The following is a 57,543-nucleotide window of genomic DNA, read 5'->3' on the forward strand; positions in this document are numbered from 1 at the left end:
GAGTCAACCAGAACTCGTCTCCGGGGAGATCACGGCATAAGCCGTAAAGCCATTGCGCAGGGAAGGCCGGGTGTTCACCGCTGCCCTGTATGCTCGTGTGCATTTTGTTTTGTGCAAACCGCACGCGAGACCGCGGGTGCAGCGCGCACCCGGTCTTCCCTGCGCCCTCTCATTGGAGGGTAAGGAAGTTTCTGGCAAAGCTCGGGCGCAACAAGCCGCGAGAATGCGAAGTCGTATCTGCTGTTTGAAAATTTTGAAACGGTATTGTCCGTATTCGACACTGTCATGCCCGGGCTTGACCCGGGCATCCATCAATCTTCAGAAGGGTCCTTCGAAGAGGATGGATTGCCGGGTCAAGCCCGGCAATGACGAGAGAGTGACACTACCCCTTCTTCCGCATCGCCTCCGGCGTATCGGGCTGCATCGATGGATGCGCGCTTGCAAATTCCGGCAGCGCCATCGCAGTCTCGAAGATGCGTTTCACGGCCGGATAGGGCGCAAGGTCGATCTGCTGATTGACCGCGGCGGTGACGTGGGTGACCAGGCAGATGTCGGCCATGCCAGGCGCATCGCCGTGGCAGAAGCCTCCCGTGTCCTTGTGGCCGGCGAGATGGCCTTCCAGCGCCGCCAGCGTCTCGACGGTCCAGTGCCGCCGCCATGCGGCCTGCTGGGTGTCGCGCAAATTCAGTTCGTGATCGAGATAGCGGCGTACCCGCGGCGTCAGCAGCGGATGGCCTTCGCAGGCGACCATTTGCGCCAGCCCGCGCACCCGGGCGCGGCCGCGCGGATCGGATGGCAGCAGCGGCGGGGCGGGGTGCGTCTCCTCGAGATATTCGAGGATCGCGAGCGACTGGAACAGCACGGTGCCGTCATCCAGCACCAGCGACGGCAGCGCCATCTGCGGATTGACGCGGCGATATTCTTCGCCGCGCTGCGCGTTGGCGTCGAGATCGATGAACACGACTTCCGCCGGCAGGTTCTTCAGATTGAGCGCGATGCGAACGCGAAAGCTCGCCAGCGATCGCCAGAAGGAAAAGAATTTCATGGGGGAGCCTCGGCACACTCTGTCATGCCCGGACTTGATCCGGGCATCCATCACCTTCGAAAGAGTCTCTTGAAGATGGATCACCGGGTCAAGCCCGGTGATGACAGCGGTATGTGCCTTACGCCCCGACCGCCTTCTTGCGATACGCCAGATGCACCGCGCAGGTGCAGCCGGGCGGATGCGAGGCGACGTCGTTGGCGGGGACCGCTGCGATCGGTGCGGGCGCCGGTGCCGCCGGCTGATCCTGCGACGGAATGTAATTCAACACCGGGGCCAGCCAGCGCTCGGTCTCGGCGACGCTCATGCCCTTGCGCGCGGCGTAGTCCTCGACCTGGTCGCGCTCGATCTTGCCGACGCCGAAGTAAAAACTCTCGGCGTGGCTGAAATAGAGCCCGGACACCGACGAGCCCGGCCACATCGCATAACTCTCGGTGAGCTTCACGCCCGCGGTGTTCTCAGCGTCCAGCAGCCGGAACAGCGTCGCCTTCTCGGTGTGATCGGGCTGCGCGGGATAGCCGGGCGCCGGGCGAATGCCGGCATATTGTTCAAGGATCAGCTGATCCGGCGCCAGCGTCTCGTCCGGCGCGTAGCCCCAGAATTCCCGGCGCACGCGCGCATGCATGCGTTCGGCAAAGGCTTCGGCGAGGCGATCGGCCAGCGCCTTGCACAGGATCGAGGAGTAATCGTCATTGGCGTTCTTGAAGCGGTCGGCAACCACGTCCTCGCCGATCCCGGCGGTGACCACGAAGGCGCCGATATAGTCGGGCACGCCGGAAGAGGCCGGCGCGATGAAATCCGACAGCGCCGAATTGAAGCGGCCTTCGCGCTTCTCCAGCTGCTGGCGCAGCGTGTGGAAGGTCGCGATCTCGGTCTTGCGGGCATCGTCGGCGTACACCTTGATGTCGTCGCCGACCGCGTTGGCCGGCCAGAAGCCGATGGTGGCGCGCGCCGTGAACCATTTCTCCTTGACGATGAGATCGAGCATCTTGCGCGCGTCGTCATAGAGCGAGCGGGCGACTTCGCCGATCTTGGGATCGTCGAGAATGGCCGGGAAGCGTCCGGTCAGTTCCCAGGTCTGGAAGAACGGCGTCCAGTCGATGTATTCGGCGAGCTCCGCAAGGTCGTAAGCGTCAAAGCTCCGGATGCCCAGGAACGCCGGCCTCGATGGCGGCGTCTTGACGAAGTCGATATTCACGGCGTTGGCGCGCGCATCCGCCAGCTTCAGCCGCTTCTTGTCGGCCTGGGCGCGGAAATGCGCCGCGGAAATCTTGGCGTATTCGGTCCTGATGTCGGCGGCATAGGCCTCGCGGCGGTCCGGCGACAGCAGCGAGGAGGCCACGCCGACAGCGCGGCTGGCGTCGTTGACATGCACCACCGGGCCGCCCTTGTAGTTCGGGTCGATCTTGACCGCGGTGTGGACGCGGCTGGTGGTGGCGCCGCCGATCAACAGCGGCATGTTCATGCCCTGCCGCTGCATCTCGCCGGCGAGGAAGCTCATCTCGTCCAGCGAGGGCGTGATCAGGCCGGAGAGCCCGATGATGTCGGCGCCCTCGGCCTTGGCGGTCTCGATGATCTTGGATGCGGGCACCATGACGCCGAGGTCGATCACCTCGAAATTGTTACATTGCAGCACGATGCCGACGATGTTCTTGCCGATGTCGTGGACGTCGCCCTTCACGGTTGCGAGCACGATCTTGCCCGCGGCGTTGCGGCCGCCGCTGCTGGTGACGCCATTGGCGAGGTTGCGCGCCTTCTCCTCTTCCATGAACGGCATCAGATAGGCCACCGCCTGCTTCATCACGCGGGCGGACTTCACCACCTGCGGCAGGAACATCTTGCCGTCGCCGAAGAGGTCGCCGACGATGTTCATGCCGTCCATCAGCGGGCCTTCGATCACGTTGAGCGGCCGCTCGACGGTCTGCCGCACCGCTTCGGTGTCGGCCTCGATATATTCGGTGATGCCGTGCACCAGCGCGTGCGAAAGGCGCTTCTCGACCGGCCATTCGCGCCAGGCCAGATCCTGCTCCTTGGTCTGCTTCTCCTTGCCGCGGAATTTCTCCGCCAGCGCCAGCAGCCGCTCGGACGAGCCGGGGTCGCGGTTGAGAATGACGTCTTCACACACCTGGCGCAGTTCGGGATCGATGTCGTCATAGACGATCATCTGCCCGGCATTGACGATGCCCATGTCCATGCCGGCCTTGATGGCGTGATACAGGAACACCGAATGCATCGCCTCGCGCACCGGCTCATTGCCGCGGAACGAGAACGACAGGTTGGAGACGCCGCCGGAAATATGCGCATGCGGCAGGTTCTGGCGGATCCAGCGCGTCGCCTCGATGAAGTCGACGCCGTAATTATTGTGTTCCTCGAGCCCGGTCGCGATCGCAAAGATGTTCGGGTCGAAGATGATGTCCTCGGGCGGGAAGCCGAGCTGGTCGACCAGGATGTCATAGGCGCGTTTGCAGATCTCGGTCTTGCGCGCGAACGTATCCGCCTGTCCCACCTCGTCGAACGCCATCACCACGACGGCGGCGCCATGGCGCTGCGCGATGCGGGCCTCGTGGATGAATTTCTCCACGCCCTCCTTCATCGAGATCGAATTCACCACCGGCTTGCCCTGAACGCATTTCAGGCCGGCTTCGATTACGCTGAATTTCGAGGAGTCCACCATCACAGGAACGCGGGCGATATCGGGCTCGGCGGCGACGAGGTTGAGGAACGTCACCATCGCGGCTTCGGAATCCAGCAAGCCTTCGTCCATGTTGACGTCGATGATCTGGGCGCCGTTCTCGACCTGGTCGCGCGCGACCTGAAGCGCGGCGGTGTAGTCACCGGCGGTGATCAGCTTGCGAAATTTCGCCGAACCCGTGACGTTGGTGCGCTCGCCGACGTTTACAAACGGGATCGCGGGCGTGAGCTCAAACGGCTCCAGGCCGGACAACCGCAGGCGCGGCTCGATCTCGGGAACAATTCGGGGCTTGTGCGGGGCGACGGCCGCCGCAATCGCCGCGATGTGGGCGGGCGTGGTGCCGCAGCAGCCGCCGACGATATTGACGAGGCCGGCTTCGGCGAACTCGCCGATCAGGCCCGCCATGAATTCCGGGCTCTCGTCATACTGGCCGAACTCGTTGGGCAGGCCGGCGTTGGGGTAGGCGCAAACAAGGGTATCCGCGACGCGGCCGATATCGGCGATATGGGCGCGCAGATCCTCGGCGCCGAGCGCGCAGTTGAAGCCGATCGTGATCGGCTTGGCGTGCCGCACCGAATTCCAGAATGCTTCCGGCAATTGCCCGGAGAGGAGACGGCCGGATTTGTCGGTGATGGTGCCCGAAATCATCACGAGCACGTCGATGCCGCGTTGCTCGCAGATTTCCGAGATCGCGTAGAGCGCCGCCTTGGCGTTCAGCGTGTCAAAAATGGTTTCGACCAGCAGCAGGTCGGCGCCGCCGTCCAGGAGACCGTTGATCTGTTCGCCATAGGACTTGCGCAGGTCGTCGAAGGTGACGGCGCGGTAGCCGGGGTTGGAAACGTCAGGCGAGATCGAGGCGGTGCGGTTGGTCGGGCCCAGCGCGCCGGCAACAAAGCGCGGCTTGCCGTCCTCGGCGGTGACGCGCTCGGCGGCATTGCGGCAGAGCCGCGCGCCGTCGCGGTTGAGTTCGTAGGCCAGATCCGACATGTCGTAATCGGCCTGCGCGATCGAGGTCGAGGAGAACGTGTTGGTCGCGACGATGTCGGCGCCGGCGCGCAAATAATCGGCGTGGATGTCCTCGATCGCCTGCGGCTGGGTCAGGATCAGCAGATCGTTGTTGCCGCGGACGTCGCGGTGGAAATCCTTGAAGCGTTCGCCGCGGAACGCCGCCTCGTCATATTGCAGGCCCTGGATCATGGTGCCCATGGCGCCGTCGAGCACCAGGATGCGTTCGCGGGCAGCCGCGAGCAGGGCGGTTCGCTTCGGGGACACAGGTACGGTCATCGGATCAGGCAGCTTTCTGTGCGCCATTGGGACGGATGCCCAGCAAATGGCTGATCGCGAACACGAGGTCCGCGCGGTTCATGGTGTAGAAGTGAAAGGTGTCGATGCCCTGTTTTGCCAGCTTCTGCACCTGCCCGGCGGCAACGGTGGCCGCCACGAGCTTGCGGGTCTCGGCGTCGTCGTCGAGCCCTTCGAATTTGTCCGCCAGCCAGGACGGCACCGTGGTGCCGGCGCGGGTCACGAAGTTACGGGCCTGCTTGAAATTGTGCATCGGCATGATGCCGGGCACTACGGGGATGTTGATGCCGCGGGCGCGGACCCGGTCGAGGTAACGCAGATAAAGGTCGTTATCGAAGAACACCTGGGTGATGGCGCGCGCCGCACCGGCATCGACCTTGGCCTGAAGCGTATCGATGTCGGCGTCGAGATCAGGGCTCTCCGGATGCTTCTCCGGATAGGCCGAGACCGAGATTTCAAAATCGGGGTAGCGCTTCTTGATGCCGGCGATCAGGTCGGGCGAGCTTTGATAGCCGTCGGGATGCGCGTTGTAGGCGGTGCCGATGCCGGTCGTGGGGTCGCCGCGCAGCGCCACGATGTGGCGAACGCCGATCTCGTGATAGCGCGCGACCACGTCGTCGATCTCGCCCTTCGGCGCGCCGACGCAGGTCAGATGCGCGGCCGGCGTCAAATTGGTCTCTTTCAGGATGCGGGCGATGGTCGAATGGGTGCGCTCGCGGGTCGATCCGCCGGCGCCATAGGTCACCGACACGAAATTGGGGGCAAGCGGCGCCAGCCGGTTGATGGTTTCCCAGAGCGAGCGCTCCATCTCCTCGGTTTTCGGCGGGAAGAACTCAAACGAGATTTTTGGCGATTGCAGCGCACGGTGGCCGTTGGACGCGGCGGACTTAACTTCGGTCATGGCACTCACAGGCTCCACAGGCGGACGGGCATCAGGCCTAGCGGCCATCAGCTAAAATAGGCCAAACGAGGCCGTCCCAATAGCCCATCAGAGATGGGAATTTGCCCAATTATTACATTAATATCGAAATTTCAGGCCGTTAAAACATACCGATGGGCAAAATGGTTATCAGAGATTGTTTTAAAAATAGTAGATAATACAATTTGATATGCCATGTGAAGTTCCGCCCGTCGCTGAACAAGTTGGTGGGCAGAATGGATAATGAGATGATGTATTGTATCTTGTCCCACCCAAAAGCCGTCGAGTCCTGATCTCCGTCCCCGGCAGCGCGGGCCTGATCTGCGCAGGCCGGGCCTTTGTCGCTTCCACCTGCCGCACTAGCTTAGCGCGATGATCCCGCTTTCAGTCCTCGACCTCTCCGTCGTCACCACAGGCACCAAACCCGCGGCGGCCTTGCGCAACAGCATCGATCTGGCGCGCCATGTCGATGGGCTGGGCTATGTCAGGTACTGGCTCGCCGAGCATCACAACCTCGCCTCGGTCGCGAGCCCCGCGCCCGACCTGATGATCGGACAGATCGCGGCGGTGACGAAAAACATCCGCGTCGGCTCCGGCGGCGTGATGCTGCCCAATCACGCCCCGCTGGTGGTCGCCGAACGCTTCAAGATGCTGGAGGCGCTGTTCCCCGGCCGCATCGATCTCGGCCTTGGCCGCGCGCCGGGCACCGACGGCGCGACGGCGTACGCGCTGCGCAGCCGGCTCGATAAACGCGAGGGCGACGATTTTCTCGAACGGCTGCAGGAGCTGATCCTGTGGGAGACCCGGGATTTCCCGGCCGGCCATCCCTACAACAACGTGGTGGCGATGCCGGACGATTCGCCGCTGCCGCCGATCTGGCTGCTTGGCTCCAGTGATTACAGTTCGGAACTCGCCGCCCAGGTCGGCATGGGCTTCGCGTTCGCACATCACTTCGCTTCCTATGACGCGATCGAGGCGATGACGCATTACCGCGCGCGCTTCACGCCGTCGGGCTGGCGCCCGGCGCCGCACGGCATTCTGGCGATCGCAGCCGTTGCCGCCGAAACCGACGCGGAGGCCGAAAAGCTGGCGTCCTCGATGGACCTCAATCGCCTGCGCCGCGACCGCGGCCAGTATCTGCCACTGCCTGATGTCGAGGAGGCGCTCGCCTATCCCTATTCGGACGCGGAGCGGGCCTCGATCACGCGCAACCGCTCGCGGCTGTTCGTCGGCAGCCCGGCGACGCTGATGGCCAAGCTGCAGCCGATGATCACGGCAAGCCAGCCGGACGAACTGATGATCATCACCGCGGTCTACGACCACGACGCGCGCAAGAAATCGTATAGCCTGCTCGCGGATGCGTTCGGGCTCAGCAGCAAAGCGGCGGCGTAAATTCTCGTCGTCCCGGCCTTGAGCCGGGACCCATAGCCACCGGCGCAGCTTTTGCGAAGGTATCAGCCGCCCTGCCTTATCGACAGATCACGCGGTATGGGTCCCGGCGTTCGCCGGGACGACAACTGAGATTAATCCACCATCTCGCTGAACGTCAGGCGGAACGGTTGCGCCGGGTAGACGCCGACGATGCGGAATTCGCGCGAGAAGAATTTCAGCTCCTCCAGCGCGAATGCGAGGCCCTTGTCCTCGGGATGGCCGTCGACATCAGCGTAGAATTGCGTGGCGGAGAATTCGCCGTCGACCATGTAGCTTTCCAGCTTGGTCATGTTGACGCCGTTGGTGGCAAAGCCGCCGAGCGCCTTGTAGAGCGCGGCGGGCAAATTGCGCACCCGGAAAACAAAAGTGGTGACCAGCGGCCCCGATCCCGCTTCAGCCCATTTGGCCTCGCGTGCCAGCACCACGAAGCGCGTGGTGTTATGGGTTTCGTCCTCGACGTCCTCGGCGAGGATATCGAGACCGTAGATCTCGGCGGCGAGCCGGGACGCGATCGACGCGCAGCTCTTGTCGCCGCGTTCGGCGACGATGCGGGCTGAGCCTGCGGTGTCGCCCGAGACGATCGGCTTGATGCCGAGCTTGCGGATGATGCGCCGGCACTGGCCGAGCGCATGGACGTGGCTCTCGACGGTCTTGATGTCGGCGAGCTTGGCGCCGCGCGGCGCCATCAGCTGGTGGTGGATCGGCAAGAACCATTCGCCGACGATGACCAGCCCGGACTGCGGCAAGAGATGATGGACGTCAGCGACGCGGCCGGCGACCGAATTCTCGATCGGGATCATCCCCAGATCCGCTTCCCCCGAGGCGATCGCGGCCAGCGCGTCCTCGAAGGTCGGGCACGGCAACGGCTCGGCATCCGGATAGGCCTCGACGATGGCGATATGGGAGTTGGCGCCCGGTTCGCCCTGGAACGCGATTTTCAGCTTGCTTGTCATGTCGTCTTTCTGGGGGCCTTGTATCAGCCGTTCAGGTTTTGGCCAGTATCTGGCGGGCGGTTTCGAGGTCGGCCGGGGTATCGACGCCCCGCGGGACCGTGTCCACGATCATGACGTCGATCCGCATGCCGGCTTCCAGCGCCCGGAGCTGCTCGAGTTTCTCCTGCTGTTCGAGCGGCGAGGGCGGCAGCGCCACAAAACGCTCCAGCGCGGCGCGGCGGTAGGCGTAGAGGCCGATATGATGGTAGCGCGGCCCGACGCCGGTGGGCGCCGTTGCCCGTGTAAAATAAAGCGCGCGCAACCTTCGCGGGGCGATCGGCGAGCCGACCGCCTTCACCACATTCGGATTGTTGGCTTCTTCCTCGGTGTGAATCTCGGCCGCCAGCGTTGCGATATCGACCGCGGGGTCGGAAAGCGGCGGCAGCACGTCGCGGATATTGTCGGTCGAAATGGTTGGAAAATCGCCCTGCAGGTTGACCACGATCTCGACCTTGCCCTCGGGATCGAGGGTTTTCAGCGCCTCGTAAATCCGGTCCGATCCCGAAGGGTGTTCGGGGCGGGTCATCACGGCCAGGCCGCCATGGGACGTCACGGCGGCGGCGATTTCCGGCGTGTCGGTGGCGACCGCGACCCGGCCGATGTTGGCGGCTTCCGCCCGCCGCAGCACATGGACGATCATCGGCACCCCGCCGATGTCCAGCAGCGGCTTGCCGGGCAGCCTTGTGGCGGCCATGCGGGCGGGAATCAGCACCAGGTTGCGGGTTTCGGTCATCGGGCGCGAGGTCACGGTCTAGCGAAAACAGGCCGGAAATAATGGGGATTGGCGGAAAGTCGGGGCGTTTATACGGGTTGCCAGAGCCCGGGCAAACCGATATCTCAACCCTGCTGAGGGTGCGGCGCGAAAGCCTGATTCCTGAGGCTAAACCGCGGCCGTTTGCCGGCCTTTAAGTCGATCCTTTAAGGCCTGGAGCCTGAGCCACTATGGACTCCTTCGAACTCAACAAGATCATCGGCGCCATTCTCGCCACCTGCATTCTCGTCCTGGTGACGAGCTTTGCCGCCAACGCGATTTTCGCGCCCCATCTGCCGGAAAAGCCGGGCTTCGAGATTGCCGTGAAGGAAGTGGCGCAGGGCGGGGCCAAGGAAGCCGCGGCGCCGTCCGAGCCGATCGAGAAATTGCTGCAGACTGCCTCGGTTGAAAAGGGCCTCGGCGCCGCCAAGAAGTGCGCGGCCTGCCACACCTTCGAAAAGGGTGGCCCCAACCGCGTCGGCCCGAACCTGTTCGGCGTCATCAATGAGAAGAAGGGCGAGGGGAAAGCCGGCTTCAACTTCTCGGCTGCGATGAAGGGCAAGGGCGGCACCTGGACCTTTGACGACCTCAATAAGTTCCTCGCCAATCCGAAGGGCTTTATTCCGGGCACCGCGATGGGCTTTGCCGGCATAAGCAAGGATAGCGAGCGCGCCGACGTGATTGCTTATCTGGCCACGCTGGCGGACAAGCCGGTGCCGCTGCCGACGGCGGCGAAATAACATTTCGACAGTCCTGCACGGACTTCGGCGACACGACGGCCAGGCATTGCCTGGCCGTTTGCGTATTCGGATACGCCGTTTGCGTATCCTAGATCGCGTTGTTGTTATCGGGACGTTTCGCCGCACCGGCGTTGTTCCACGGTTGATATCATGAGGAAAAAGCAACGTAATTTGCCGAACCCTTGCCTTATATTGGGTCCTCAGTAGCGCTTCTCAGCAACAGGAATTCTGCCTTTGGCGATCACCCGACGACATCTCCTGCAAGGCGGCGCGGTCGCCGCGATGGCTCCGGCGCTGGGGCTCAACAAAAATGTTTCCGCGATCGGAACGGCGCATGCGCAATCCGCGCCGGACGGACTGAAATGGCGCCACGGCGTTTCGACCTTTGGCGACATCAAATACCCCGCCGGCTTCAAGCGCTTCGACTACGTCAATCCCGATGCGCCGAAGGGTGGCGTCGCGCGCCTGTTCGAGCTCGGCACCTATGACAGCTTCAACATTGTGGTTGCCGGGGTGAAGGGGTCGTTCCCCGCCGGCGTCTCGCGCATCTATGAATCACTGATGGACTCGGCCTCGGACGAGCCGGACAGCTATTACGGTACGGTGGCGGAACTCGTCACTTATCCCGACGATTTTTCCTACGTGATCTATCGCCTGCGTCCGATCGCGCGGTGGCATGACGGCAAGCCGATAACCCCGGAAGACGTGATCTTTTCGTTCGATGTGTTCAAGAAGAACAGTCCGCGGGCGAGCTTCTACTACCAGCATATTGTCAAGGCCGAGAAGGTCGGCGACCACGACGTCAAGTTCACCTTCGACAGCCCTGGCAATCGCGAGCTTCCGCTCATCACCGGCCAGCTCAACGTGCTGCCGAAGCATTGGTGGGAAGGCACCGACGCGCAGGGCCGCAAGCGCGACGTGACGGCGACGACGCTGGAGCCGCCGCTCGGGTCGGGTCCATACCGCATCAAGGATTTCGTCGCCGGGCGGACGCTGGTGCTGGAGCGCGTCAAGGAGCACTGGGGCAAGGACCTGCCGTCGAGCATCGGCCAGCACAATTTCGATGAACTCCGCTACGAATTCTTCCGCGACGACGTCGTCGGCCGCCAGGCTTTTCGGGCCGACCAGTTCGACTGGTACGCCGAGCGCAGCGCTAAGGAATGGTCGGTGGCGTACGATTTCCCGGCGGTGCACGACAAGCGGGTGATCAAGGAGAAATTCCCGGTGCTGAGTTCGGGACGGATGCAGGGCTGGGCCTTCAACCTGCGCCGGCCGCTGTTCAAGGATGTCCGGTTGCGCCGCGCCTTCAACGCTGTGTTCGATTTCGAGGAGATGAACCGGGTGCTGTCGACCGGTGAATATCATCGCGACAGCAGCTATTTCGATGGCATCCCCGATTTCATGGCCACCGGACTTCCCGAGGGCCTCGAACTGCAAATGCTGGAGCCGCTGCGCGACAAGGTGCCTGCCGAGGTTTTCACGACGCCCTACAAGGATCCCGTCAACGGCAGCCCCGAAAATGTGCGCAACAATTTGCGCGAGGCGACGCGGTGGTTGAAGGAGGCCGGCTTCGAGGTCCGCGACCGCAAGCTGGTCGATCCTGCGGGACAGTCTGTCACCGTCGAGATTCTATCTCCCGACGAAGGCAATGAGCGAATAGCGCTGTTCTACAGGCCGTCGCTGGAGCGGCTTGGCGTCACCGTGAACATTCGCCGGGTCGACGATGTGCAGTTCCAGAACCGCACCCGGGATTTCGACTTCGACATGACGACCGTGGTCTGGCCGCAATCGCTGTCACCCGGCAACGAGCAGCGCGAATGGTTTGGCTCGCAAGCAGCCGACAAGCCCGGCTCGCGCAATATGGGCGGGATCAAGAACCCCGCGGTGGACGCGCTGATCGAGCGCATCATCTTTGCCAAGGACCGCAAGGAACAGATCGCGGCCTGCAAGGCGATGGACCGGGTGCTGCTCTGGAATTTCTATTGCGTGACGCAATTCAACTACGGCTTCCAGCGCTATGCGCGCTGGGATCGCTTCAGCCGTCCCGACCCGTTGCCCAAATACGGCATTTCCGCTTTCCCGGACGTGTGGTGGTATGACGCCGAAAAGGCCGCCAAGATCGGAAAGCGCAGTTGAAGGAAAAGTGCAAGGAACCTTGGATGGCGCACCTCAATCGCCGGCACGTGCTGGGGCTCGGCCTCGGCGCGGTGAGTGCCGGGATATTTCGTCCAGCGTCCGCCGACAATGGTGGCACCGAGATGCACGGCATGTCGGTCTTCGGCGACCTGAAATACCCGGCTGACTTCAAGCATTTCGATTACGTCAATCCGGATGCGCCGAAGGGTGGCTTGTTTTCCACGATCCCGTCCACCCGCGCCTACAATCAGTCCTTCCAGACGTTCAATTCGTTCAACGCCTTCGTCCTCAAGGGCGAAGGCGCCAAGGGCATGGAGCTGACCTTTGACGCGCTGATGGCGCGCGCCAATGATGAGCCCGACGCGATGTATGGCCTTGCGGCGAAGTCGGTGTGGATTTCATCCGACAAGCTCACCTACCGCTTCACTATGCGTCCCGAGGCTCGCTTTCGCGATGGCTCGAAGCTGACGGCGCATGACGTCGCCTTCTCGCTCAACACGCTGAAGGAAAAAGGCCATCCGCTGATTGTGGTCCAACTGCGCGACATGGTGAAGGCCGAGGCGCTCGACGATGCGACGGTAGCCGTGATGTTTGCGCCAAACCGCGCGCGCGACGTACCGCTCTATGTCGCGAGCCTGCCGATCTTCTCTAAGGCCTATTACGCGACGCGGTCATTCGAGGAATCGACCACCGATATCCCGCTCGGCTCGGGGCCGTACAAGGTCGGCAAATACGAGATCAACCGGTTCGTCGAGTACGAGCGCGTCAAGGATTGGTGGGCGGCCGATCTGCCCGTCAACCGCGGCAGCTACAATTTCGACACCGTGCGCTATGAATTCTATCGCGACCGCGATGTCGCGTTCGAAGGCTTTACCGGCAAGAATTATCTCTACCGCGAGGAATTCACGGCGCGCATCTGGGCCACCCGTTACGATTTTCCCGCGATCAAGGACGGTCGGGTCAAGCGCGAGACCCTGCCGGATGAACTGCCCTCGGGTGGACAGGGCTGGTTCTTCAACACCCGTCGCGACAAGCTCAGGGATCCCAGGGTACGCGAAGCGGTCATCAACGCATTCGATTTCGAATGGACCAACAAGACCGTGATGTACGGCGCCTATGCCCGCACGGTTTCGCCGTTCCAGAATTCGGACATGGTGGCGACCGGGCTGCCGTCGCCCGAAGAGCTGAAGCTGCTCGAGCCGTTCCGTGGGCAGGTGCCCGACGAGGTGTTCGGTGAGCCGTTCGTGCCGCCGGTGTCGGATGGCTCCGGCCAGGACCGCACCTTGCTGCGCAAGGCCGGGCAGTTGCTGCAGGACGCGGGACTTGTGGTGAAGGACCGCAAACGCCTGCTGCCGAACGGCGAGGTCTTGAAGATCGAGTTTCTGCTCGACGAGCCCTCGTTCAAGCCACATCACGCGACCTTCATCAAGAACCTGGAATTGCTCGGGATCGAGGCGGAAATCCGGCTGATCGATGCCGTGCAGTATCGCGCTCGCGTGGAGTCGTTCGACTTCGACATGACGACGATGCGCCTGAGCATGTCACCGACGCCGGGCGACAGCCTGCGGCCTTACTTCACATCGCATGCGGCGGCCACCAAGGGCTCGTACAATCTGGCGGGAGTAGCTAATCCTGCAATTGACGCGCTGGTCGACAAGGCCATCGGCGCCGAAACGCGTGCCGATCTGACGATCGCGTGCCGTGCGCTCGATCGGGTGTTTCGGGCCGGCCGTTATTGGGTGCCGCAGTGGTTTCGCACCAATCACCCGATCGCCTACTGGGATCAATTTGACCACCCGCTCAAGCCGGCACGCTACGCGCAGGGCACCGGAGCGCCGGAGAACTGGTGGTACGACGCCAACAAGGCTTTGAAACTCGAGCAGGCGAAATAATTCATGGCCGCCTATATCGCCCGCCGCATTTTCCTGATGCTTCCGACGCTGCTGGGCATCCTGTTCGTGTCGTTCGTGGTCGTGCAGTTCGCGCCCGGCGGTCCGGTCGAGCGCGTGCTCGCGCAGCTCTCCGGCGCCGACACCGGCGGTACCTCGAGAATATCGGGCGGCGGCGGCGATATGGGTCCGCGCGGCCAGGTCGGCGCGTCGGCGGACGCGGTCAGCTCGAAATACCGCGGCGCGCAGGGGCTCGATCCGGAATTCATCAAGAAGCTGGAAGTGCAGTTCGGATTCGACAAGCCGGCGCCGGAACGCTTCGCCCTGATGGTGTGGAATTTCGCGCGCTTCGATTTCGGCAAGAGCTATTTCCGCGACGTCAGCGTGCTCCAGCTGATCAAGGAGAAGCTGCCGGTCTCGATGTCGCTCGGGATCTGGATGACGCTGCTGACCTACCTGATCTCGATTCCGCTCGGCATCCGCAAGGCGGTGCAGGATGGATCGCGATTCGATACCTGGACCTCGGCCATCATCATCGTCGGATTTGCGATCCCAGGCTTCCTGTTTGCGATACTCCTGATCATTCTGTTCGCTGGCGGCTCGTTCTTCAACATCTTCCCGCTGCGCGGCCTGACCTCGGACGGCTGGGCGCAGTTCCCCTGGTACTGGAAGATCATCGATTATTTCTGGCACATCACGCTGCCGCTGATCGCGATGGCGCTCGGCGCCTTCGCCACCATGACGCTGCTGACCAAGAACTCGTTCCTCGACGAAATCCGCAAGCAATATGTGATGACGGCGCGCGCCAAGGGCTGCGGCGAGCGGCAGGTGCTGTACAATCACATCTTCCGCAACGCCATGCTGATCGTGATCGCGGGTTTCCCGAGCGCGTTCATTCACGCCTTCTTCTCCGGCTCGCTGTTGATCGAGACCATTTTCTCGCTCGACGGGCTCGGCCTGCTCGGTTTCGAGAGCGTGCTGAACCGCGACTATCCCGTGGTGTTCGGCACGCTGTTCATCTTTTCGCTGGTCGGCCTCGTGGTCAATCTGATCTCCGACCTCGCCTATATGTGGGTCGATCCACGGATCGACTTCGAGGCGCGTGAGGTCTGATGACGATCATCGCGCCCCAGCCGGTCGAGACCACGACGCAATCGCCGCTCGGCGAGGCCGTGCCCGTGACGCGCCATGCCTTCACGCCGTCGCCGCTCAACCGCCGCCGCTGGCAGAACTTCAAGGCCAACCGCAGGGGTTACTGGTCGTTCTGGATCTTCATGGTCCTGTTCATGATCTCGCTGTTTGCGGAACTGATCGCCAGCGACCAGCCGCTTTTGATCAAATATGACGGCCGCCTCTATTGGCCCGCGTTCTTCAGCTATTCGGAGACCACTTTCGGCGGCGACTTCGAGACCGCCGCCGACTACCGCGATCCGTACTTGCAGAAGCAGATCGCCGACAAGGGCGGCACCATCATCTGGCCACCGATCCGCTACTCCTACAAGACGCATAATCTCGATTTGCCGACGCCGGCGCCGTCGAAGCCGACATGGATGCTCACGGAGGCGCAGTGCAAGGAAGTGGTGACGAAGAAGGGGCTGAACGGCTGCAGCGATCTCGAGTACAACTGGCTCGGCACCGACGACCAGGGCCGCGACGTGGTCGCGCGCCTGATCTACGGCTTTCGCGTTTCGGTGCTGTTCGGCCTGACGCTGACACTCTTCTCTTCGATCATCGGCATCGCCGCCGGCGGCGTGCAGGGCTATTTCGGCGGCATGACCGATTTGCTGTTTCAGCGCTTCATCGAGATCTGGAATGCGATTCCCTCGCTCTATCTGCTCCTGATCATCTCGGCGGTGCTGCCGCCGGGCTTCTTCATCCTGCTCGGTATTCTCCTGCTGTTCTCCTGGGTGTCGCTGGTGGGGCTGGTGCGCGCGGAGTTTTTGCGCGGCCGCAATTTCGAATACATCCAGGCCGCAAGGGCGCTCGGCGTCTCCAATGCCAGGATCATGTTCCGCCATCTGTTGCCGAATGCGATGGTGGCGACCATGACGTTCCTGCCGTTCATCGTGTCGTCGTCGGTGATGACGCTGACGGCGCTGGACTTTCTGGGCTTCGGCCTGCCGCCGGGCTCGGCGTCGCTGGGTGAAATGCTGTCGCAGGCAAAAGCCAATGTGCAGGCGCCCTGGCTCGGACTCACTGGATTCTTTTCGGTCGCGATCATGCTGACGCTGTTGATCTTCATCGGCGAGGCCGCGCGCGACGCTTTCGATCCGCGCAAGACGTTCAGGTAAGGGCAGCATGGACGCCATCAACCAGCCTCTGCTCGATGTCCGCGATCTCTCGGTGGCGTTCGGCGACACCATTGCCGTGGATCATGTCTCGTTTTCGATTCGGCGCGGCGAGTGCGTGGCCCTCGTCGGCGAATCCGGCTCCGGAAAATCCGTCAGTGCATTGTCGATCCTGAGGCTGTTGCCATACCCGACGGCCTCGCATCCTTCCGGCAGCATTCGCTTTCGCGGCCAGGATCTGTTGACGGCGCCCGAGAACGAGATGCGCGGAATCCGCGGCAACGACATCTCGATCATCTTCCAGGAGCCGATGACCTCGCTCAATCCGCTCCATACGATCGAGGCGCAGATCGGCGAGATACTGTCTCTCCACAACGGCGTCCGCGGCGCGATGGCGCGGGCGCGCACGCTCGAACTCCTGACCCAGGTCGGCATTCCCGATCCGGACCGGCGGCTGCAAAGCTATCCGCATCAATTGTCCGGCGGCCAGCGCCAGCGCGTCATGATCGCGATGGCGCTCGCCAACGAGCCGGACCTGTTGATCGCGGACGAACCGACCACGGCGCTGGATGTCACGGTGCAGGCCCAGATCCTGGCGCTGCTGGCCGAAATCCGCACGCGGCTCGGCATGAGCATGCTGTTCATCACCCACGATCTTGGCATCGTCCGCCGCATCGCCGACGTCGTCTGCGTCATGAATGGCGGCAAGATCGTCGAGCAGGGGCCGGTGGAACAGGTTTTTACGGCGCCGAAGCATTCATACACACGAGACTTGCTCGCGGCCGAACCAAAGCCCGACCCGGCGCCGCCGCGGCCCGATTCGCCGGTGGTGATGTCGGCGGATAATCTGAAGGTCTGGTTTCCGGTCAAGCGCGGCCTGCTGCGCCGAACGGTCGACCATATCAAGGCGGTGGATGGCGTCAGCCTTGCGGTGCGCAAGGGCGAGACGCTCGGCGTTGTCGGCGAGTCCGGTTCCGGCAAGACCACGCTCGGCCTCGCGCTGCTGCGGCTGATCTCGTCGGACGGGCCGATCGTGTTCCTCGGCAAGGATATCCAGGGTCTGCGTTTCAAGGCCATGTTGCCGTTCCGCCGCGACATGCAGATCGTGTTTCAGGATCCGTTCGGCGCGCTCAGCCCGCGGATGTCGGTCGGCGACATCATCGCCGAGGGCCTGACCGTGCATCAGCCCAAATTGAGCTATGAGGAACGCGAGACGCGCGTGATCAAGGCGCTGAAGGACGTGGGCCTCGATCCCAAGACGCGGTTCCGCTATCCGCATGAATTCTCCGGCGGCCAGCGCCAGCGCATCTCGATCGCGCGCGCGGTGGTGCTGGAGCCGAATTTCGTCGTGCTGGATGAACCAACCAGCGCGCTCGACATGCTGTTCCAGGCGCAGATGGTGGACTTGCTGCGCGAGCTGCAGCGCAAGCGCGACCTGACCTACATGTTCATCTCGCATGATTTGCGCGTGGTCGCCTCCTTGGCGAGCCATCTGATCGTGATGCGTCACGGCAAGGTGGTGGAGAAGGGACCGGCGGCCGAATTGTTCAAGAATCCACAGAGCGACTACACCCGCGCCCTGTTCGCCGCCGCGTTCCGGATCGAAGCCGTGCCCGACGGGACGGTCGAGGTTTAGTGGCCAGGTAGCGCGTCAGGCGAACGGGTTCTGGCGCCAAACTCCCGACGCGAAACTCCGCGATCTGCCGACCATCCTCCCGGATTTGATCGTTGCCATCCCGGGTTGAAGTTCGTCTCTTTTTTACCGCCCGCAAACGATCGCGAGCGTTTTTTTCCGGTGAGAAGCCGTCTGCCTGAACGCGTTTGAAACATCTTCGCGGAGCTCAGCCTTGCAAAAATAGTCGATCGCCGTCATGGCGAGCGCTTTCGCGCCATCAATGGCTGTCTTGTCGCCCTCCTCGGAACGAGCCCATGTTGCAAACGCGGGATCGTGCAGCATGACATTTGGGGGTGACATGGAGATGAGCGGGTGCAGCACCGGCACCCGATGACTCACATTCGCCATATCGGAGCCGGCGAGTGGAAGCCGCTCGTAAGGGACGAATTCGCAGCGGCCAAGTCGAGTCGCATTGCTGACATAAGCATCAGCCAAAGGCTCGTTGACAACCATGTCGAGGTAATCGACCGGAGACCATTGAACGTCAACCGTGCAACCCGACGCCAGCGCCCCTGCATCAAAGCAGGCCTGAACGCGCGGCTTCAGTTTCGCCAACGCTTCAGCATCGGCCGCACGCACGAAATAGATGGCGGTCGTCGAATCGGGAACGGTATTCGGGGCGACGCCGCCCGCGGTGATGACGCCGTGGATGCGCTCCGAGGACCGGATGTGCTGTCGCAGTTGCGCGATCGCTTGATAGGACAATGTGATGGCATCGAGCGCGTTGAGCCCCATTTCGGGAAACACCGCGGCATGCGCCGCGCGTCCCGTGTAGACGATCGTCGCCTCCGATATGCAGATGCAGCGGAGAGCTTTGACGTTGATGCCTGCAGGATGAACCATCATCGCGGCTTCAACGCCATCGAATGCGCCGTTGCGCGCCATGATTTCCTTGCCGCAGCCACGCTCCTCGGCAGGCGTCCCCAAATATCTGACGGCGCCGGGTAGCCGTTCTCTCATGCGGTGAAGCGCAAGGACGGCGCCGAGCCCTGCCGTTGCGATGACGTTGTGACCGCAGGCGTGCCCGAGTCCGGGTAGCGCGTCGTATTCGGATATCAGCGCGACCCGCGGTACATCACTTTTGCCGAAGTCTCCGGCAAAGGCTGTTTCGATGCCATAAGCGCCCCGCGTCATCTGGATGCCCTCGGACTCCGCAACCGAGCACAGCAGTTGCGACGCGAAGCGTTCCTCGAAAGCGATTTCGGGGGTGGCATGGATTTTGTGACTCACGCCGAGGAGATCGGTCTTGAGGTCGTCAATCAGATCACAGGCTTCCTGCTTCAAGGCATCGATGGTCATCGGAAGAATCTCCAGGTACGGGGAGGGTTGGGTCTGGGTGCGCGATTGAACCGCGCTGCCCACCTATGCGAATGCTTGTTTGGTCGATGCCGTAGCTGCCACTTCGCCGCGAAGCGCTTTTAGAACCATGCTCGCCGTCAAATCCGGCTGCTCGTGATGCGGCAGATGGCCCATGCCGTCGAGGAGAACACGGTCGGCCCTGGGAAATACGCTCAGGAGTTCAGACTCGTCGGGCATGGGTGTCACCCGGTCAGCCTTGCCCCAGATCAACGTCGTTTTGAGAAGCGCATCCGCCTTGTGGTAAAGCGACCGCGCATCGTGAATCGGCATGTTGCGGATCGACGACAGCAGCGCGCGCTTGAAGCCCTTGAATTTCAGTTCGGGCAAATATTGCGCGCGCACGCGCTCGATCACCGCAGGATCCGGTGAATATGCCGCCAGCCGTTGCTCCAGCGTTTTGTCACCAACGAGCCTGAAGAAATACGCTCCGATAAGGGGCAGATGCACGAAGCGCTTTGAGGAGGATAGCGCCACGCCAAATCCATCTGGCGCGAGAAGGCAGAGTTGCTTGACCGCCGATGGATGCCGGCGTGCGAATTCGGCAATAATCGGACAACCGAATGCGAGTCCGACCAGATGGACCGGCGCTTTCACGTTTAGCGCGGCGAGAAGGTCTTCGAGCTGACGATCAAATGTATCCGGTCCGTAGACGATCCTGGGCCGATCGGAGTAACCACGGCCGAGCAGGTCATAGCGAATGACCCGGTATCCGGCGGCTGCAAGGCGCTCGGCCAACCCATCCCAGATCCAGAGCGACAGCGTTGCCCCCGGAACCAGCACGACGGTTTCGCCGTCGACTGCACCTTCTTCCAGATAGTGCGTCGTCCCCTGCGACAACAGCAGGAATGACCCGCGTGCCCGCTTCCGCGTGGCGTCGTTCATCGGCAGAGGTTCGCGCTTGAGGTAACCAACCAGCGCCAGAACAGAACCAATACCGGCGATTCCGGCTGCCATCCAAATCAAGCTCTCCACGTTCATGCGTTTCCCTATCCGTTTGCATCGGCCAGCAGCCGGCGCTTCCCGCAGCGGTCAGGCTGTTGGATTCGTCGCTGCGATGAATTATGACTGGTCGTCAGTTTGTATTCGCCGGATTATGACCGGCGGTCAGTTTGTGTCAAGAGATTATGACTGTTGGTCATTATGATTTGTTGGCACTCACAGGAAGGAAGCCGAGACGTGGCAGCGCGATCAACCGGACCGACCAAACGTCCGAAGGAACGCAAAGGCGAATTGCTGGAAGCAGCGCGCAGTGTTTTTGCAAAAAAGGGCATCTCGAATGCGACGGTCGATGACATCACCGCGCGCGCGGGCGTATCGAAGGGTACGTTCTATTTATACTTCAAGTCGAAGGACCAGATCGTCGGCAGTCTGTGGGAGCAATACGTCGAGGGCTTCCTCAAGATTACCGAGACGGCGCTTGCCGACGACGGAAAGCAACGCGACTGGCACGCCGTCCTATGGACGATCTTCGAGCAGCTGGTCGGACACGCTCTTCAACATGCGGAACTCCATCGTGTCATCTACAGGTCGGCCGATGCGCAGGCCCTGGAGTTTTGCCGTCGGATCAATGAGAAAGTCATTACGCGGATATCGGCTGCGGTGCGCGACAGCGTCGACAGCGGTCAGATCAAACTTTCAGAGCCGGAACTCATGGCGCGCCTGCTTTACCATGGGACTGATGGCGTCTTGCACGACGCCATCATGAGCGTCACTGGCCTCAAGGAAAAGGAAGTCCTCCGCGCGGTGCGCGAATTGTACATCAAGGTCTTCGGCGCGCCGGTACACTGAAGCTTCGTAACCTCAGCTTCCTCGGTCCGGACTAGATGGACAACCTCCTGAAAGCTCACCGCTAGAGCGGGAGGAGATCAGGTTGGGCCGTGACGATGGAACAATCTGTCTCATTTGCGTATTTTAAGTATCTGAATACCTCAATTTCTCAAATCGAATTTATCCTTTGTTTGCATGGGGTTCCTTTGTTTGCATGGGGTTGTTTTCGAGATTTTGATTTTGGCCCTGCGGTACCGGCCAAAAGGCCCTCGGTCTTACCTCTCCCATCGGGGAGAGGTCGGCGCGTAGCGCCGGGTGAGGGGCTCTGGACTATCGGGGGACCTCAACCCCTCACCCGAATTGCTGCGCAATTCGACCTCTCCCGATGGGAGAGGTGAAGCAAGTTTACGCCAGCCGCTTGATCGACGTGACGTCGCTGCCCGCGGCCTTGATGCGGGCGATGGCTTCGAGCGTGCCTTCAATCGCCGTTGCCATGTGATGCGCGTTGGCATGGACGATGGTGCTGGCGTCGCGCACGATTGCGACGTGACCCTTCCAGAAGATCAGGTCGCCGCGCTGTAACTTCTTCATTTCCGCTGGCGATAGCGCCCGGCCGAGTCCGTCCTGCTGCATGTCGCTATCGCGCGGGCAGCCGGTGCCGGCGGCGTTGAGTGCGATCTGCACCAGGCCGGAGCAGTCGATGCCAAGGCTGCTCTTGCCACCCCACAGATAGGGCGTGCCGACGAAGCGTTCGGCGACCGCGACGAAATCCTGCTCCATCGTGTCCAGGCGGCCGACATGCCGGCGCGGCAGGTACCAGCCTTCACGCGTGATGGCGAACGCGCCGTCTTCGCGCGCCACGGTGACGAGGGCCCCCATCGACAGCGTGTCGCGCGGCGGTTGCTTGATCGAGGCGGCCCGAAACGCAAAGGTCCGCAACGCCGTGATCTTGTGTGTTGGTGTGGCCGCTGGCTTGCCGAGCGCGGCATCGGGGATCCAGCCGACATAGCCGTCGCTGTCGAGCTGGCCCCAGGCAAAGCCTTCGCCGTTGCGGTCGTAGATCGTGACGCGCTCGCCCTTCAGCGCCTGCGTCAGCAGCGCGGCATCGCCGGCCGGCGCCTCGCGCAGCGGCGCGATTGCTTCGACCACAGAGAATGCCTCGCCGGTCACAAAGCGCGCCGCCTCGACCTTGCCCTCGAGATATTTGGCGGCGAGGTCCGGGCGTGCCGGGGTCAGGCGCGGATCATCCATAGCGTTCGCTCAACAGTTTGTAGATTGCGCGCGCGGCCTGGCATTCGCCGCCTTCGGGTCGTGCGGGTTTTGCCGACGGCGTCCAGCCGTAGATATCGACATGCAGCCAGCTCTTGGCGTCGGTGACGAAACGCTGCAGGAAAAGCGCACAGGTGATCGACCCGGCAAAGCCGCCCGACGGCGCGTTGTTGATGTCGGCGACTTTCGAATCCAGCCACGAATCATAAGCCGGCCACAGCGGCATGCGCCACAACGGATCCTGCTCTCCTTTGGCGAAACGCGCGACGTCCTGCGCCAGCGTCTCATCATTGGTGTAAAAGGGCGGTAAATCCGGCCCCAGTGCGACCCGCGCCGCGCCGGTGAGCGTTCCGAGATCCACCAGCAGATCGGGCTTTTCCTCGTCGGCCAGCGCCAGCGCGTCGGCCAGCACCAATCGGCCCTCGGCGTCGGTGTTGCCGATTTCCACCGTCGGTCCCTTGCGTGACTTGAAGATGTCGAGCGGACGGAAGGCGTTGCCGGCCACCGCGTTCTCGACCGCGGGGATCAGCACCCGCAGCCGGACTTTCAGCTTCGCGTCCATCACCATCTGGGCCAGCGCCAGCACGTTGGCCGCACCTCCCATGTCCTTCTTCATGATCAACATGCCGCTGGAAGGCTTCAGGTCGAGCCCACCGGTGTCGAAGCACACGCCTTTGCCGACCAGCGTCACCTTGGGATGCGCAGGATCGCCCCAGCTCATATCGATCAGCCGCGGCGCGCGCGTCGAGGCCATGCCGACGGCGTGGATCAGCGGGAAATTCTGCTCGATCAGTTCGTTGCCGACGATGGCCTTGAAGCTTGCGCCGAAGCGAGCCGCGAGTTGCTCGGCGGCTGCCGCCAGCTCTTCCGGGCCCATATCGTTCGACGGCGTATTGATGAGGTCGCGCGCCAGCGAGGCCGCTTCCGCCATCCGCGTGATGTCTGATATGTCGACGCCATCGGGCGGCACCAGCCGAACATCGGGGCGGTCCGCCTTGCGATAGCGGCCGAAGCGATAGCTTCCGAGCGCGAAAGCGAGCGTCGCAAGGCGCGTGTCGTGCGGCGCATTGGCGAAGCGATAGACGCCAGGTGGCAGCAGGCCGGGCAGCGCGCCGGGCCGGAACAGGTCACGGGATTTGCTGCCTTCCTCCTCGAGACCGAAGATGACCTGCGCAATCTGTCCGTCGGGCGAGGGGAGCGTCAGGCACTTGCCGGGCTTGGCGGAAAAATCGTTGGCGAGAGCAAATTGCTGGGCGTGTGGAGGAAGCTCCTTGCTGACCGTGGCCCATGTTGCCCTGGTGGCAAAATAAATCGGAATGCTGGAGGCGGCGGGCGCGGTCTCGAACGGGGAATTCATGCTGGTCTCGCGGAAAAGGAGCGGGCTCGGTCAGCTGCCGAGCTTGCAGGATATTCGTGTGACTTCAATGGTGAAGCTGCAAAATTGTGGGTGAAAATCCGCCGGGGCCCCAACGCAGAGCCGCAACTCACGCCTGCCGATTAACCAGCCGTTAGGGTTAACAGACTATTGCTGGCGTGTTCGGCTCCACCCGAAATCGTGAGTTGAAGTGCCATGCGTCCATCATCCAGCCTTGTCCGGCCCAATCTTGCCCGGTTTCTCGCTTCCGCGGCCGTGACGGCGATTTTGGCCGCAGGCCTTGGCGGCTGCCAGACCATGTCCGATGTGACGGGCGCGCTGACCCAGAAGTCCAGCAGCGCCGCCGCTCCCGCCATTCCCGACGATCCGCGTCGTGCCGTCGAAGTCTATGGCGAGCGCTATCGCGCCAATCCCAAGGATGCCAATGCCGCCCTGGCCTATGGCCAGGCGCTGCGTGCCTCGGGCCAGCGTTCGCAGGCCGCCGCCGTTCTCGAACAGGCAACCATCGCTCATCCCGGCAACAAGGCGCTGCTCGCCGGCTATGGCCGTGCGCTCGCCGACAACGGCAATTCGCAAGCCGCCTTCGACGTCCTCAGCCGCGCCCATTCGCCCGACAATCCCGACTGGCGCATCCTCTCGGTGCAGGGCACCGTGCTCGACAAGCTCGCCAAGCACGACGAAGCCCGCCGCTATTACGCCAGCGCGCTGAAGATCGCGCCGGAAGAACCGTCGGTGCTGTCCAATCTCGGCCTCTCCTACATGCTGACGCGCGAATTGCCCGACGCCGAGGCGACGCTGCGGCGGGCCTATGGCAATCCGCGGGCGGACGCGCGGGTGCGGCAGAATCTGGCGCTGGTGGTCGGCCTGCAGGGTCGCTTCGCCGAGGCCGAGACCATCGCCAAGGGCGATCTGCCGTCCGAGGAGGCCGCGGCGAACGTGGCCTATTTGCGGGAAATGCTGAGCCGCAAGGATCCGCGCGGCGGCAAGACCGTCCCGGTGGCCGCGCTCAACCGGCCCGACTGACAGCCGCGCGGCGGACCGATCGGCCCGGACCGCTCAATCCAGATTTTCCGCCGGACTAATCCCGATTTAGAACGCTTTCGAGCGGAGCATGCTCCCCGGACTCGATCCGGGGTGGCTGCCGGTTCGCACAGCAATCGAGTTTACGCGGTTTGCGTGCTTATCTGCGGTAGAAAGCGCGCCAAAGCAGCTATCGGTACTGATTCGATCAGAACCGATGATGCTTAGAGAATCGTCAGAGGATCGTCGTCGTCTGCAGCTTGATGTAGGTCGGCCCGAGAATGACGATGAACAGGCACGGCAGGAAGAACAGGATCATCGGCACGGTCAGCTTCGGCGGCAAGGCGGCCGCCTTCTTCTCGGCCTCGTTCATGCGCATGTCGCGGTTTTCCTGCGCCATCACGCGCAAGCTCTGGCCGAGCGGCGTTCCGTAGCGTTCGGACTGCTGCAAGGCCAGACAGACCGATTTGACGCCGTCGAGGCCGGTACGCTTCGCCAGGTTCTCGTAGGCCACCTTGCGGTCCTGCAGATAGGACAGTTCGGCCGTGGTCAGCGCGAATTCTTCCGACAGCGCCACCGATTGCGAGACGATTTCGGTGGAGACCTTGCGAAAGGCGACTTCGACCGACATGCCGGACTCGATGCAGATCAACAGCAGGTCGAGCGCGTCGGGGAACGCGCGCTTGACGGAAAGCTGGCGCTTGGTGATCGCGTTTTGCAGGAACAGCATCGGCGCCTGCAGCCCGAAATAGGCCGCGCCGACGCAGATGCCGATCTTGACCGGCATCGATTTGTCCATGTGCGTGATCACGAAGACGTAGAGGACCGCGCCGATGAAAAGCACGATCGGCGTCACCGCGCGGGCGAACAGGAATGTGACGTAGGGGGCGTGGCCGCGGTAGCCGGCCATGATCAGCTTGTCGCGCGCGGCTTCCTGTGCCAGCCATTTGGTCAGGTTGAAGTCTTCCACCACCTTGGATACCAGCTGCTTCGGGCTCTGGCGCAGCGATACTTTTTCCGTTTTTGCAAGACGGTCGCGCTCGCGCTGCCGGATTCGTTCGCGCTCGCTGGCGACCGCTTTCATGCGCTTGGCGAGGCCTTCGCCGGCAAACAGCGGCGTGACCAGCGTGTAGGCGGTCAGGGTCGCGGCAATGGCGGCCAGGAACATGGTCATGAACCGGGCGTCGTGCATCTTGTTTATGAGGAACTCAACCATGTCACACCGTCAGAAGTCGAAGTTGATCATTTTCTTCATCACGAGGACGCCGATCGTCATCCAGCCAACGCAGCACACAAGCATGAATTGGCCGAGCCGGTCGGTCCACAGCAGCGAGATGTACTCGGGCGTTGTAATCCAGACCAGCACCATCACGACCGGCGGCAGAGAGCCGATGATGGCGGCGGAGGCCTTGGCTTCCATCGACATCGCCTGAATTTTCTCCGCCATCTTCTTGCGGTCGCGCAGCACCTTCGAAAGGTTGCCGAGCGCTTCCGACAGGTTGCCGCCCGATTTTTGCTGGATCGCGATCACGATGCCGAAGAAGTTGGCTTCCGGCACCGGCATCCTTTCATAAAGACGCGCACAGGCCTCGCCGAGCGGCATGCCGATGGCTTGGGTCTCGATGATGGCCAGGAACTCGCTCCTCAGCGGCTCCGGCGAGTCGGCCGCGACCACCTTGATCGATTCGAACAGCGGCAGTCCGGCCTTGATGCCGCGGACGATGACGTCGACGGCGTCCGGCAGCGCTTTCAAAAATGCCTTTTCGCGCTTTTTCTTGAGATAGCCCAGCAGCCAGCGCGGCAGCCCGAAGCCCGCGCCGAAGGCCATGCCGACGGCGCCCAAAACGCCGCCGCCGACGCTGAACGCGGCGAAGCCGGCGACCGCAGCCAGGACGCCGGAGATGACCCAGAACTTCTGCGTCGACCAGGAAAGTCCGGCCTGGGTGATGCGCGTGCTCAGGGGAACGGATTTTTCCTTCAGCCGGCGCGACTCGAGATCCTTGAGCGATCCCTCGACCTGTTCGCGGCGTGAGCGCTGGCTCTTGTCGGCCTGACGCGCTGCCGCGGGTTCGGACCGCGCGATCGAGGCGCGGCGCGATTCCGCTTTCTTCTCGCCGGACAGCATCGGGTAGACGAAGACCCAGGCGATGCCGCCGATCGCGGTGAATGCGAGAAAAGCCAGTGCGAGCGCTTGAATGGACATCAGCGTGCTCCGGGTTCAGCTGTGACTTCGGCGGCATCGAGCGCGGCCGCGAGCCGCTTCTCCTCGCCATAATATCGTGCGCGTTCCCAGAACCGCGGGCGTCCGATGCCGGTCGAGCGATGCTTGCCGATGATCTTGCCGTTGGCGTCTTCGCCGATCATGTCATACAGGAACAGGTCCTGGGTGATGATGGTATCGCCTTCCATCCCCATCACCTCGGTGATGTGGGTGATGCGCCGCGAGCCGTCGCGCAGACGCGCGGCCTGCACGATGACGTCGATCGAGGCGCAGATCATCTCGCGAATGGTGCGGGACGGCAGCGAAAATCCGCCCATCGTGATCATCGATTCGCAGCGCGACAGGGCTTCACGCGGGTTGTTGGCGTGCAGCGTCCCCATCGAGCCGTCGTGGCCGGTGTTCATCGCCTGCAGCAGGTCGAACGCCTCGGGTCCGCGGACTTCGCCGACGATGATGCGTTCGGGCCGCATACGCAGGCAGTTGCGGACCAGTTCGCGCATCGTGACCTGGCCTTCGCCCTCGATGTTGGGTGGCCGGGTTTCCAGCCGCACCACGTGCGGTTGCTGCAGCTGAAGCTCGGCGGCGTCTTCGCAGGTGATGACGCGCTCGTCATGCTCGATGAACTGGGTCAGGCAGTTCAAGAGCGTGGTCTTGCCGGAGCCGGTGCCACCGGAGATCAGCACGTTGCAGCGGACGCGGCCGATGATCTGGAGGATTTCCGCGCCTTCCGGCGAGATCGCGCCGAACTTGACCAGCTGCTCGAGGGTCAGCTTGTCCTTTTTGAATTTGCGGATGGTGAGCGCGGGCCCGTCGATTGCCAGCGGCGGCACGATGGCGTTGACGCGGGAGCCGTCGGCCAGACGCGCGTCGCAGATCGGCGATGATTCGTCGACGCGCCGGCCGACCTGGCTGACGATGCGCTGGCAGATGTTGAGCAGTTGCTGGTTGTCGCGAAACCGGATGCCGGTCTTCTGGATCTTGCCGGCGACTTCGATGAACACCGTGCCGGCACCATTGACCATGATGTCGGCGATGTCGTCGCGCGACAATAGCGGCTCCAGCGGACCGTAACCGAGCACGTCGTTGCAGATGTCGTCGAGCAGCTCTTCCTGCTCGGCAATCGACATCACGATGTTCTTGATCGCGATGATCTCGTTGACGATGTCGCGGATTTCCTCGCGCGCCGACTCGCCGTCGAGTTTGGCGAGCTGGGCAAGGTCGATCGCCTCGATCAGGGCGCCGAAGATCGTGGCTTTGACCTGGTAATAATTGTCGGAGCGCCGCGCTTCCATGGCGGGCGCCGGCGGCGGTTTCGAGGGCGCGATCGGCGGGGAAGAGACGGTCGGCGCGGCCATTTCGCGCGAAACGGCCGCCACGCCGGAGGGTTCCGGCGCGTGAATGGCGGGCTTCGGCGCCCGCGTGTCGTTGTCTCCGCTACGCTTACCAAACACGATCGTACTCCACGCGGACGGATTACTTCTTGGCCCGCAACTTCTCGATCAGGGGCGACAGGAACGACCCCTTCGGCTTCTTGGTCTCGCCGCGGCCTGTCAACCGCTGCGCAATCTGCAGGAACATCTCGGTGGTCCGGTGATTGGCGGAGATTTCCGCAATCATCTGGCCGTTGTTGGCGGCCGAGCCGAACATCTGCGGCTCGAACGGGATCGTGGCGATCGGCTGGCTCTCGATGGCCTTGGCGAATTCGCTGGCGGGGATCTCGGGGCGCTTCGGAATGCCGACCTGGTTGAGGCAGTAGAGCGGCGCGCGGTCGTTCGGCCGCGACGCCTTCAAGAGGTCGTAGATGTTCTTGGTGTTGCGCAGATTGGCCAGATCGGGGGCCGCCACGATCAGAATATCGTCGGCTGCGATCAGCGCGCGTTTGGTCCATCCCGACCATTGATGGGGAACATCGAGCACGATGCAGGGCATCGTGGTGCGAAGCGTATCGAAGATCGCATCGAAAGCGTCGGCGCCGAAATCATAGACCCGGTCGAGCGTCGCTGGCGCCGCGAGCAGGCTGAGATGGTCGGTACATTTCGACAGCAGGCGGTCGAGAAAGGCGGTATCGACCCGGTCGGGCGAGAACACCGCGTCCGCGATGCCCTGCGGCGGGTCCTGGTTGTAGTCGAGGCCGGCGGTGCCGAAGGCGAGGTCGAGATCGGCGACCACCGAATCCAGCGCCAGATCGCGGGCGATCGCCCAGGCGACGTTATGCGCGACGGTGGACGAGCCGACGCCGCCCTTGGCGCCGACCACGGCAATGATGCGGCCGACCGCCTTGGCTTCGGGCGCCGAGAACAGGTTGCAGACCGCCCGGACGACGTCGATGGCGGTGACCGGGGCGATCACATAGTCGCTGACGCCGCGGCGCACCAGCTCGCGGTACAGCGTGACGTCGTTGATGCGGCCGATCACGATCACGCGCGTTCCGGCGTCGCACACGGTGGCCAACTGATCGAGGCCGAGCAGGATATCGTTGCGGCCTTCGGTTTCCAGAATGATCACGTTCGGTGTCGGCGCGGAGCGATAGGCCTCGATGGCGGCGGCCATGCCGCCCATCTGGATCTTCAAATGAGCCTTGCCGAGGCGGCGGTCTTCGCCGGCCGATTGCACGGCGGCAGCGGTTTCCACCGTCTCGCAGAATGCCTGGACGGACACCCGCGGCGCCGGCGCGATGTGATCTTCCGTCGACGGCGGCGGGCCGTCCGGCTGCTGTTCGGGGGTCTGGCGCGAGTAGCTGATCATTTGCCTGTATCGCTGAGTTTGGCCTTGTCGGCTTCGGGATAGGTGGTCGTGGTTGACGTACCCTTGCGATATTTGTCGAAGGCGATGTTGCGCCGCGGCGTATAAGCGGGCGTCTCCTCACGCGGCTGCACGAGATCCGACGGATTATCGACCATCGCGGCAAGATTGCGCTGATTGGAGCAACCGAGATTGTAATAGGGCTTGTTTTCGAAATAGCCCCTGTTGTTGACGGACGGTCCGAGGTCGTCGGGCCACAGGCCGCAGGGACCGGCGGTGGCCGAGATCTTCGGATAGGTCAGCCGGATCGCCGCCATGTGCCTGGGGTCCTCGGGACGATACTGGCGTATGGCGACCGCGCGCGGCGGGACGCCGGCGGCGGCGAACGTCGCCTGGATCTCGCGCAATGATTCGCTGGCAGCGCGCGCGTTCGGCGTATCGGTGGGCATGTCGATGGTGATGCCGCCGGTACCCTCCTTGAGCCAGGTCTGGGCCATTCCCATCACATCGGAGCGCTGGTTCGCGGAAAGTCCGCCGCGGCCACGGCCGACGAATACGATCACCGTGCGATCGGCTTCCTGAATCGCGATCGGATGGCGCAGGCGATAATCGTCCGGCACGCTTGCGGTCGCCACCGGGTCGGTGTGCTTGCAGGCGCCCAGCACCACGGCCAGACCGATCAGCGCTCCCGCGAGGCGGAGAGCGCGCTTGCGGCCGGCGGTTATTGCGGATGTGCTTTGTCGTGTCATCGTCCCGCCTCAGTCCGTAATAAAGCCGTAGGTGCCGCGATATTTCCGTCCCGGCTCATTGCTGCGGCCCGGAACGCCGTAGACGCGATTGATGCTGCCGAGCAGATCGGTCTGCGGATCGGAGGCGTTGGCGAATCCGTCATCGGGGCGCGAAAGATCCTTCTGCGCCACCGCGCGAACCACGTAGGGCGTCACCAGGACCATCAACTCGGTCTGGCTGTTGACGAAGTCGCGGCTGCGGAACAGCGTGCCGAGCACCGGCAATTGCGCCAGACCCGGAAAGCCATTGATGGCCTGCTTGGTCTGTTCCTGGATCAGGCCGGCCATCGCCATCGCGCCGCCCGAGGGAATTTCAAGCGTTGTCTCCGCGCGGCGGGTCTTGATCGAGGGAATGGTCAGCGAGTTGGTGCTCGTGGAGCTCACCGACTGGGTCAGCGTGATCGAGTTCTCGTTCGACAGTTCGGATACCTCGGTCATCACCCGCAGGCTGATACGGCCTTCGGTCAGCACGACCGGCGTGAAATTGAGCGAAATGCCGAACTTCTTGAACTGGATCTGGGTCGTACAGACGCGCGTGACCGGGTCGCAGGAATAGCCTGCGGGAACGGGAAACTCGCCGCCGGCGATGAAGGTGGCGGACTCACCGGAAATAGCGGTCAAATTGGGTTCGGCCAGCGTCCGCACCACGCCGGCGCTTTCCATGGCGCGAAGGGTAGCCGTCACCGACGGGACGTTGCCGCCGCCGAACGTTCCCGATGCGGCGTTAGCTGCGACCAGCGGGCGGCCATAGGCGGTAAACGGGTTGGCGTTGCTGAAGTTCACCACCGCCGTGCCGTAGGTCATGCTGGCCGTAAGGTCGATGCCCATCTGCTTGATGATGTTGCGCGCGACTTCGGCAACCGTCACCTTCAGCATCACCTGGTCGCGGCCGCGGACGGCGATCGAATTGACGACCTTGTCGGTGCCGCCGGCGAGGCGGGAGGCCAGATCGAAGGCCTGCTGCGCGTCGATCGGGCTTGCCGCCGTGCCGGTCAGCACCACGCCGTCGCCGACGCCGTCGATACGGATGTCCGAGTTCGGAAGCGTCTGTTTCAGTGCGGCGCGCACGCCGTTGAGGTCGCGCGTGACCGCAATGTCATAGGCCGCGATCTGCTGGCCCGCCGAATCGAAGAATATGATGTTGGTCTGCCCCACCGCCGCGCCGATGATGTAGGCGCGCTGGGAGGAGCGGACGACGGCGTTGGCGATCTTCGGATCGGCCACCAACACGTCCTTGATGTCGCGCGGCAGGTCGATCACGATCGACTTTCCGATCCCGAGCGAAACCGCGCGCGCGTTCATCTGGCCGTCCATGGCGGCGGGCGCCGCGGCGCGATAGTCGCTTGCCTTGACCGGCGTCAGGGCCGGATTGAGCGTCAGCGCTGCGACCGCCGAGAACGACAGGGCGCGGACGATAAATGTCCGCAGCATCGGCTGATTTCCCCTGCACTTCATAACGTGCGTCCTTTCGGTCACTTCTGCATCGACTGCTGGCTGGCCACGCCGTATCTGACGAGGCTGATGCTGTCGCCGCGCCGGATGGGTTGGCCGTCCGTCTTGTTCTCGACCATGTTGATGTCCGCGATGCTGCGCAGCGCCAGCGACAGCGTGCCGCTCTGCCATTGCATATCCTCGGGCTTGAGCGACTGACCGAGGCCGATGTCGCCCTTGGCGACCAGAATATCGATGGTCTGCAGCTGCGCGGCCGGCTCGGGCGCGGCTGGCTGGTGGTCGGATCCGCTGGCCGGATTTGCGGCCGTGCCGCCAGCGCCCATGGCGATGGTCAAAACGACAATGCGAGCGGTATTCATACGCTTCACTTTCCACATTACGCCGCGACGCTTCCGCCGCCGTGATGGGAGTTGACCAGCTATTCGTCAAAGCATGGTTAATGAGGCGTGAGTAAATTGCCTTAACGGTGCGTTACCGTTCGAAGGATCAATGCATTGCGAGGTGCGTGACGTCGATCGACTTGATCCACTGGGTCTCCGGATAGACCATCAACGCGCCGATCGCGAGCGCGATGCCGTAGGGGATTCCGGTCTGTTTGTCGTGGAGGCGGAGCAGCCAGGCCTGGCCCGTGAGCGGCCGGGGGAGCGGCCATTGCCTGGCATAGAGCAGCAGCAGCGTCAGGGCGCCGCCGAGCAGCGACGCATAGAGCAGATAGTTGAGCAGGTGATCGAAGCCGAACCAGAGCGCTACCCCAGCCGCGACCTTGGCATCGCCGCCGCCGACCCAGCCCATCGCGAAACAGCCAAAGGCCACGACGAGGACAGTGGCGCCGGCGCCGAGATGCATCAGGAAATCGTTCAGGCCCATTCCGCCCAGCGGCGCCAGAACCAGAAAGCCGGCCACCAGGGCCAGCGATATCCGGTTCGAAATCGTCATGGTGAAAAGGTCGCTCGCGGCCGCGAATGCCATCAGGGCCGGAAACAGCATGAGGCGGGCAATATCGAGGATCATGGATTCACACAGCCCGTGCTGCCAACGCGAAGGCCGGGAAGACCTGAAAGAAGACGTTCCAGCATCCGGCGAACCTATCGACCAGAAGTGAACAATCGGAAAACGGCCCGCACGAGACGGACCCCGCAAAAACCCCGCGTCTCGGAAACGACCCCTAAGTCGCGCAAACGACAAAGGCCCCGGGTGACCCCGGGGCCTTTGAAGCAGATTGCGACGATCGCTTATTTCAGCGAGGTCGAGATCGTGCCGAAGTTGGTCGACAGCTTGCCGCCGACGCCCTGAACGGCGGTGATGATCGCGATCGCAATACCGGCGGCAATCAGGCCGTATTCGATGGCAGTCGCGCCGGACTCATCCTTGACGAAACGCGAAACGAGATTCTTCATAATAGATAACTCCTGTGTACACGTGGCTGGTCGAACTATCATTTGGTCTCGCCGGCGTTCTCAGCACCGTGACCATGACGTCACCCTAAAAGCCGACCATTGCGGCGCAGTTAATTCGATTGCGTAAAACGGCGGGGAACTCGCTGTTCTCACTCAGAGTAAACGCGGAATTAAGCCAGTTGATAAAATGCGCGTAGTATTGCGGGCCTTGCTGTCGCAGCCGCGGACCGCCTGAATCATTGCCGGATTCACCGCTCCTTAAGCGCGAGGGTGATACCCCCTTGGGTCTCCCCATCAAGCGAGGCCGTCATGTCGGGTATGCCGTTGGAAGTCATCGAGATGATGGGCCAGACCATGGCGAAGGTGGTGCCGGTTACGATCGGCCTCGCCCTGGTGTTCACGGTGCTCTCGCATTTCTGGGCCTGCAATCCCGGCAAGCCGTGGTGGCGCAAGCGCGAACTCATCACCGACATCTGCTACTGGTTCTTCGTTCCCGTATTCGCCCGTGTGTTCCGCATCGGGTTATTGGTGCTTGGCGCCGGTGTTGTCTTCAACATTCATGACGTCGACGCGCTGGTCGCATTCTACGACAATGGTCACGGGCCGCTGGCCGCGCTTCCGCTCTGGGTGCAGGCGCTGCTGTTCCTGGTTGCCTCCGACTTCATGCTGTATTGGCTGCACCGCATGTTTCACAGCGGCGGCTTCTGGAAGTACCACGCGATCCATCATTCTTCGGAAGATCTCGAGTGGATTTCCGCGGCGCGGTTTCACCCCGTCAACCTGTTCATCGGAACGATCATGGTGGATGTCATCCTGTTGATGGCGGGCATCTCGCCCAACATCATGCTCTGGGTCGGGCCGTTCACGACCTTCCACTCGGCCTTCGTCCACGCCAATCTGAACTGGACGCTCGGCCCGTTCAAATATGTGCTGGCGACGCCGGTGTTCCACCGCTGGCATCACACCTCGCAGGAAGAGGGCGGCAATACCAATTTTGCCGGCACCTTCCCGCTCTGGGATATTCTGTTCGGAACGTTCCGGATGCCGGAAAACAAGCTGCCTGACAATTACGGCGTCGAAGATCGGTCGGTGCCGGCCGAAATCGGCGGACAACTGGCCTATCCGTTTCGACAGTAGCGCGCGTTCGAGGAAAGCATGCCCTCGGACTTGATCCGAGGGTGAACCATGGCCGGAAAGATCTGGCGCGGTGGCCCGGCGGGTTTCTGCCGGAAGTTTTCCTCACGACGGAATTGACCGCCCAATCCGATCGCGGCACGCTGCGCGCCTGAGCCCTGCAGAAATCAAGTTCTGCGGGAGCGGCAGATCGCACAAGGTGTTAAGAAGCGGCATGTTCCTGGGCCTGGAAATCGTCGAGATGCTTGGCCAGACGATGGCCATTGTGGTGCCGGTGACGATCGCCCTGGCGCTGGTGTTCTCGGTGCTGGCGCATTTCTGGGCCTGCAATCCCGGCCGGCCGTGGTGGCGCAAGCGCGAGCTGGTGACCGACCTCGCTTACTGGTTCCTGGTGCCGCTGTTCGCCCGCGTGTTCCGGATCGGGCTATTGGTGCTCGGCGCCGCCCTGGTGTTCCAAATTCATGACGCCGACGAACTGATCGCCTTCTATGACAATGGCCATGGGCCGCTGTCGACGCTGCCGCTGTGGCTGCAGGCGGTGCTGTTCCTGGTGCTCGCTGATTTCATGATGTACTGGCTGCACCGCATGTTCCATGGCGGCGGCTTCTGGAAATACCACGCCATCCATCATTCCTCCGAGGATGTGGACTGGATTTCGGCGGCGCGCTTTCACCCCGTCAACCTGTTGCTCGGGACCATCGGGATCGACGTCGCGTTGCTGATGGCGGGCATTTCGCCGAACGTGATGCTGTGGCTTGGCCCTTTCAACATTTTCCATTCGGCGTTCGTTCACGCCAATCTGAACTGGACGCTCGGCCCGTTCAAATACGTGCTTGCCACCCCGGTATTCCATCGCTGGCACCACACCGCGCCCGGAGAGGGCGGCAATACCAATTTCGCGGGCACCTTTCCGCTCTGGGACATCCTGTTCGGAACTTTCCGGATGCCCGAAGGCCGCTTGCCGGACAATTACGGTGTCGACGATCAGTCGACCTTCCCGACCGAGATCGCCGGGCAACTGGTCTATCCATTCAGGAAATAGGTTCGGAACGCGAAGCGTCGGGCGTCAGTCCGGTTCCCGACAGCGGGGTTTGTTAACGTGACTTCGATGCGCTCCCTTAACCTTGCTTTGACCTATATCCGGCTAGACTCGCTTCAGCGCCGGAAGCGTCGCTGCGTCATGTATGAGTAAAAGCGTATGAACACCGCCCGAATTATCGTTCTGGCCATCGCAATCAGTGCTGGCGGTGTTGCCGCATACCTTGCGAGCGGTATCGACAGAGAAGCTCCCGCACCGGTCGCAGCAGTACCACAATTGCCGACGGTGGATGTGCTGGTGGCCAAGGATGACATCGGCCTTGGCCAGACTGTCGCCGCCGAAAACCTGCAGTGGCAGACCTGGACCGAATCGTCCTCAAGCGGCAGCTTCATTCGCAAGAAGGACCGGCCCGAGGCCATCACCCAAATCGTTGGCTCCATTGCCCGCATGCCGTTCATCGCGGGAGAACCGATTCGCGAGCAGAAGTTGGTCAAGGCGAACGGTTCAGGGTTCATGGCGGCGATCCTGCCGACGGGAATGCGGGCCGTCTCGACTGAAATCTCGGCCGAAACCGGCGCAGGCGGCTTCATTCTGCCGAACGACCGCGTCGACGTGATTCTGTCGAAGCGCGAGAAGCAGCAGAGTGTCGATGGCGCGGGGCAGCCGCCCGATATCATCTCCTCCCAGACCGTTCTGACCAATGTCCGGGTTCTCGCGATCGACCAGGCCCCCAAGGAAAAAGACGGGCAAAATGCGGTGCTGGGAAAGACGGCGACGCTGGAAATGACGCCTGATGAAGTCGAGATTCTTGGAAAAGCACGCCTGAGCGGGAGTTTGTCACTGGCGTTGCGCAGCATCGCAGACAGCAAAACGACCGCTATTGCTTCAACCGGCAATAGCAAACTGGTCACGGTTTACCGCGGAAGCAGCAGCGCCGACGTGCTGAGCTGCACGCCGCTTTGCGCCCGGCGGTAGAGGGTTAACATCCGCCTAACGGCGCGGGTCGTTCTGCTTCGATCGGGCGAAACACTTCGACAATCTGTTTCGGCTACTTATGACGGCAGTTCCGCTCGCGCCTGAGGTCGCTTCGATGCCGTCGCATATCCGCTCTTTCAGCCAGTTGTTGCGCCGTTTTCGCCGCAATCGGGGCGGCTCGACCGTCGTCGAATTCGCGTTGGTCGCGCCGATGTTCTTTGCGCTGCTGTTTGCGATCATCGAGACGGCGTTCATGTTCTTTGCCAGCCAGGTGCTCGAGACCGTGACGCAGGATTCGGCGCGCATGATCATGACCGGTCAGGCGCAGAACGCCGCCTACACCCAGGCGCAGTTCAAGACCTATGTCTGCGGCAAGGTCGCCGCGCTGTTCGATTGCGCGAAGATCTCCGTCGACGTGCAGAGCTATCCGCAGTTCAGCAGCGTCAACATCGCCAACCCGATCGACGCCAGCAAGAACTTCGCGGCTCCCAACAATTACAGCCCCGGCGGACCCGGCGACATCGTGATGGTGCGGCTATTCTATGAATGGCCGATCCTGGTCACCAAGTTCGGCTATGACATCTCGAATCTGAGCGGAAGCAAGCGGCTGTTGAGCGGGACCGCCGCGTTCCAGAATGAACCTTACTAGGCTTCGAGCGAAGTTGACCTGGTTCGCGTTGAGAAAACGCACCAAGACAAGATAGGCAGGGCGATGAGTCTGATGACGAGAATCTGGCTTCGCATGCGGCGCTCCGCGCGCGACCTGTCCGGCGATACCAGGGGTCTCGCCGCCGTCGAATTCGCCATGGTCGTGCCGCTGATGCTGGTGCTGTTTTTCGGCACGGTCGAGTTCTCGTCCGGCGTCGCGGTCGACCGCAAGGTGACGTTGGTGGCGCGAACGCTGTCCGATCTGACGTCGCAGAACACGTCGGTCACCACGACCCAGCTGACTAATATATTCAATGCCAGCACTAGCATCATGACGCCCTATTCGGCCGCGGATGTGAACGCCAGGATCGTGGAGCTCTACGTTGACGCGAACCTCACCGTTCGTCAGATCTGGAGCGCCACGTCGGGATCTACGCCGCCGTCAGGCGCCGTGACTGTACCGAATGCGCTGAAGATCGCCGGCACGTATCTGATCTATAGCGAGGTGAGCTACAAATATAAGCCCGCTATCGGTTACGTGATGGCGAAGGGAGGAATCAATTTGAGCGATTTCACCTATACCCGTCCGCGCCAGTCACTGTGCGTTTTCAATCCGCCGCCTGCGGCTGGCGCCACTGGTAGCTGTCCCACTACTTAGGTCGCGCGGCGCAAGGGTCGCGCCTCTGCCACGCATAAAAAAAAGGCCGCGCCATGGGCGCGGCCTTTCGTTATTTCGAAGCAATTTTCAAGGGCGCGCCGGGCGTCCTGAAAAATCACTCATCCAGCGGCGCGCAGATTGTCGGCCGAAGATTTGCCAGAGCGACGATCGGCCACGATTTCGTAGCTGATCTTCTGGCCTTCACGCAGCGTACCAAGACCGGCACGTTCGACAGCGCTGATGTGCACGAACACGTCATTGCCGCCGTCATCCGGCTGGATGAAGCCATAGCCCTTGGTTGCGTTAAACCACTTCACGGTTCCCATGCTCACGGGGGTAGTCCCTTCTCAGATATACTAGTCGTAGCCCACCTCTCGATGGGCTGGTGAGATCGAATTTTTGGAAGGGTCGTCAGCGTCTAAACCGGCTGTACCGGTGGATAGCTAATGTCGTCCGGCCGAAAATCGATGCCCAATATTATTCGATCAAGGGGTCCAAAACAATCCTGACGTGCACGATTTTTTGAACAGGGCAAGCCCGGTCCATCGCGCACCGACATCATCTGTCGGGCACGATGGCAGTCGGTCGTGGGAAGCCCGTTACCGGCGGCGGAACTGGCCGCCACGCGGCGGTGCACCACGCGGGGCACCGGTCGAAGGACGCTCATCCTTGTGACGGAAAATCAGCCGGCCCTTCTCCAGATCATAGGGCGACATTTCGATCGTGACCCGATCGCCTGCCAGCGTCTTGATCCGGTTCTTCTTCATTTTACCGGCGGTGTAGGCAACAATTTCGTGTCCTGCGTCGAGCTGCACGCGGTAGCGCGCGTCGGGGAGGATTTCGGTCACCAGTCCTTCGAACTGGATCAGCTCTTCTTTAGCCATATTTGTCTCCAGATCGATCGAGGCTAGCGCTGCGGCCGATGGGTACGGTTGGGTTGGGTATTCGGGCGGCTCTCGCGATGCAAGAAGGCGACGCCTTGAATGCCTTCGCTGTTGCCACCCTGCGCCGGACGCGGCGACTCATGCCGGGTCGGCTGCGACGCGGCATTATTACCACCTCCGCGGCGGGGACGGCGAGGGCCTTTTGAGCCCGGTGCGGCTTCATGCGACCGGCCGCCATGACTGTGACCATGGCCATTGGAATGGCCGCGCGGCGCGGAGCGTGCGCCCCGGTTCTGGGACGGCTTCTGGGACGGCGCAGGCGCGGTATCGCGCGTGCCGGGCGTGCGGCGGTCTTCGCGGGGCAGCGCCACGCGGATCAGCCGCTCGATGTCGCGCAGATAACCCATTTCCTCGGCGCCTGCGATCAGCGAGATCGCAACGCCTTCGGCGCCGGCGCGCGCGGTGCGGCCGATGCGGTGGACATAGGTTTCCGGCACGTTGGGCAGGTCGAAATTGAACACATGGCTGATGCCGTCGACGTCGATGCCGCGGGCGGCAATGTCGGTGGCGACCAGGGTGCGGATCTCGCCGGAGCGGAACGCTGCCAGCGCCCGCTCGCGGTTGTTCTGCGACTTGTTGCCGTGGATGGCGTCGGCCCGGATGCCGACCTTGGCGAGGCCCTTTACCACCTTGTCGGCGCCATGCTTGGTGCGGGTGAAGATCAGCGCGCGGTCGACCGGCTCCTGCTTCAGGAGCTGGGCCAGGATCCCCGCTTTGGCGGCGAAATCGACCTGGATGATGCGCTGGGTGATGCGTTCGACGGTGGAGGCCACCGGCGTCACCGCCACGCGGGCGGGATCGCGCAGCATCGCTTCGGCGAGCTCGGCGATGTCCTTGGGCATGGTGGCCGAGAAGAACAGCGTCTGCCGCTTGATCGGCAGTTTGCCGACGATTTTGCGGATGTCGTTGATGAAGCCCATGTCGAGCATGCGGTCGGCTTCGTCGAGCACCAGGAACTCGACCTGGCCCAGCTTGAGGCCGTTGCTCTGCACGAGATCGAGCAGGCGGCCGGGGGTGGCGACCAGGACTTCGACGCCCTGCATGAGGGAGCGGACCTGACGGCCCATCGGCACGCCGCCGATCGCCAGCGTCGAGGTCAGGCGGATGTGGCGCCCATAGGCGTTGAAGCTGTCGAGGATCTGACCCGACAATTCGCGGGTCGGCGAGAGCACCAGCACGCGGCAGCTCTTGGGCTGCACCCGGACGCGGTTCTCCAGAATGCGGTGCAGGATCGGCAGCGCAAAGGCCGCGGTCTTGCCGGTGCCGGTCTGGGCGATGCCGACGACGTCACGGCCGGTCATTGCGAGGGGGACGGTCTGGGCCTGAATGGGTGTGGGGGTGAGGTAATTTTCTTCCTTGAGGGCACGCGAAATGGGATCGGCAAGGCCGAAATCCTGAAAGGAGGTCAAAAGAGGGTTCTTTCCATTAAAAAGGCAGACGCCCGGCCGATACAGCCAGGAGCGCGCGAGGGGGTGTCTGAGACACCCGCGTGTTTGGGGCGTCGGTTTTGCTAGGCTGAAGGGGCAAGCCAGAAACCGTTGAACGGGATCAGAACACGCGGCTCGCAAGGACCTGATGATTCTCTAGGTCACGGGGCTCATATGGAACATGAACGCGGCGCTTTCAAGGTAAATCGCCGGATATGCTTGGCGCGGTTAAGAAACAGCCGGAAATTCGCTCGTCCCACCGGGCCAGGCGCACGCTCGTTGGCCCCTGCATCGCCAAATTTTCGTGCCGTAAAATTAGACAAATGGCCTATTTTGCCCAAAATATAGACTGTTTGCCGCAAAAGAATACATTTACTGGGTCCAAAAAATAGGCAGATTTCTTGCCGTTTTCTCCGCAAGCGGAAGATTCTACTGCAGTTCTATAGACTTACCCTGTGCTCAGACCGTGGCATGGTTCTTGCGATTCCGTTAACGCAGGCGGCCGTTGGGGCCGTTTCGCAGCGTTTCACGCCTGCGTCAGGGAGATGACATTTCATGCTTGCACAACTTACCCACGATATAGCGACGCTGAGCCGCCGCCGCTGGCTGGCGGCGACCGCTGGTCTGGTTTTGGGCCTCGCTGCGTTCACCAATGCCAAAGCGGCCGACGACACCATTAAGGTCGGCGTGCTGCATTCACTTTCCGGCACCATGGCCATCAGCGAAACCACGCTGAAGGATACCGTCCTCTTTCTGATCGACGAGCAGAACAAGAAGGGCGGCATACTCGGCAAGAAGCTCGAGGCCGTCGTGGTCGATCCGGCGTCGAACTGGCCGCTGTTTGCGGAAAAGGCCCGCGAGCTGATCACCAAGAACAAGGTCTCCGTCGTATTCGGCTGCTGGACCTCGGTGTCGCGCAAATCCGTGCTCCCGGTGTTCAAGGAACTGAACTCGATCCTGTTCTACCCCGTGCAGTACGAGGGTGAAGAGAGCGAGCGCAACGTGTTCTACACCGGGGCGGCGCCGAATCAGCAGGCGATCCCCGCGGTCGACTACCTGATGAAGGACGAGAAGGTGAAGCGCTGGGTGCTCGCCGGCACCGACTACGTCTATCCGCGCACCACCAACAAGATCCTCGAAGCCTACTTGAAGTCGAAGGGCGTCAAGCAGGAAGACATCATGATCAACTACACGCCGTTCGGTCACAGTGACTGGCAGACGATCGTGGCCGACATCAAGAAGTTCGGCTCGGCCGGCAAGAAGACCGCTGTTGTCTCCACCATCAACGGCGACGCCAACGTTCCCTTCTACAAGGAACTCGGCAACCAGGGCATCAAGGCGACCGACATTCCGGTTGTCGCGTTCTCAGTCGGTGAAGAAGAACTCGCCGGCATCGACACCAAGCCGCTGCTCGGCCATCTGGCCGCCTGGAACTACTTCCAGTCGATCAAGGATCCGGGCAACGAAAAGTTCATCAAGGCCTGGCAGGCCTACACCAAGAATCCGAAGCGCGTGACCAACGATCCGATGGAAGCACACGTCATCGGTTTCGAAATGTGGGTCAAGGCGGTCGAGAAGGTGAAGTCGACCGACGCCGACAAGGTGATCGACGCGCTGCCCGGTATCGAAGCCAAGAACCTGACCGGCGGCACCTCGAAGATGCTTCCGAACCATCACATCACCAAGCCGGTGTTCATTGGCGAAATCAAAGCCAACGGCCAGTTCGACGTGGTGTGGAAGACCCCGGGTCTGGTGGCCGGCGATGCATGGTCGAAGGAGCTCGACGGCTCCAGGGACCTGATCGGCGACTGGGTTGGCAAGAAATGCGGCAACTACAACACCAAGACCAACAAGTGCGGCGGTCAGGGCTCCTGATCCCGGACTAATCCGAAGGATCATGATCTCGATCTGATCCGACAGGATCAGGATCCGTCTGACGTCCATAAGAAACTTCCAAGAGAAGACCGGAAGGCGGCGATGTCGCCGCCTTCCTTTTACTTCCGCCGGGGTCGTACAGTGCCTGCCAATGTCTTTGACCGCCTTCGCGCGCTTGTTCTTTCCGTCTTCCTGATTGCTGCCTTCGCTGTGCCGGCGCTGGCGGGTCCGTTCGAGGATGCGGTCGCCAAATTCGCCAATGACGAATTCTCCGACACCGACGAGGCGATTGGCCTGATCGCTTCGTCAGGCAACGCGCTGGCCTTTCCGATCATCAGTGCCCTCCAGGATGGCCGGCTGTCGGCCGATCCGGAATCCAAGAAAGTTTTCGTCACGCAGGCCGACGGCAAGATCATCGATGCCGCGACCGGGGCTGCGGTGGCCAGCCTGCCTGCCGGCGCGTCCGCCGTTCGCCTCAACAACCGCCTGCGCCGCACTGTGGAGGCCGCCCTTGGCAGCCTGACCCTGTTGTCCCCCGATCCCGCCAAGCGGATCGCGGCGGCGCAACAGGTGTTCAAGAGCCATGACGAGGCCGCGCTTCCGGTCATCGACGGCGCGCTGGCGAAAGAGACAAATAAGGCTGCGAAATCGGCTTTTGCCGAGGCCCGCGCCGCCATCCTGCTCTACAAGTCGGATGCGTCAGACGCCGAGAAGCTAGAGTCCATCGCCATCATCAAGGCGCGCGGCGATCAGGAAGCGCTCGCGCTGTTGACGGGCCTTGGCAGCGACGCGCCGCCGCTGGTGGCGCAGGCTGCTAGCAGCGCGATCTCCGCGATCCAGAGCAATCTTGCGCTGTGGTCGATGGTGCAGAACGCCTGGTACGGCCTGTCGCTGGGCTCGGTGCTGCTGCTCGCCGCGATCGGGCTTGCGATCACCTTCGGCGTGATGGGCGTCATCAACATGGCCCATGGCGAAATGGTGATGATCGGCGCCTACACCACCTTCGTGGTGCAGGAGGTCATCCGCACCCGCTATCCCGAATTGTTCGACTATTCGCTGCTGATGGCGGTCCCGCTGGCCTTCCTTGTTGCCGGCGCACTCGGCGTGGTGATCGAGCGCAGCATCATCCGCTTCCTCTACGGTCGCCCGCTGGAAACCCTGCTCGCGACCTGGGGCCTCTCGCTGGTGCTGCAACAGGCGGTGCGCACCGCCTTCGGCCCCACCAACCGCGAAGTCGGCAATCCCAGCTGGATGAGCGGCGCGTTCGAACTCGGCCAGATCACCATCACCTATAACCGGCTCTGGATACTCTGCTTCACGCTGGCGGTGTTCGCTATCCTGCTCGCGATGCTGCGCTACACGGCGCTCGGGCTCGAGATGCGCGCGGTGACGCAGAACCGCCGGATGGCGGCGTCGATGGGCATCGCCACCTCGCGCGTCGACGCGCTTACCTTCGGCCTCGGCTCCGGCATCGCGGGGATCGCCGGCGTGGCGCTGTCGCAGATCGACAATGTCAGCCCCAACCTCGGCCAGAGCTACATCATCGACAGCTTCATGGTGGTGGTGTTCGGCGGCGTCGGTAATCTCTGGGGCACGCTGGTCGGCGCCTTCACGCTCGGCATCGCCAACAAGTTCCTGGAGCCGGTGGCGGGGGCCGTGCTCGGCAAGATCGCGATTCTGGTGCTGATCATCCTGTTCATCCAGAAGCGGCCGCGCGGCCTGTTCGCGCTCAAGGGACGGGCGATCGAAGCATGACGCCGCATGTCCTCACCCGCTCGCTGGATCGCAGCGCGACCGTCTTCCTCTTGATCGTCGCCGGTCTCGGCGTGCTGATCCCGCTGTCGAACCTGCTGCTGCCATCAGGTTCGATGTTCCAGGTGCCGACCTATCTGGTGGCGCTGTTCGGCAAATATGTCTGCTACGCCATTCTGGCGCTCTCGATCGATCTGATCTGGGGCTATTGCGGCATTCTCTCGCTCGGCCATGGCGCGTTCTTCGCGCTCGGCGGTTACGCGATGGGCATGTACCTGATGCGACAGATCGGCAGCCGCGGCGTCTACGGCAATCCGGTCCTGCCCGACTTCATGGTGTTCCTGAACTATCCGTCGCTGCCCTGGTACTGGTACGGCTTCGACATGTTCTGGTTCGCAGCGCTGATGGTCTTGGTCGTGCCGGGCCTGCTCGCCTTCTGTTTCGGCTGGCTGGCGTTCCGCTCCCGCGTCACCGGCGTCTATCTGTCGATCATCACGCAGGCGATGACCTACGCGCTGCTGCTGGCGTTCTTCCGCAACGATTTCGGTTTTGGCGGCAATAACGGCCTTACCGACTTCAAGGACATTCTGGGCTTCAACGTCCAGGCCGACGGCACCCGCGCCGCTTTGTTCATCCTGAGCTGCCTGGCGCTGATCATTGCCTTCCTGATCTGCCGCGCGGTGGTGACGTCGAAACTCGGCAAGGTGCTGATCGCGATCCGCGACGCCGAGTCGCGCACGCGATTTCTGGGCTACCGCGTCGAATCCTACAAGCTGTTCGTGTTCACGCTGTCGGCCTGCATGGCCGGCGTCGCCGGCGCGCTCTACGTGCCGCAAGTCGGCATCATCAATCCCGGCGAGTTCGCGCCGGGCAATTCGATCGAGGCGGTGATCTGGGTGGCGGTCGGCGGCCGCGGCACGCTGATCGGGGCTGCGCTCGGCGCCATCGTGGTCAATTACGCCAAGACCGTGTTCACCTCGGGTCCCCTGGCGCCGTATTGGCTGTTCATGTTGGGCGCGCTGTTCATCCTGGTGACGCTGCTGCTGCCGAAGGGCATCATCGGCACCTTCAACGCCTGGTATGAGCCGTGGAGCGCGAAACGGCTGATGGCCGAAAGTGCGGCGCGCGAAGACGGCGTCAACGAACCGAACCCGGCGGAGTGAGCGCATGAACGTCATCGGTACAAGGACGACGTCCGCGCTGCTCTATCTCGATGGCGTGCATGTCTCGTTCGACGGCTTCCACGCCATCAATAATCTGTCGCTGACTCTGGAGCCGGGCGAGATGCGCGCCATCATCGGCCCCAACGGCGCCGGCAAGACCACGATGATGGACATCATCACCGGCAAGACCAAGCCGGACGAGGGGGTGGTGCTGTTCGACGGCGTCACCGACCTGACGCGCCTCGATGAAACCCGCATTGCCGAACTCGGCATCGGCCGCAAATTCCAGAAGCCGACGGTGTTCGAGAGCCAGACCATCGAGGACAATCTGCTGCTGGCGCTCAATGTCGATCACAGCGTCAAGGGCACGCTGTTTTGGCGCGGTAGCAAGCCCGACGCCGAGCGCATCGAGCGCGTACTGGAAACCATCCGCTTGAAGGATTCGCGGACCAAGCTCGCCGGAAGCCTGTCGCACGGCCAGAAACAATGGCTCGAGATCGGCATGCTGCTGGCGCAGGATCCGAAACTGCTGCTGGTCGACGAGCCCGTTGCCGGCATGACCGACGTCGAGACCCATCAGACCGCCGAGCTGCTCAAGGAAATCAACAAGGACAAGACCATCATGGTGGTCGAGCACGACATGACCTTCGTGCGCGAGCTCGGCGTCAAGGTGACTTGCCTCCACGAAGGCACCGTGCTGGCCGAAGGATCGATCGACCAGGTTTCAACCAATGACCGCGTGGTCGAAGTGTATCTGGGGCGGTGATCATGCTGAACGTCGATAATATCAGCCTCTATTACGGCGCGGCGCAGGCGCTGCGCGGCGTTTCGATCAAGGCCGAGCCCGGCAAGGTGACCTGCGTGCTCGGCCGCAACGGCGTCGGCAAGACCTCGCTGCTGCGCGCCATGGTCGGCCAATACCCGATTGCCTCGGGTTCGATCACGCTCAACGGCGACGATATCACCGGCCTTAAGCCTTACGAGCGGGCGCGAAAAGGCATCGGCTTCGTGCCGCAGGGCCGCGAGATTTTTCCGCTGCTGACGGTGGAAGAAAATCTCAAGACCGGCTTTGGCCCGCTGAAGCGTGACGACCGCAATATTCCCGACGACGTGTTCTCGCTGTTTCCGGTGCTGAATTCGATGCTCGGCCGGCGCGGCGGCGACCTTTCCGGCGGCCAGCAGCAGCAGCTCGCGATTGGCCGGGCGCTGGTGATGCGGCCGAAACTGCTGCTGCTCGACGAGCCGACCGAGGGGATCCAGCCCTCGATCATCAAGGATATCGGCCGCGCCATCTCCTATCTGCGCAGCCTCGGCACCATGGCGATCGTGCTGGTCGAACAATATCTCGACTTTGCCTGCGAGCTCGGCGACAATTTCGCCGTCATGGACCGGGGCGCGGTGAAATATGCGTGCGACCGGAGTGCGATGGATCCCGCCGAGATCAGCCGCCAGATGGCGCTGTAACTTTAAAGCGGATTGAGGCGCGGCGGCCGGTTTTGGGGAACGGATGCGGACCGAAACGACGGGCGCAGCTTCATCGACTTTCGCTGACAACCGGGCCCGGGGCGCGGTGAAGTTCGACGTGCGGCTGCAGGATGGCGTCACCCGCCGCGGCGTCTTGCATGAATCCGGCTCGCTCCGCGTAAGATTTCCCTCACCCGAGGACGACGGCCTGTCCGGCGTGTTCGTCAACACGGCCGGCGGCATCGCCGGCGGCGACCGTTTCGACATCGACATTGTGGCCGGTGAGGGCGCGCGGCTGACGCTGACGACGGCGGCGGCCGAGAAGGTCTATCGCGCACCCGGGCCGGCAGCAGCGCTCGACATTGCGCTCAAGGCCGAGGCGGGCGCGCACCTTTCCTGGCTGCCGCAGGAGACCATCCTGTTCGACCGCGCGCGGATCACACGGCGCATCGATATCGACCTGGCTGATGATGCCTCGCTTTTGCTGTGCGAAATCGTGGTGTTCGGCCGCGCGGCGATGGGCGAGCGGATGCTGCACGGCGAATTCATCGATCGCTGGCGGCTGCGCCGTGGTGGCCGGCTGGTGTTTGCCGAAACCATCCGGCTCGACGGCGATATCGGCGCAAAGCTCGCGCAACCTGCCATCGCCAAAGGCGGCGTCGCGATCGGCACCGCGCTGATCGTGCCCGGCGACGAAGCCGTGGTGGAGCGGATCCGCGAAGCATCAGACGCGTTCGGCGGCGAGGTCGGAATCTCCGCGTGGAATGGATTTGCAATGGCGCGCTTCTGTGCCCAAGATGCGGCGCGGCTCCGCGCCGACATGATGACCGTGCTCGGCCGCGCCTCCGGCGTGCCGCTGCCAAGACTCTGGCTCAACTAACGTCTCTGGCTCAACTAACGTCTCTGGCTCAATTAGATCGATCCAATTACTCGAGTGCCCGCATGAATCTCTCCCCCCGCGAAAAAGACAAGCTCCTGATCTCGATGGCCGCGATGGTGGCGCGCCGCAGGCTGGAGCGCGGCGTCAAGCTCAACCATCCCGAAGCGATCGCGATCATTTCCGACTTCATCGTCGAGGGCGCGCGCGACGGCCGCACGGTGGCCGATCTGATGCAGGCCGGCGCGCAGGTGATTTCGCGGGCGCAGTGCATGGACGGGATTCCCGAGATGATCCACGACATCCAGGTCGAGGCGACGTTTCCGGACGGAACGAAACTCGTCACCGTGCATGAGCCGATCAGGTGAAGTCGTCATTCCGGGGCGGCCGGTACGGCCGAACCTCAGATGTGCAATTGCACATCGGGGAATCCAGAAGTTATTGGAACGAGATTCCGGGTTCGCGCTGCGCGCGCCCCGGAATGACGAGGAAGGGAAGACACGATGATCCCCGGTGAACGCTTCATCCAGGACGGCGAAATCGAACTCAATGCCGGCCGCAAGACCGTGACGCTGACGGTCGCCAATACCGGTGACCGTCCGATCCAGGTCGGCTCGCACTACCATTTCTTCGAGACCAACCCGGCGCTCAAATTCGACCGCAAGAAAGCCCGTGGGATGCGCCTCGACATCGCCGCCGGCACCGCGGTCCGTTTCGAGCCCGGCCAGACCCGCGACGTGCAACTCGTCGCGCTCGCCGGCAAGCGTGTTGTTTATGGCTTTCGTGGCGAAGTGCAGGGGAAGCTCTAAGCAAGGCTGCCATGGGACAGGTTGCAAAGGACACGGTCGAAATTGGAGTCGTACTCCAGGGCGGCGGCGCGCTCGGAGCTTACGAGTTCGGCGCGATGATAGCGCTACTCGAATTGATGGATGCCATCGAAGTTCGAGGCAGGACCTTGCGGTTGGTAGCGGTAACCGGAGTATCGATTGGTGCGATCAATGCGGCTTGCGTGGTCGGCGCCAAAGACCGGGCCGACGCGCGCAAGCGCCTGCGTTCGCTGTGGTCCGAGCTGGCGCTGGAGACACCAAAACATTGGTGGGCTGCCGCAGGCCGCAATCTGGCATTGTTCGGTGTGCCCGGCTTTTATTCACCTCGCCGGGATGTCTGGAATTTCTTCAACTGGACCAACTTCTACGACACCAATCCGATGCTCGGAACGCTGAAGAAGCACGTGGATTTCGATTCGCTGAACAGCAGTCCGACCGCCTTTGTAGTCACCGCGGTCAATTTATCCTCCGGCGAACTGATCCGCTTCCGCAATCATCCACACAAGACGGAAGCAAAGACCGAGATCGGTCCGCTCCATGTACTGGCGAGCGGCAGTCTGCCGCCGGGATTTCCAGCAACCGCGGTCAACGATGCGAGTTTCTGGGACGGCGGTGTTGTCGATAACACGCCGCTCGGCGACGCCATCCATGCGTTTTCCGGATCGGCCGACGTCGATCGTATCCTGATCGTGATGAATCTGTTTCGGAAGAACCGCGCGGCGCCGACAAACATGATCGAGGTCAATGATCGGCTGGCCGAGCTGCGCTACGGCAATCGGCTTCGGCAGGATGGCGTGAACGCGCGCACCATAAACATGCTGCTGCGGATTATCGACGATCTGGCGGCCGCGGTCCCCGAAGGACAGCTCGATCAGAAGCTCAAGGACCGGGTTCTTGATGCGGGACGCTTCAAGGTGCTCGACGAGATCACCGACATCGATCTGACGGACCCCGCACTCATGGCGGAAGCCGGCTTGCCGCTTTCGTCCGAAGAGTCCGGATCCTTCCGCGATTTTTCTGCCGCAGGCATCAAGCGCCGTCATGATATCGGATACAAACTTGCCCAACTGAAGCTGCAAAAATTGTTCGAAGCACACGGCTTGCTGCCGGCTTCCCACTGACCAGGAGTTCTTCATGTCGATCAAGATGCGACGTTCCGTCTATGCCGACATGTTCGGGCCCACCACCGGCGACCGGGTGCGGCTGGCTGATACCGATCTCATCATCGAGGTGGAAAAGGATTTCACCATCTACGGCGAGGAGGTGAAGTTCGGCGGCGGCAAGGTGATCCGCGACGGCATGGGCCAGTCGCAGGTCACCAACCGGCAGGGCGCGGCGGATACCGTGATCACCAACGCGCTGATCGTCGATCACTGGGGCATCGTCAAAGCCGACGTCGCGATCAAGGAGGGCATGATCGCCGCGATCGGCAAGGCCGGCAATCCCGACATCCAGCCCGGCGTGACCATCGTGATCGGCCCCGGCACCGACGTCATCGCGGGCGAAGGCAAGATCCTCACCGCCGGCGGTTTTGACAGTCACATCCATTTCATCTGCCCGCAGCAGATCGAGCACGCGTTGATGAGCGGCGTCACCTCGATGCTGGGCGGCGGCACCGGCCCGTCGCATGGCACCTTTGCCACCACCTGTACGCCCGGCCCGTGGCACATGGGGCGGATGATCCAGTCGTTCGACGCGTTCCCGGTCAATCTCGGCATATCGGGCAAGGGCAACGCGGCGCGCCCGGCGGCGCTGGTGGAGATGATCAAGGGCGGCGCCTGTGCGCTCAAGCTGCACGAGGATTGGGGCACCACGCCGGCCGCGATCGACAACTGCCTGTCGGTGGCCGACGATTACGACATCCAGGTGATGCTGCATTCCGACACGCTGAACGAGTCCGGCTTTGTCGAAGACACGGTTAAGGCCTTCAAGGGCCGCACCATCCACGCCTTCCACACCGAAGGCGCCGGCGGCGGCCACGCGCCGGATATCATAAAAATTGCCGGCCTGAAGAACGTGCTGCCATCCTCGACCAATCCGACGCGGCCGTTCACCCGCAACACCATCGACGAGCATCTCGACATGCTGATGGTGTGCCACCATCTCGACCCGTCGATCGCGGAAGATCTCGCGTTTGCCGAAAGCCGGATCCGGAAAGAAACCATCGCGGCGGAAGACATTCTCCACGATCTCGGCGCGCTCTCGATGATGTCGTCGGACTCGCAGGCCATGGGCCGGCTCGGCGAGGTCATCATCCGCACCTGGCAGACCGCCGACAAGATGAAGAAGCAGCGCGGCTCGCTGCCCGAGGACAAGGGCAACAACGACAATTTCCGCGTCAAGCGCTACATCGCCAAATACACCATCAACCCCGCCATCGCGCACGGCGTCTCGAAGCTGATCGGCTCGGTAGAGAAGGGCAAGATGGCCGATCTCGTGCTGTGGTCGCCGGCGTTCTTCGGCGTCAAGCCGGATTGCATCATCAAGGGCGGTTCGATCGTGGCCGCTCCGATGGGCGATCCCAATGCGTCGATTCCGACGCCGCAGCCCGTGCATTACCGGCCGATGTTCGCGGCCTACGGCAAGGCGCTGACCGCCTCATCCGTGGTGTTCACGTCCAAGGCAGCAATTACAGGTGGGCTGGCGCGCAAGCTCGGCATCGCCAAAAAACTCTATCCGGTCAAGAATACCCGGGATGGTATCTCGAAGAAGAGCATGATCCACAACGGCGCCACCCCCAAGATCGAGGTCGATTCCGAGACCTATGAGGTACGCGCAGACGGCGAGCTTCTGACCTGCGCGCCGGCCGAGGTGCTACCCATGGCGCAGCGCTATTTCATGTACTAGGCTTTCGCCCGGGCGATCAAAGCCAGAACAAAAGTCCGGGAGAATTCACGTGATTTACGTCGTTGCCACGCTGACCATCAAGCCTGAAACACGCGCCGATTTCATCGCGGCGGCCACCGCCTGCATCATGGAAACCCGGAAAGAGCCGGGCAACATCGCCTATGATCTGCATGAAAGCGTCACCGACCATTCCAAGATGGTGTTCGTGGAGCAGTGGGAGAACATGGAGGCGCTGGGGCCGCACCGGACCGCCGAGCACATGAAAACCTTCGGCCGCGTCGCGGTCAAATGCATGAGCGCGCCGCCGAAGATCGAGTACATCACCCCCGAAAAAGTCGAAACCCGCTAATCAAGAAAAACGAGGGAGAAAATCCATGATCTACGTCATCGCCACCACGCCGATGAAGCCGGAAAACAAGGACGACTTCATCAAGGGGCACAAGGCCTGCACCGCCGAGACGCTGAAGGAGAAGGGCTGCCTCTCCTATGACGGCAATGTCAGCGTCAACAATCCCAATCTGTATGTGGTGGTTGAGCGCTGGGAGACCCGCGACGACCTCAACGCCCATGGAAAGGCGCCGCACATGAAGGTGTGGCGGGAATATTCATCGCAGATGAAGACCGCGCCGACCGTGATCGAGATCATCAGCGACGGCAAGGTGGAGAAGTTTTAACTCCTATGATCAGGGCTACAAGCGTTCAGGGCCAGCATCGCTGGACGGAAGCCGCCGCCGATACCGTGGTGCTCGATTTCGACGATCGGCACCGGCGGCGGATGGCGATGACGGGCACACGCGGGCTCGAATTTTTGCTCGACCTGGAACACGCGATCGCGCTTCGCGGCGGTGACGCGCTGGTGCTGGAAGACGGTCGCCTGATCGAGGTGGTCGCCGCACCCGAGCCGCTGATCGAGATCCGCGGCGCCGATCCGCTGCATCTGGTTCGCGTCGCCTGGCATCTCGGCAACCGCCATCTGCCGACCCAGATCATGCCGAAGGGCCTTCGCATTCGCCGGGATCATGTGATCGAGGCGATGGTGAAGGGCCTCGGCGCGCGCATCATCGAGATCGAGGCGCCGTTCGATCCCGAAGGCGGCGCCTATGCGGGCCACGCGCATGCGCCGGAAGCCGCGCATGGGCATGCCGGCCACGACCATTCCTCGCACGGCCATTCACACGATCACGACCACCACCATCATCATGATGAGCATTGCGACCACGATCACCACCACGATCATTCCCATGCTCATGACCACAAGTGAGCCCGTCCCGGCTGACGGGATGACGGCAGACGAGGGAGCGGCGCTGTACCGGCTGATGACGTGGCTGTCGCCGGCCTTTCCGGTCGGCGCGTTCTCCTATTCCAGCGGCATCGAATGGGCGGTGGAGGCCGGCGACATCACCGATGCCGCCTCGTTGCGCGAGTGGCTGACGGCGATGCTGGCCGACGGCTCGGGCTTTTGCGACGGCGTGTTTCTGGCGCAGGCGCACCGGGCGGCGACTGCAAACGACAAAGCCGCGCTGCGCGAGATCGCGGAGCTTGCCGCGGCCTTCGTGCCGTCGCGCGAGCGCCAGCTCGAAACCTCGACCCAGGGCCGCGCCTTTATCGACATCGCGCGCGCGGCCTGGACCTGCGACGGCCTCGACGAGCTGGTTTCAGCTTGCGACGGCGTCACCATCTATCCCATCGCGGTCGGCATCGTCAGTGCCGCGCATAAAATTCCGCTGGCGGGGGCGATGCATGCGTTCCTGCATGCGGTGGTCTCGAACTGGATTTCCGCAGGCGCGCGGCTGGTGCCATTGGGGCAGACCGACAGCCAGCGTATCCTGGCAGCCCTCGAGCCGGTGGTGGTCGCGACCGCCGCACGCGCGCTGCAGGCCGCGCTCGACGATCTCGGCAGCGCGACGTTTCGCGCCGATCTCGCCAGTCTCCGGCATGAGACGCAATATACGAGGCTGTTCCGGTCATGATGTGCAGGGCAATTCTCCCTCCACGCGTCGTCCCGGCGAACTCAGATGCGCAATTGCGCATCGGGGGGAGCCATACGCCGCGGCCCATCGTTGAGGCGCGCTGTCAGATAACTTTTTTTACCATAGCCACCGGCGATGCTTGTTGCGGAAGGGCGTCGGCCATCGTGCCGGACTGAAAGATCACGCGGTATGGGTCCCGGCCTTCGCCGGGACGACAATTGAGGGAATTTTTTAAATGTCCAAATCTCACGGCCCGCTGCGTGTCGGTGTCGGCGGTCCCGTCGGCTCCGGCAAGACCGCGCTGATGGACCTGCTCTGCAAATCGATGCGCGAGCGTTACGACATCGCCGCGATCACCAACGACATCTACACCAAATGGGACGCCGAGTTCCTGGTGCGCTCGGGCTCGCTGACGGCGGACCGCATCGCCGGCGTCGAGACCGGCGGCTGCCCGCACACCGCGATCCGCGAGGACGCCTCGATGAATCTCGCCGCCGTCGCCGACATGCGCGCGAAATTCCCCAATCTCGATCTGGTGCTGATCGAGTCGGGCGGTGACAATCTGGCCGCCACGTTCTCGCCCGAACTCGCCGATCTTACGATCTACGTCATCGACGTCGCCGCCGGCGACAAGATCCCGTCCAAGGGCGGGCCGGGCATCACCCGCTCGGACCTGCTGGTGATCAACAAGATCGACCTCGCGCCGCATGTCGGCGCGTCCCTGGAAAAGATGGATACCGACGCAAAAAGGATGCGGGGCGAGCGCCCTTTCGTGATGACCAATCTGAAGAAGAGCGAGGGGCTCGAGCGCATCATCGGCTTCATCGAGACCAGGGGCGGCCTGCGCCCCGCGCCGAAGGCCAAGGTTGGGTAATGGCAGGGGTAGAGGCGGGTTAACGCCGCCGGATTTGGTTAACGGTCGCGGCCCACGGCCCTGCGTCGGCGCGCCTTCTTAAATCCGCCATCACGGGGCGCGACGGTGGCGGGATGTCGCTTCTTGGATATTGCTGGGATGCCTGGAACCAAATTGGTCCGACTTCATTAGCATCTTCTGGCCCCGCGAAATCAGCGTTAACGGCGGCCACGTGTTGCCCGCTGCCAACCAGTTAGTTGCGTGCTGATGATCGCTCATTCATATTCGCCCGCGATCGGCCGTCGTCCGGTTTCTATTTGTTGCCGCCCCGGCAGACCTCGAATGCTTCCTTCACGTTTGCGCCAACACTTCATTCCCGAGTAAGCGAGTGGTCCGGCTGGGTTTCATTATCGGCTTCATCGCGCTGATTGGAGGTTTGCTCTCCGGTCTTGCGGCCTATCGCGTTCATGAACAGGAAGTGACCCTTGACGGCATCGCGCTGGCGCGCGCCATCGACGTCCACGCCAGCCTGGTGCAGGACCGGTTGACCGAACGCGAGCTGCTGGCCCGCGTCGCCTCCGGCCTGTTTCGCGCGCCGTCGGTGCTCAAGGCCAACATGCTGCAGCCGCTGCGCGCGTCGATCTACGCCTTCAAGACCGATTTCGTGGTCGCCAATTGGATCGCGCGGCTCAAGCCGGACGAGCTGGAAGCGGCACGTGCGGTGCTGAAGAGCTCAGGGTTCACCGATCCGACGATTCGCGATTTCGACGACCGGCCGCTGGATATGAAGGCGATCGACAAGCCGATCAACGTGCTGATGGACCTCGAGCCGCGCAGCGCGGATACGCTGAGCTTTCCGGGCCGCGCTTACGACCGCCACTCGATCATCGGGCCGGTGCTGACGCAGGTGATGGAGGGCGGCAAGCCGGTGGCGTCGGACCCGATCCCGCTGTTGCGCAAGGATGGTCCGGTCGGAATCGTGCTCGCCGCGCCGGTCTATCAGGAAGGCTCCAGCGAGGCCGCAGGCTTCGTCACGTTCTCCTACGAACTGGCGACGCTGATGCTGACCAATGACGACCGGTCGCTGTTTGCGGTGGTGCTGAAGGACCCGAGTGACGCCAATGACGAATTCGTCGCCAACGACCAGGGTGCGGTCACATTGCAGCCGGTCAGGCCGGAGGGCCCGGCGCCGTCGATGGTTCGTACCGTGACCTTCGGTGGCCGCGACTGGTCGCTCGGCTATTACGCCAAGACCAACGTGGCCGTGCGGGCGCAGCAGACGGCGGTGATCGTGGCGGCGATCGGGCTGGCGCTGACCGGCATCGTGTGCGGCCTGTTCGGCTATGTCGCCTACAACAATTTGCGGCTCAGCCGCGAGATCCAGGTGCGGATCGGCTTCGAGCGGCGGCTGACGGCCGTGATCGACGAGCTCAACCACCGGGTCAAGAACATCCTCGCGGTGATCCAGTCGATCGTGACGCGAACGCTGCGCCACGGTTCTGACATCGACGTCTCGCGCGAACTTTTGATCGGGCGCATCCATGCGATGTCGAACGTGGTCACGCTGCTGAGCGAGAGCCAGTGGCAGGGCGTCAAGCTGAAGGGGCTGTTCGAGGCGCGCGCGATACCGCATGCCGATCGCATCGCGGTCAACGGCCCGGACATCGCGGTGAGCGCGCGCGCCGCGCAATCGCTGTCGCTGTTGTTCTTCGAACTGGCGTCGCATTCCGACGAGGGCCTGTCGCTGGTCGGCAAGCATCCGCATATCGTCGCGAACTGGGAAATATCGGGCGAGGAGCCGGATACGGTTTTCCATTTCCGCTGGGAGGAGTTCAACACCTCAGCGGCGACCCGGCGCGAGGACAGTGATTTCGGCCTGATCCTGCTCGACCGCGTGGCGCCGGAAGCGCTCGGGGGCACCGCCAAGCGCTTCTTCACCGATGTCAGCTACGTCTATGAGCTGACCGCGCCCATGGTCACCGTCGTCGACATGACCGAACGCGACCGCACCGAACAGCTCTCCGCCCCGGTGCGGCCGGTGAAGTAAGCGCTCCCTTTTGCGTTCGTGTACGCAAGAATTCTCCCCGTCATTGCGAGCGAAGCGAAGCAATCCATCTTGCCGCGGAAAAGCAAGAGTGGATTGCTTCGTCGCTGCGCTCCTCGCAATGACGGTGAATGTTGTCTCGTTCCAGCGCGTCATCTAGGAACCACTCGCGTCCCCCACGCATTTATTCGTATCAATCAGATGACGGACGGAGACCATCCATGGGACGCTATCTGCTGTTATGGGTGCTCGGCATACCTCTGCCGATTCTCGTGCTGATCTACGCCTTCGGCGGCCTGAATTAGAAACCCAGAACTTCCCGACAACAAAAAAGGCGGCCCGGTCGGGCCGCCTTTTGCGTCATGCGAACCGATGCATGTCAGCTGTTGCCGCCGATCACCGCGCGCACCGTGTTGTCGGGGCCGAAATCCTCGGCGCCGTCGACATAGAGCAGGGCGGAAAGCTTCGAGCGCGCGCGATTGACGCGGCTCTTGATGGTGCCGACTGCGCAGCCGCAGATGGCCGCGGCGTCCTCATAGGAGAAGCCGGAGGCGCCGACCAGGATCAACGCTTCGCGCTGGTCTTGCGGCAGCTTGTCGAGCGCGACGCGAAACTCCTCGAACTCCAGATGCGCGTTCTGCGCCGGCTGGGTCTTCAGGGTTTTGGCGTAATTGCCCTCGGCGTCCTCGACCTCGCGCCGCCGCTTGCGATAGTCGGAGCGGAACAGGTTGCGCAGGATCGTGAACAGCCATGCCGGCAGGTTCGAACCGGGCTGGAACGAGTCGATGTTGGCGATCGCGCGCAGCAACGTTTCCTGCACCAGATCGTCCGCACGGTCGCCGTTACCGCTGAGCGAGATCGCGAACGCGCGCAAGGACGGTACCGACGCCAGGATGTCGTCGCGAAGAGAGTCTGTGAGAGGCATCAGTCCCTCCCGTCAGTTTTTGCAGCTTGGTCCGTTTGGGCCGCTTGAGCCACCGCTTCGGGCCCGTCGAGCTTCCGGATCAGCTCCGCAAAGCGGTCTGGTACCCCTTGGCGCACCACGTCGTCATACATGGCGCGCAGCTGGTGGCCGATTCTAGACTGGATCTCGGCATTGAGACCGCCCTGCTTTTTTACTTCTTTCATGATGTCATCCACGCTTCCCCGAGTGTTAAGTACCTTATATTTCAAGACTTTTCCTCGAAATTAGGCCTTGGCCGCCCGCGCTCTTGGTCAAGCCTAATGCGATGAGTTCAGAAAAGTTCCGAAATTAGGGAACTGTTTGGAGGAACTTTTTCGCCCCTCAGGCGTATTCGGGGATGACAGGGGAACCGGGTCGCCCCGTTTCAGGTAGGTTACGCCGGACCAGGCGTTCAGGTTCGACCCAGATGTGGCCCGCACAGGGCCTCAGACAAGGATGGAGTGGGGATGTCCCGATCACAGCTCGTTGCTGAACATTTGCCGCTGTTGCGGCGCTACGCCCGCGCGCTGACCGGAAACCAGTCGTCAGGTGACGCTTATGTCGGGGCCATGCTGGAGGCCTTGCTGCAGGACGGCTCGCTGCTCGACGAAAAGCACGGTCCGCGCGCCGGACTGTTCCGGCTGTTCACGCAGATCTGGAATTCGGTCTCGGTCAACGAGAACCCCGATGTTACGACGCTGGCTCTGCCGTCGGAGCGCCGGCTCTCGAACATCACGCCGTTGCCGCGCCAGGCGTTCCTGCTGCTGTCGCTGGAGGGCTTTTCCGAAGAGGAAGTGGGTTTCATTCTCGGCACCGACATCGCCGAGACCCGTAAGCTTGCCGACGCCGCCGGCCG

The 57,543-nt window shown here is 62.6% G+C and carries 53 protein-coding genes and 1 pseudogene (1 of these 54 only partly in view); 31 read left to right on the top strand and 23 right to left on the bottom strand.

Features of this window, described 5'->3' with window-relative positions; translation table 11 throughout:
- Positions 1-382: 382 nt before the first annotated feature.
- From maiA to metF, 3 genes are all read right to left on the bottom strand, one after another.
- Complete coding sequence (gene maiA / locus JQ629_RS28385; RefSeq protein ID WP_212415421.1) at positions 383-1,045, bottom strand: maleylacetoacetate isomerase; 663 nt, start codon at positions 1,043-1,045, stop codon at positions 383-385.
- Positions 1,046-1,163: 118 nt separating this feature from the next.
- On the bottom strand, positions 1,164-5,018 hold the full coding sequence (gene metH, locus JQ629_RS28390) for a methionine synthase (protein ID WP_212415422.1): 3,855 nt from the start codon (positions 5,016-5,018) through the stop codon (positions 1,164-1,166).
- Positions 5,019-5,022: 4 nt separating this feature from the next.
- On the bottom strand, positions 5,023-5,937 hold the full coding sequence (gene metF, locus JQ629_RS28395; RefSeq protein WP_212415423.1) for a methylenetetrahydrofolate reductase [NAD(P)H]: 915 nt from the start codon (positions 5,935-5,937) through the stop codon (positions 5,023-5,025).
- 390 nt (positions 5,938-6,327) lie between these two features.
- On the opposite strand from metF, the gene JQ629_RS28400 reads away from it, so the two are divergent.
- Complete coding sequence (locus JQ629_RS28400; protein ID WP_212415424.1) at positions 6,328-7,347, top strand: LLM class flavin-dependent oxidoreductase; 1,020 nt, start codon at positions 6,328-6,330, stop codon at positions 7,345-7,347.
- 131 nt (positions 7,348-7,478) lie between these two features.
- Here the strand turns inward: JQ629_RS28400 and JQ629_RS28405 are convergent, their stop codons facing one another.
- Positions 7,479-8,339: a prephenate dehydratase gene (locus JQ629_RS28405; RefSeq protein WP_212415425.1), complete on the bottom strand. Its 861-nt coding sequence runs from the start codon at positions 8,337-8,339 to the stop codon at positions 7,479-7,481.
- Positions 8,340-8,370: 31 nt separating this feature from the next.
- Entirely contained in the window at positions 8,371-9,111 is a 741-nt protein-coding gene (locus JQ629_RS28410) for a 3-deoxy-manno-octulosonate cytidylyltransferase (RefSeq protein ID WP_212415426.1), read from the bottom strand.
- Positions 9,112-9,320: 209 nt separating this feature from the next.
- Between JQ629_RS28410 and JQ629_RS28415 the strand changes: the two genes are divergently transcribed.
- The 6 genes from JQ629_RS28415 to JQ629_RS28440 all read left to right on the top strand — a co-directional run bounded on the left by JQ629_RS28415 (position 9,321) and on the right by JQ629_RS28440 (position 17,818).
- Positions 9,321-9,869 (top strand): c-type cytochrome, encoded by a 549-nt coding sequence (locus JQ629_RS28415; protein WP_212415427.1) that lies wholly within the window; start codon positions 9,321-9,323, stop codon positions 9,867-9,869.
- A 234-nt stretch (positions 9,870-10,103) separates the two neighbouring features.
- On the top strand, positions 10,104-12,005 hold the full coding sequence (locus JQ629_RS28420; RefSeq protein WP_212415428.1) for an extracellular solute-binding protein: 1,902 nt from the start codon (positions 10,104-10,106) through the stop codon (positions 12,003-12,005).
- Positions 12,006-12,028: 23 nt separating this feature from the next.
- Positions 12,029-13,897, top strand: coding sequence for an extracellular solute-binding protein (locus JQ629_RS28425; protein ID WP_212415429.1), 1,869 nt, complete (start codon positions 12,029-12,031; stop codon positions 13,895-13,897).
- Positions 13,898-13,900: 3 nt separating this feature from the next.
- Positions 13,901-15,007 (top strand): microcin C ABC transporter permease YejB, encoded by a 1,107-nt coding sequence (locus JQ629_RS28430; protein WP_212415430.1) that lies wholly within the window; start codon positions 13,901-13,903, stop codon positions 15,005-15,007.
- A complete protein-coding gene (locus tag JQ629_RS28435; protein WP_212415431.1) occupies positions 15,007-16,185 on the top strand; it encodes an ABC transporter permease in 1,179 nt (392 codons plus the stop codon). The genes JQ629_RS28430 and JQ629_RS28435 overlap by 1 nt, the downstream gene beginning before the upstream one ends.
- 7 nt (positions 16,186-16,192) lie before the next feature.
- On the top strand, positions 16,193-17,818 hold the full coding sequence (locus JQ629_RS28440) for an ABC transporter ATP-binding protein (protein ID WP_212415432.1): 1,626 nt from the start codon (positions 16,193-16,195) through the stop codon (positions 17,816-17,818).
- A 123-nt stretch (positions 17,819-17,941) separates the two neighbouring features.
- Here JQ629_RS28440 and JQ629_RS28445 read toward each other — a convergent pair whose 3' ends face one another.
- Positions 17,942-19,156 carry a M20 family metallopeptidase gene (locus tag JQ629_RS28445; RefSeq protein ID WP_212415433.1) on the bottom strand — a complete coding sequence of 405 codons (1,215 nt, stop codon included), beginning with the start codon at positions 19,154-19,156 and terminating at the stop codon, positions 17,942-17,944.
- Between the two features lie 63 nt (positions 19,157-19,219).
- Entirely contained in the window at positions 19,220-20,194 is a 975-nt protein-coding gene (locus tag JQ629_RS28450) for an alpha/beta fold hydrolase (RefSeq protein ID WP_212415434.1), read from the bottom strand.
- Positions 20,195-20,356: 162 nt separating this feature from the next.
- Here JQ629_RS28450 and JQ629_RS28455 point away from each other — a divergent pair, with 162 nt between their 5' ends.
- On the top strand, positions 20,357-21,004 hold the full coding sequence (locus JQ629_RS28455) for a TetR/AcrR family transcriptional regulator (protein ID WP_249135337.1): 648 nt from the start codon (positions 20,357-20,359) through the stop codon (positions 21,002-21,004).
- A 384-nt stretch (positions 21,005-21,388) separates the two neighbouring features.
- Here JQ629_RS28455 and JQ629_RS28460 read toward each other — a convergent pair whose 3' ends face one another.
- Together JQ629_RS28460 and JQ629_RS28465 are read right to left on the bottom strand one after the other, a co-directional pair.
- A complete protein-coding gene (locus JQ629_RS28460) occupies positions 21,389-22,234 on the bottom strand; it encodes a C40 family peptidase (protein WP_212415436.1) in 846 nt (281 codons plus the stop codon).
- Positions 22,227-23,609 (bottom strand): leucyl aminopeptidase family protein, encoded by a 1,383-nt coding sequence (locus JQ629_RS28465; RefSeq protein ID WP_212415437.1) that lies wholly within the window; start codon positions 23,607-23,609, stop codon positions 22,227-22,229. Before JQ629_RS28465 ends, JQ629_RS28460 begins: the two co-directional genes overlap by 8 nt.
- 213 nt (positions 23,610-23,822) lie before the next feature.
- On the opposite strand from JQ629_RS28465, the gene JQ629_RS28470 reads away from it, so the two are divergent.
- The gene (locus tag JQ629_RS28470; RefSeq protein ID WP_212415438.1) at positions 23,823-24,650 is read left to right on the top strand and encodes a tetratricopeptide repeat protein; all 828 of its coding nucleotides are present in this window, start codon (positions 23,823-23,825) and stop codon (positions 24,648-24,650) included.
- Positions 24,651-24,882: 232 nt separating this feature from the next.
- Here the strand turns inward: JQ629_RS28470 and JQ629_RS28475 are convergent, their stop codons facing one another.
- From JQ629_RS28475 to JQ629_RS28515, 9 genes and pseudogenes are all read right to left on the bottom strand, one after another.
- The gene (locus JQ629_RS28475; protein ID WP_212267038.1) at positions 24,883-25,863 is read right to left on the bottom strand and encodes a type II secretion system F family protein; all 981 of its coding nucleotides are present in this window, start codon (positions 25,861-25,863) and stop codon (positions 24,883-24,885) included.
- A 9-nt stretch (positions 25,864-25,872) separates the two neighbouring features.
- Positions 25,873-26,850 carry a type II secretion system F family protein gene (locus JQ629_RS28480; RefSeq protein ID WP_212415439.1) on the bottom strand — a complete coding sequence of 326 codons (978 nt, stop codon included), beginning with the start codon at positions 26,848-26,850 and terminating at the stop codon, positions 25,873-25,875.
- Complete coding sequence (locus JQ629_RS28485; RefSeq protein ID WP_212267043.1) at positions 26,850-28,319, bottom strand: TadA family conjugal transfer-associated ATPase; 1,470 nt, start codon at positions 28,317-28,319, stop codon at positions 26,850-26,852. Before JQ629_RS28485 ends, JQ629_RS28480 begins: the two co-directional genes overlap by 1 nt.
- 22 nt (positions 28,320-28,341) lie before the next feature.
- Complete coding sequence (locus JQ629_RS28490; protein WP_212415440.1) at positions 28,342-29,613, bottom strand: CpaE/TadZ family protein; 1,272 nt, start codon at positions 29,611-29,613, stop codon at positions 28,342-28,344.
- Complete coding sequence (locus JQ629_RS28495; protein ID WP_212415441.1) at positions 29,610-30,359, bottom strand: CpaD family pilus assembly protein; 750 nt, start codon at positions 30,357-30,359, stop codon at positions 29,610-29,612. The genes JQ629_RS28490 and JQ629_RS28495 overlap by 4 nt, the downstream gene beginning before the upstream one ends.
- Positions 30,360-30,368: 9 nt before the next feature.
- Positions 30,369-31,853, bottom strand: a complete 1,485-nt coding sequence (locus JQ629_RS28500; RefSeq protein ID WP_212267049.1) for a type II and III secretion system protein family protein — start codon at positions 31,851-31,853, stop codon at positions 30,369-30,371.
- 158 nt (positions 31,854-32,011) lie between these two features.
- Positions 32,012-32,209: pseudogene (locus tag JQ629_RS37290) on the bottom strand (Flp pilus assembly protein CpaB); the annotation flags it as partial.
- A gap of 127 nt (positions 32,210-32,336) precedes the next feature.
- Positions 32,337-32,861: an A24 family peptidase gene (locus JQ629_RS28510; protein ID WP_212415443.1), complete on the bottom strand. Its 525-nt coding sequence runs from the start codon at positions 32,859-32,861 to the stop codon at positions 32,337-32,339.
- 221 nt (positions 32,862-33,082) lie between these two features.
- On the bottom strand, positions 33,083-33,247 hold the full coding sequence (locus JQ629_RS28515; RefSeq protein ID WP_192737154.1) for a Flp family type IVb pilin: 165 nt from the start codon (positions 33,245-33,247) through the stop codon (positions 33,083-33,085).
- A gap of 309 nt (positions 33,248-33,556) precedes the next feature.
- Between JQ629_RS28515 and JQ629_RS28520 the strand changes: the two genes are divergently transcribed.
- The 5 genes from JQ629_RS28520 (at position 33,557) to JQ629_RS28540 (ending at position 37,701) form a co-directional block, all read left to right on the top strand.
- Complete coding sequence (locus JQ629_RS28520; protein ID WP_212415444.1) at positions 33,557-34,384, top strand: sterol desaturase family protein; 828 nt, start codon at positions 33,557-33,559, stop codon at positions 34,382-34,384.
- A 211-nt stretch (positions 34,385-34,595) separates the two neighbouring features.
- Positions 34,596-35,423, top strand: coding sequence for a sterol desaturase family protein (locus JQ629_RS28525; RefSeq protein WP_212415445.1), 828 nt, complete (start codon positions 34,596-34,598; stop codon positions 35,421-35,423).
- A 156-nt stretch (positions 35,424-35,579) separates the two neighbouring features.
- Entirely contained in the window at positions 35,580-36,395 is an 816-nt protein-coding gene (cpaB, locus tag JQ629_RS28530) for a Flp pilus assembly protein CpaB (protein ID WP_212415446.1), read from the top strand.
- Positions 36,396-36,510: 115 nt separating this feature from the next.
- Positions 36,511-37,044: a TadE/TadG family type IV pilus assembly protein gene (locus JQ629_RS28535; RefSeq protein WP_212415447.1), complete on the top strand. Its 534-nt coding sequence runs from the start codon at positions 36,511-36,513 to the stop codon at positions 37,042-37,044.
- 63 nt (positions 37,045-37,107) lie between these two features.
- Positions 37,108-37,701, top strand: coding sequence for a TadE/TadG family type IV pilus assembly protein (locus JQ629_RS28540; protein WP_502753406.1), 594 nt, complete (start codon positions 37,108-37,110; stop codon positions 37,699-37,701).
- Positions 37,702-37,820: 119 nt separating this feature from the next.
- On the opposite strand, the gene JQ629_RS28545 is transcribed toward JQ629_RS28540, so the two are convergent.
- The 3 genes from JQ629_RS28545 to JQ629_RS28555 form a co-directional block, all read right to left on the bottom strand.
- Positions 37,821-38,033 (bottom strand): cold-shock protein, encoded by a 213-nt coding sequence (locus JQ629_RS28545; RefSeq protein WP_002714433.1) that lies wholly within the window; start codon positions 38,031-38,033, stop codon positions 37,821-37,823.
- Positions 38,034-38,300: 267 nt separating this feature from the next.
- The gene (infA, locus tag JQ629_RS28550; protein ID WP_025588295.1) at positions 38,301-38,585 is read right to left on the bottom strand and encodes a translation initiation factor IF-1; all 285 of its coding nucleotides are present in this window, start codon (positions 38,583-38,585) and stop codon (positions 38,301-38,303) included.
- 23 nt (positions 38,586-38,608) lie between these two features.
- Positions 38,609-40,054 (bottom strand): DEAD/DEAH box helicase, encoded by a 1,446-nt coding sequence (locus JQ629_RS28555; RefSeq protein ID WP_212415449.1) that lies wholly within the window; start codon positions 40,052-40,054, stop codon positions 38,609-38,611.
- Positions 40,055-40,627: 573 nt separating this feature from the next.
- On the opposite strand from JQ629_RS28555, the gene urtA reads away from it, so the two are divergent.
- The 16 genes from urtA to JQ629_RS28635 all read left to right on the top strand — a co-directional run bounded on the left by urtA (position 40,628) and on the right by JQ629_RS28635 (position 55,747).
- Positions 40,628-41,947 carry an urea ABC transporter substrate-binding protein gene (gene urtA, locus JQ629_RS28560; RefSeq protein ID WP_212415450.1) on the top strand — a complete coding sequence of 440 codons (1,320 nt, stop codon included), beginning with the start codon at positions 40,628-40,630 and terminating at the stop codon, positions 41,945-41,947.
- Positions 41,948-42,088: 141 nt separating this feature from the next.
- Positions 42,089-43,702, top strand: a complete 1,614-nt coding sequence (gene urtB / locus JQ629_RS28565; protein WP_212415451.1) for an urea ABC transporter permease subunit UrtB — start codon at positions 42,089-42,091, stop codon at positions 43,700-43,702.
- Positions 43,699-44,862 carry an urea ABC transporter permease subunit UrtC gene (gene urtC / locus JQ629_RS28570; protein WP_212267069.1) on the top strand — a complete coding sequence of 388 codons (1,164 nt, stop codon included), beginning with the start codon at positions 43,699-43,701 and terminating at the stop codon, positions 44,860-44,862. The genes urtB and urtC overlap by 4 nt, the downstream gene beginning before the upstream one ends.
- A 4-nt stretch (positions 44,863-44,866) precedes the next feature.
- A complete protein-coding gene (gene urtD, locus JQ629_RS28575; RefSeq protein ID WP_192737164.1) occupies positions 44,867-45,628 on the top strand; it encodes an urea ABC transporter ATP-binding protein UrtD in 762 nt (253 codons plus the stop codon).
- A gap of 2 nt (positions 45,629-45,630) precedes the next feature.
- Entirely contained in the window at positions 45,631-46,326 is a 696-nt protein-coding gene (gene urtE / locus JQ629_RS28580; protein ID WP_192737165.1) for an urea ABC transporter ATP-binding subunit UrtE, read from the top strand.
- A 43-nt stretch (positions 46,327-46,369) separates the two neighbouring features.
- A complete protein-coding gene (locus tag JQ629_RS28585; protein WP_212415452.1) occupies positions 46,370-47,206 on the top strand; it encodes an urease accessory protein UreD in 837 nt (278 codons plus the stop codon).
- Between the two features lie 62 nt (positions 47,207-47,268).
- A complete protein-coding gene (locus JQ629_RS28590) occupies positions 47,269-47,571 on the top strand; it encodes an urease subunit gamma (protein WP_212415453.1) in 303 nt (100 codons plus the stop codon).
- 135 nt (positions 47,572-47,706) lie between these two features.
- The gene (locus tag JQ629_RS28595; protein ID WP_212206313.1) at positions 47,707-48,012 is read left to right on the top strand and encodes an urease subunit beta; all 306 of its coding nucleotides are present in this window, start codon (positions 47,707-47,709) and stop codon (positions 48,010-48,012) included.
- An 11-nt stretch (positions 48,013-48,023) separates the two neighbouring features.
- Complete coding sequence (locus JQ629_RS28600) at positions 48,024-49,151, top strand: patatin-like phospholipase family protein (protein WP_212415454.1); 1,128 nt, start codon at positions 48,024-48,026, stop codon at positions 49,149-49,151.
- Positions 49,152-49,164: 13 nt separating this feature from the next.
- Entirely contained in the window at positions 49,165-50,877 is a 1,713-nt protein-coding gene (gene ureC / locus JQ629_RS28605) for an urease subunit alpha (protein WP_212415455.1), read from the top strand.
- A 49-nt stretch (positions 50,878-50,926) separates the two neighbouring features.
- Positions 50,927-51,226: a putative quinol monooxygenase gene (locus tag JQ629_RS28610; protein WP_192737171.1), complete on the top strand. Its 300-nt coding sequence runs from the start codon at positions 50,927-50,929 to the stop codon at positions 51,224-51,226.
- Between the two features lie 25 nt (positions 51,227-51,251).
- Positions 51,252-51,551, top strand: coding sequence for a putative quinol monooxygenase (locus JQ629_RS28615; protein WP_212415456.1), 300 nt, complete (start codon positions 51,252-51,254; stop codon positions 51,549-51,551).
- Between the two features lie 5 nt (positions 51,552-51,556).
- The gene (gene ureE / locus JQ629_RS28620) at positions 51,557-52,138 is read left to right on the top strand and encodes an urease accessory protein UreE (protein WP_212415457.1); all 582 of its coding nucleotides are present in this window, start codon (positions 51,557-51,559) and stop codon (positions 52,136-52,138) included.
- Positions 52,119-52,847: an urease accessory protein UreF gene (locus tag JQ629_RS28625; RefSeq protein ID WP_212415464.1), complete on the top strand. Its 729-nt coding sequence runs from the start codon at positions 52,119-52,121 to the stop codon at positions 52,845-52,847. The genes ureE and JQ629_RS28625 overlap by 20 nt, the downstream gene beginning before the upstream one ends.
- Before the next feature lie 235 nt (positions 52,848-53,082).
- Positions 53,083-53,721 (top strand): urease accessory protein UreG, encoded by a 639-nt coding sequence (gene ureG / locus JQ629_RS28630; RefSeq protein WP_212415458.1) that lies wholly within the window; start codon positions 53,083-53,085, stop codon positions 53,719-53,721.
- Between the two features lie 367 nt (positions 53,722-54,088).
- The gene (locus JQ629_RS28635; RefSeq protein WP_212267088.1) at positions 54,089-55,747 is read left to right on the top strand and encodes a CHASE domain-containing protein; all 1,659 of its coding nucleotides are present in this window, start codon (positions 54,089-54,091) and stop codon (positions 55,745-55,747) included.
- Between the two features lie 376 nt (positions 55,748-56,123).
- Here JQ629_RS28635 and JQ629_RS28640 read toward each other — a convergent pair whose 3' ends face one another.
- Together JQ629_RS28640 and JQ629_RS28645 are read right to left on the bottom strand one after the other, a co-directional pair.
- Complete coding sequence (locus JQ629_RS28640; RefSeq protein WP_211999750.1) at positions 56,124-56,669, bottom strand: sigma-70 family RNA polymerase sigma factor; 546 nt, start codon at positions 56,667-56,669, stop codon at positions 56,124-56,126.
- Complete coding sequence (locus JQ629_RS28645) at positions 56,669-56,872, bottom strand: NepR family anti-sigma factor (protein WP_212415459.1); 204 nt, start codon at positions 56,870-56,872, stop codon at positions 56,669-56,671. Before JQ629_RS28645 ends, JQ629_RS28640 begins: the two co-directional genes overlap by 1 nt.
- A 282-nt stretch (positions 56,873-57,154) precedes the next feature.
- On the opposite strand from JQ629_RS28645, the gene JQ629_RS28650 reads away from it, so the two are divergent.
- Positions 57,155-57,543, top strand: partial view of a response regulator gene (locus JQ629_RS28650; RefSeq protein WP_212415460.1) — the start only. Its footprint extends 418 nt past the window's final position; only the first 389 of its 807 coding nucleotides appear in the window; it begins with the start codon at positions 57,155-57,157; its stop codon lies beyond the right edge, outside the window.

The organism is Bradyrhizobium sp. AUGA SZCCT0222 (assembly GCF_018130205.1).
GTDB lineage: Bacteria > Pseudomonadota > Alphaproteobacteria > Rhizobiales > Xanthobacteraceae > Bradyrhizobium.

Bases quoted from the DNA above. Each gene is read 5' to 3' on its own strand.
- JQ629_RS28585 (WP_212415452.1), top strand. From the start codon at position 46,370: ATGCGGACCGAAACGACGGGCGCAGCTTCATCGACTTTCGCTGACAAC.
- JQ629_RS28400 (WP_212415424.1), top strand. From the start codon at position 6,328: ATGATCCCGCTTTCAGTCCTCGACCTCTCCGTCGTCACCACAGGCACC.
- JQ629_RS28465 (WP_212415437.1), bottom strand. From the start codon at position 23,609: ATGAATTCCCCGTTCGAGACCGCGCCCGCCGCCTCCAGCATTCCGATT.
- ureG (WP_212415458.1), top strand. From the start codon at position 53,083: ATGTCCAAATCTCACGGCCCGCTGCGTGTCGGTGTCGGCGGTCCCGTC.
- JQ629_RS28625 (WP_212415464.1), top strand. From the start codon at position 52,119: ATGCTCATGACCACAAGTGAGCCCGTCCCGGCTGACGGGATGACGGCA.
- urtE (WP_192737165.1), top strand. From the start codon at position 45,631: ATGCTGAACGTCGATAATATCAGCCTCTATTACGGCGCGGCGCAGGCG.
- JQ629_RS28510 (WP_212415443.1), bottom strand. From the start codon at position 32,861: ATGATCCTCGATATTGCCCGCCTCATGCTGTTTCCGGCCCTGATGGCA.
- metH (WP_212415422.1), bottom strand. From the start codon at position 5,018: ATGACCGTACCTGTGTCCCCGAAGCGAACCGCCCTGCTCGCGGCTGCC.
- metF (WP_212415423.1), bottom strand. From the start codon at position 5,937: ATGACCGAAGTTAAGTCCGCCGCGTCCAACGGCCACCGTGCGCTGCAA.
- JQ629_RS28515 (WP_192737154.1), bottom strand. From the start codon at position 33,247: ATGAAGAATCTCGTTTCGCGTTTCGTCAAGGATGAGTCCGGCGCGACT.
- JQ629_RS28535 (WP_212415447.1), top strand. From the start codon at position 36,511: ATGCCGTCGCATATCCGCTCTTTCAGCCAGTTGTTGCGCCGTTTTCGC.
- JQ629_RS28440 (WP_212415432.1), top strand. From the start codon at position 16,193: ATGGACGCCATCAACCAGCCTCTGCTCGATGTCCGCGATCTCTCGGTG.
- JQ629_RS28525 (WP_212415445.1), top strand. From the start codon at position 34,596: ATGTTCCTGGGCCTGGAAATCGTCGAGATGCTTGGCCAGACGATGGCC.
- JQ629_RS28590 (WP_212415453.1), top strand. From the start codon at position 47,269: ATGAATCTCTCCCCCCGCGAAAAAGACAAGCTCCTGATCTCGATGGCC.
- JQ629_RS28640 (WP_211999750.1), bottom strand. From the start codon at position 56,669: ATGCCTCTCACAGACTCTCTTCGCGACGACATCCTGGCGTCGGTACCG.
- infA (WP_025588295.1), bottom strand. From the start codon at position 38,585: ATGGCTAAAGAAGAGCTGATCCAGTTCGAAGGACTGGTGACCGAAATC.
- JQ629_RS28450 (WP_212415434.1), bottom strand. From the start codon at position 20,194: ATGAACGTGGAGAGCTTGATTTGGATGGCAGCCGGAATCGCCGGTATT.
- ureC (WP_212415455.1), top strand. From the start codon at position 49,165: ATGTCGATCAAGATGCGACGTTCCGTCTATGCCGACATGTTCGGGCCC.
- JQ629_RS28475 (WP_212267038.1), bottom strand. From the start codon at position 25,863: ATGGTTGAGTTCCTCATAAACAAGATGCACGACGCCCGGTTCATGACC.
- JQ629_RS28600 (WP_212415454.1), top strand. From the start codon at position 48,024: ATGGGACAGGTTGCAAAGGACACGGTCGAAATTGGAGTCGTACTCCAG.
- JQ629_RS28615 (WP_212415456.1), top strand. From the start codon at position 51,252: ATGATCTACGTCATCGCCACCACGCCGATGAAGCCGGAAAACAAGGAC.
- JQ629_RS28540 (WP_502753406.1), top strand. From the start codon at position 37,108: ATGAGTCTGATGACGAGAATCTGGCTTCGCATGCGGCGCTCCGCGCGC.
- ureE (WP_212415457.1), top strand. From the start codon at position 51,557: ATGATCAGGGCTACAAGCGTTCAGGGCCAGCATCGCTGGACGGAAGCC.
- JQ629_RS28480 (WP_212415439.1), bottom strand. From the start codon at position 26,850: ATGTCCATTCAAGCGCTCGCACTGGCTTTTCTCGCATTCACCGCGATC.
- JQ629_RS28430 (WP_212415430.1), top strand. From the start codon at position 13,901: ATGGCCGCCTATATCGCCCGCCGCATTTTCCTGATGCTTCCGACGCTG.
- JQ629_RS28495 (WP_212415441.1), bottom strand. From the start codon at position 30,359: ATGACACGACAAAGCACATCCGCAATAACCGCCGGCCGCAAGCGCGCT.
- JQ629_RS28435 (WP_212415431.1), top strand. From the start codon at position 15,007: ATGACGATCATCGCGCCCCAGCCGGTCGAGACCACGACGCAATCGCCG.
- JQ629_RS28520 (WP_212415444.1), top strand. From the start codon at position 33,557: ATGTCGGGTATGCCGTTGGAAGTCATCGAGATGATGGGCCAGACCATG.
- JQ629_RS28595 (WP_212206313.1), top strand. From the start codon at position 47,707: ATGATCCCCGGTGAACGCTTCATCCAGGACGGCGAAATCGAACTCAAT.
- JQ629_RS28455 (WP_249135337.1), top strand. From the start codon at position 20,357: ATGATTTGTTGGCACTCACAGGAAGGAAGCCGAGACGTGGCAGCGCGA.
- JQ629_RS28460 (WP_212415436.1), bottom strand. From the start codon at position 22,234: ATGGATGATCCGCGCCTGACCCCGGCACGCCCGGACCTCGCCGCCAAA.
- cpaB (WP_212415446.1), top strand. From the start codon at position 35,580: ATGAACACCGCCCGAATTATCGTTCTGGCCATCGCAATCAGTGCTGGC.
- JQ629_RS28645 (WP_212415459.1), bottom strand. From the start codon at position 56,872: ATGAAAGAAGTAAAAAAGCAGGGCGGTCTCAATGCCGAGATCCAGTCT.
- JQ629_RS28490 (WP_212415440.1), bottom strand. From the start codon at position 29,613: ATGATCAGCTACTCGCGCCAGACCCCCGAACAGCAGCCGGACGGCCCG.
- JQ629_RS28500 (WP_212267049.1), bottom strand. From the start codon at position 31,853: ATGAAGTGCAGGGGAAATCAGCCGATGCTGCGGACATTTATCGTCCGC.
- JQ629_RS28415 (WP_212415427.1), top strand. From the start codon at position 9,321: ATGGACTCCTTCGAACTCAACAAGATCATCGGCGCCATTCTCGCCACC.
- urtD (WP_192737164.1), top strand. From the start codon at position 44,867: ATGAACGTCATCGGTACAAGGACGACGTCCGCGCTGCTCTATCTCGAT.
- JQ629_RS28470 (WP_212415438.1), top strand. From the start codon at position 23,823: ATGCGTCCATCATCCAGCCTTGTCCGGCCCAATCTTGCCCGGTTTCTC.
- JQ629_RS28405 (WP_212415425.1), bottom strand. From the start codon at position 8,339: ATGACAAGCAAGCTGAAAATCGCGTTCCAGGGCGAACCGGGCGCCAAC.
- JQ629_RS28410 (WP_212415426.1), bottom strand. From the start codon at position 9,111: ATGACCGAAACCCGCAACCTGGTGCTGATTCCCGCCCGCATGGCCGCC.
- urtC (WP_212267069.1), top strand. From the start codon at position 43,699: ATGACGCCGCATGTCCTCACCCGCTCGCTGGATCGCAGCGCGACCGTC.
- maiA (WP_212415421.1), bottom strand. From the start codon at position 1,045: ATGAAATTCTTTTCCTTCTGGCGATCGCTGGCGAGCTTTCGCGTTCGC.
- JQ629_RS28445 (WP_212415433.1), bottom strand. From the start codon at position 19,156: ATGACCATCGATGCCTTGAAGCAGGAAGCCTGTGATCTGATTGACGAC.
- urtA (WP_212415450.1), top strand. From the start codon at position 40,628: ATGCTTGCACAACTTACCCACGATATAGCGACGCTGAGCCGCCGCCGC.
- JQ629_RS28425 (WP_212415429.1), top strand. From the start codon at position 12,029: ATGGCGCACCTCAATCGCCGGCACGTGCTGGGGCTCGGCCTCGGCGCG.